This is a genomic window from Mechercharimyces sp. CAU 1602, assembly GCF_024753565.1.
In the GTDB taxonomy this organism is placed as follows: domain Bacteria; phylum Bacillota; class Bacilli; order Thermoactinomycetales; family JANTPT01; genus Mechercharimyces.
In genome coordinates this window covers 1-57215 of record NZ_JANTPT010000002.1, presented here as the reverse complement: position 1 = coordinate 57215, position 57215 = coordinate 1, and the positions used below count along the sequence as shown (strand labels likewise).

The 57215-nt window shown below is 43.8% G+C and carries 57 protein-coding genes, 11 tRNA genes, 1 rRNA gene and 1 riboswitch (1 of these 70 running past the window's edge); of the genes, 58 read left to right on the top strand and 11 right to left on the bottom strand.

The features are described from left to right. On the top strand, positions 1 to 286 hold the 3' portion of the coding sequence (locus tag NXZ84_RS11380) for a CBO0543 family protein (protein WP_258840457.1). 179 nt of this gene lie to the left of the window's left edge; 286 of the gene's 465 nt are visible here — the last part of the coding sequence; the start codon falls outside the window, past its left edge; the stop codon is at positions 284 to 286. Between the two features lie 36 nt (positions 287 to 322). On the opposite strand, the gene NXZ84_RS11375 is transcribed toward NXZ84_RS11380, so the two are convergent. The 3 genes from NXZ84_RS11375 to NXZ84_RS11365 form a co-directional block, all read right to left on the bottom strand. Further along, on the bottom strand, positions 323 to 778 hold the full coding sequence (locus NXZ84_RS11375) for a CopD family protein (protein ID WP_258840456.1): 456 nt from the start codon (positions 776 to 778) through the stop codon (positions 323 to 325). A 29-nt stretch (positions 779 to 807) separates the two neighbouring features. Next, positions 808 to 1128 (bottom strand): antibiotic biosynthesis monooxygenase family protein, encoded by a 321-nt coding sequence (locus tag NXZ84_RS11370; RefSeq protein ID WP_258840455.1) that lies wholly within the window; start codon positions 1126 to 1128, stop codon positions 808 to 810. 73 nt (positions 1129 to 1201) lie between these two features. Then, entirely contained in the window at positions 1202 to 1801 is a 600-nt protein-coding gene (locus tag NXZ84_RS11365; RefSeq protein WP_258840454.1) for a hypothetical protein, read from the bottom strand. Positions 1802 to 2029: 228 nt separating this feature from the next. Between NXZ84_RS11365 and NXZ84_RS11360 the strand changes: the two genes are divergently transcribed. From NXZ84_RS11360 to NXZ84_RS11290, 15 genes are all read left to right on the top strand, one after another. Beyond that, positions 2030 to 2944: an ABC transporter ATP-binding protein gene (locus NXZ84_RS11360; protein WP_258840453.1), complete on the top strand. Its 915-nt coding sequence runs from the start codon at positions 2030 to 2032 to the stop codon at positions 2942 to 2944. Then, a complete protein-coding gene (locus NXZ84_RS11355; protein WP_258840452.1) occupies positions 2941 to 4062 on the top strand; it encodes an ABC transporter permease in 1122 nt (373 codons plus the stop codon). The genes NXZ84_RS11360 and NXZ84_RS11355 overlap by 4 nt, the downstream gene beginning before the upstream one ends. Before the next feature lie 14 nt (positions 4063 to 4076). Beyond that, the gene (gene acpS, locus NXZ84_RS11350; protein ID WP_258840451.1) at positions 4077 to 4460 is read left to right on the top strand and encodes a holo-ACP synthase; all 384 of its coding nucleotides are present in this window, start codon (positions 4077 to 4079) and stop codon (positions 4458 to 4460) included. A gap of 128 nt (positions 4461 to 4588) precedes the next feature. Next, positions 4589 to 6136 carry an NAD(P)H-hydrate dehydratase gene (locus NXZ84_RS11345; RefSeq protein ID WP_258840450.1) on the top strand — a complete coding sequence of 516 codons (1548 nt, stop codon included), beginning with the start codon at positions 4589 to 4591 and terminating at the stop codon, positions 6134 to 6136. A 188-nt stretch (positions 6137 to 6324) separates the two neighbouring features. Continuing rightward, positions 6325 to 7332 carry a DUF4367 domain-containing protein gene (locus tag NXZ84_RS11340; RefSeq protein WP_258840449.1) on the top strand — a complete coding sequence of 336 codons (1008 nt, stop codon included), beginning with the start codon at positions 6325 to 6327 and terminating at the stop codon, positions 7330 to 7332. Positions 7333 to 7513: 181 nt separating this feature from the next. After that, complete coding sequence (locus NXZ84_RS11335) at positions 7514 to 7936, top strand: hypothetical protein (RefSeq protein WP_258840448.1); 423 nt, start codon at positions 7514 to 7516, stop codon at positions 7934 to 7936. Between the two features lie 34 nt (positions 7937 to 7970). Then, entirely contained in the window at positions 7971 to 9131 is a 1161-nt protein-coding gene (alr, locus tag NXZ84_RS11330) for an alanine racemase (RefSeq protein WP_258840447.1), read from the top strand. Positions 9132 to 9336: 205 nt separating this feature from the next. Next, a complete protein-coding gene (locus tag NXZ84_RS11325; protein WP_258840658.1) occupies positions 9337 to 9588 on the top strand; it encodes a CopG family ribbon-helix-helix protein in 252 nt (83 codons plus the stop codon). A 5-nt stretch (positions 9589 to 9593) separates the two neighbouring features. Then, a complete protein-coding gene (locus tag NXZ84_RS11320) occupies positions 9594 to 9944 on the top strand; it encodes a type II toxin-antitoxin system PemK/MazF family toxin (RefSeq protein WP_258840446.1) in 351 nt (116 codons plus the stop codon). 222 nt (positions 9945 to 10166) lie between these two features. Next, on the top strand, positions 10167 to 11168 hold the full coding sequence (locus tag NXZ84_RS11315; protein WP_258840445.1) for a PP2C family protein-serine/threonine phosphatase: 1002 nt from the start codon (positions 10167 to 10169) through the stop codon (positions 11166 to 11168). A 56-nt stretch (positions 11169 to 11224) separates the two neighbouring features. Then, complete coding sequence (locus NXZ84_RS11310; RefSeq protein WP_258840444.1) at positions 11225 to 11560, top strand: STAS domain-containing protein; 336 nt, start codon at positions 11225 to 11227, stop codon at positions 11558 to 11560. Further along, complete coding sequence (gene rsbW / locus NXZ84_RS11305) at positions 11557 to 12042, top strand: anti-sigma B factor RsbW (RefSeq protein WP_258840443.1); 486 nt, start codon at positions 11557 to 11559, stop codon at positions 12040 to 12042. Before NXZ84_RS11310 ends, rsbW begins: the two co-directional genes overlap by 4 nt. Continuing rightward, a complete protein-coding gene (gene sigB / locus NXZ84_RS11300) occupies positions 12011 to 12793 on the top strand; it encodes an RNA polymerase sigma factor SigB (protein ID WP_258840442.1) in 783 nt (260 codons plus the stop codon). Before rsbW ends, sigB begins: the two co-directional genes overlap by 32 nt. Positions 12794 to 12889: 96 nt before the next feature. Further along, positions 12890 to 15052 (top strand): Tex family protein, encoded by a 2163-nt coding sequence (locus tag NXZ84_RS11295; RefSeq protein WP_258840657.1) that lies wholly within the window; start codon positions 12890 to 12892, stop codon positions 15050 to 15052. Positions 15053 to 15058: 6 nt separating this feature from the next. Continuing rightward, entirely contained in the window at positions 15059 to 15934 is an 876-nt protein-coding gene (locus tag NXZ84_RS11290; protein WP_258840441.1) for a M23 family metallopeptidase, read from the top strand. A 21-nt stretch (positions 15935 to 15955) separates the two neighbouring features. Here NXZ84_RS11290 and cmpA read toward each other — a convergent pair whose 3' ends face one another. After that, entirely contained in the window at positions 15956 to 16093 is a 138-nt protein-coding gene (gene cmpA, locus NXZ84_RS11285) for a cortex morphogenetic protein CmpA (RefSeq protein ID WP_258840440.1), read from the bottom strand. Positions 16094 to 16199: 106 nt separating this feature from the next. Here cmpA and NXZ84_RS11280 point away from each other — a divergent pair, with 106 nt between their 5' ends. Continuing rightward, positions 16200 to 16754, top strand: a complete 555-nt coding sequence (locus NXZ84_RS11280; protein WP_258840439.1) for a thioredoxin family protein — start codon at positions 16200 to 16202, stop codon at positions 16752 to 16754. A 48-nt stretch (positions 16755 to 16802) separates the two neighbouring features. Here the strand turns inward: NXZ84_RS11280 and NXZ84_RS11275 are convergent, their stop codons facing one another. After that, positions 16803 to 17834 (bottom strand): ThiF family adenylyltransferase, encoded by a 1032-nt coding sequence (locus tag NXZ84_RS11275; RefSeq protein ID WP_258840438.1) that lies wholly within the window; start codon positions 17832 to 17834, stop codon positions 16803 to 16805. A gap of 101 nt (positions 17835 to 17935) precedes the next feature. Between NXZ84_RS11275 and NXZ84_RS11270 the strand changes: the two genes are divergently transcribed. Beyond that, positions 17936 to 18391 (top strand): hypothetical protein, encoded by a 456-nt coding sequence (locus tag NXZ84_RS11270; protein WP_258840437.1) that lies wholly within the window; start codon positions 17936 to 17938, stop codon positions 18389 to 18391. 99 nt (positions 18392 to 18490) lie between these two features. On the opposite strand, the gene NXZ84_RS11265 is transcribed toward NXZ84_RS11270, so the two are convergent. Further along, entirely contained in the window at positions 18491 to 19210 is a 720-nt protein-coding gene (locus NXZ84_RS11265; protein ID WP_258840436.1) for a sporulation protein, read from the bottom strand. Positions 19211 to 19768: 558 nt separating this feature from the next. On the opposite strand from NXZ84_RS11265, the gene NXZ84_RS11260 reads away from it, so the two are divergent. From NXZ84_RS11260 to NXZ84_RS11170, 19 genes are all read left to right on the top strand, one after another. Continuing rightward, positions 19769 to 19861: transfer RNA gene (locus NXZ84_RS11260), tRNA-Ser, on the top strand. Positions 19862 to 19885: 24 nt separating this feature from the next. Continuing rightward, a tRNA-Glu gene (locus NXZ84_RS11255) sits at positions 19886 to 19961 on the top strand. Positions 19962 to 19973: 12 nt separating this feature from the next. After that, a tRNA-Val gene (locus NXZ84_RS11250) sits at positions 19974 to 20049 on the top strand. A 21-nt stretch (positions 20050 to 20070) separates the two neighbouring features. Next, a tRNA-Asp gene (locus NXZ84_RS11245) sits at positions 20071 to 20146 on the top strand. A gap of 11 nt (positions 20147 to 20157) precedes the next feature. Beyond that, positions 20158 to 20233 (top strand) — tRNA-His (locus NXZ84_RS11240). An 18-nt stretch (positions 20234 to 20251) separates the two neighbouring features. After that, positions 20252 to 20326 (top strand) — tRNA-Gln (locus tag NXZ84_RS11235). A gap of 23 nt (positions 20327 to 20349) precedes the next feature. Then, positions 20350 to 20425 (top strand) — tRNA-Lys (locus NXZ84_RS11230). A 305-nt stretch (positions 20426 to 20730) separates the two neighbouring features. Beyond that, a tRNA-Leu gene (locus NXZ84_RS11225) sits at positions 20731 to 20814 on the top strand. Between the two features lie 22 nt (positions 20815 to 20836). Then, positions 20837 to 20923 (top strand) — tRNA-Leu (locus tag NXZ84_RS11220). Between the two features lie 35 nt (positions 20924 to 20958). Beyond that, positions 20959 to 21035: transfer RNA gene (locus NXZ84_RS11215), tRNA-Pro, on the top strand. A 25-nt stretch (positions 21036 to 21060) separates the two neighbouring features. Next, positions 21061 to 21134, top strand: a tRNA-Gly gene (locus NXZ84_RS11210). A gap of 54 nt (positions 21135 to 21188) precedes the next feature. Then, positions 21189 to 22178, top strand: coding sequence for a thiamine-phosphate kinase (thiL, locus tag NXZ84_RS11205; RefSeq protein ID WP_258840435.1), 990 nt, complete (start codon positions 21189 to 21191; stop codon positions 22176 to 22178). 6 nt (positions 22179 to 22184) lie between these two features. Then, entirely contained in the window at positions 22185 to 22646 is a 462-nt protein-coding gene (gene tsaE, locus NXZ84_RS11200) for a tRNA (adenosine(37)-N6)-threonylcarbamoyltransferase complex ATPase subunit type 1 TsaE (RefSeq protein WP_258840434.1), read from the top strand. Then, positions 22643 to 23353: a tRNA (adenosine(37)-N6)-threonylcarbamoyltransferase complex dimerization subunit type 1 TsaB gene (gene tsaB, locus NXZ84_RS11195; protein ID WP_258840433.1), complete on the top strand. Its 711-nt coding sequence runs from the start codon at positions 22643 to 22645 to the stop codon at positions 23351 to 23353. The genes tsaE and tsaB overlap by 4 nt, the downstream gene beginning before the upstream one ends. Further along, on the top strand, positions 23353 to 23811 hold the full coding sequence (gene rimI / locus NXZ84_RS11190; protein WP_258840656.1) for a ribosomal protein S18-alanine N-acetyltransferase: 459 nt from the start codon (positions 23353 to 23355) through the stop codon (positions 23809 to 23811). The genes tsaB and rimI overlap by 1 nt, the downstream gene beginning before the upstream one ends. Then, complete coding sequence (gene tsaD / locus NXZ84_RS11185) at positions 23801 to 24844, top strand: tRNA (adenosine(37)-N6)-threonylcarbamoyltransferase complex transferase subunit TsaD (RefSeq protein WP_258840432.1); 1044 nt, start codon at positions 23801 to 23803, stop codon at positions 24842 to 24844. The genes rimI and tsaD overlap by 11 nt, the downstream gene beginning before the upstream one ends. Positions 24845 to 25213: 369 nt before the next feature. Continuing rightward, the gene (gene pxpB, locus NXZ84_RS11180; RefSeq protein ID WP_258840431.1) at positions 25214 to 26056 is read left to right on the top strand and encodes a 5-oxoprolinase subunit PxpB; all 843 of its coding nucleotides are present in this window, start codon (positions 25214 to 25216) and stop codon (positions 26054 to 26056) included. Next, the gene (locus NXZ84_RS11175) at positions 26049 to 26804 is read left to right on the top strand and encodes a LamB/YcsF family protein (protein ID WP_396654037.1); all 756 of its coding nucleotides are present in this window, start codon (positions 26049 to 26051) and stop codon (positions 26802 to 26804) included. The genes pxpB and NXZ84_RS11175 overlap by 8 nt, the downstream gene beginning before the upstream one ends. Positions 26805 to 26831: 27 nt before the next feature. Beyond that, entirely contained in the window at positions 26832 to 27800 is a 969-nt protein-coding gene (locus tag NXZ84_RS11170; protein WP_258840430.1) for a 5-oxoprolinase subunit C family protein, read from the top strand. 101 nt (positions 27801 to 27901) lie between these two features. On the opposite strand, the gene NXZ84_RS11165 is transcribed toward NXZ84_RS11170, so the two are convergent. Then, a complete protein-coding gene (locus NXZ84_RS11165; RefSeq protein ID WP_258840429.1) occupies positions 27902 to 29803 on the bottom strand; it encodes an ABC-F family ATP-binding cassette domain-containing protein in 1902 nt (633 codons plus the stop codon). A gap of 104 nt (positions 29804 to 29907) precedes the next feature. Here NXZ84_RS11165 and NXZ84_RS11160 point away from each other — a divergent pair, with 104 nt between their 5' ends. The 10 genes from NXZ84_RS11160 (at position 29908) to NXZ84_RS11115 (ending at position 39438) form a co-directional block, all read left to right on the top strand. Next, positions 29908 to 30522, top strand: a complete 615-nt coding sequence (locus NXZ84_RS11160) for a 5-formyltetrahydrofolate cyclo-ligase (protein WP_258840428.1) — start codon at positions 29908 to 29910, stop codon at positions 30520 to 30522. Positions 30523 to 30614: 92 nt separating this feature from the next. Further along, positions 30615 to 31280, top strand: coding sequence for a redox-sensing transcriptional repressor Rex (locus NXZ84_RS11155; RefSeq protein ID WP_258840427.1), 666 nt, complete (start codon positions 30615 to 30617; stop codon positions 31278 to 31280). A 33-nt stretch (positions 31281 to 31313) separates the two neighbouring features. Beyond that, complete coding sequence (gene tatC / locus NXZ84_RS11150) at positions 31314 to 32075, top strand: twin-arginine translocase subunit TatC (protein WP_258840426.1); 762 nt, start codon at positions 31314 to 31316, stop codon at positions 32073 to 32075. Between the two features lie 254 nt (positions 32076 to 32329). Beyond that, positions 32330 to 32611 carry a co-chaperone GroES gene (groES, locus tag NXZ84_RS11145; RefSeq protein WP_258840425.1) on the top strand — a complete coding sequence of 94 codons (282 nt, stop codon included), beginning with the start codon at positions 32330 to 32332 and terminating at the stop codon, positions 32609 to 32611. Between the two features lie 141 nt (positions 32612 to 32752). Next, positions 32753 to 34393 carry a chaperonin GroEL gene (gene groL, locus NXZ84_RS11140; RefSeq protein WP_258840424.1) on the top strand — a complete coding sequence of 547 codons (1641 nt, stop codon included), beginning with the start codon at positions 32753 to 32755 and terminating at the stop codon, positions 34391 to 34393. A gap of 464 nt (positions 34394 to 34857) precedes the next feature. Continuing rightward, positions 34858 to 35787, top strand: a complete 930-nt coding sequence (locus tag NXZ84_RS11135) for a F510_1955 family glycosylhydrolase (RefSeq protein WP_258840423.1) — start codon at positions 34858 to 34860, stop codon at positions 35785 to 35787. 253 nt (positions 35788 to 36040) lie between these two features. Next, the gene (locus tag NXZ84_RS11130) at positions 36041 to 37369 is read left to right on the top strand and encodes a sensor histidine kinase (RefSeq protein ID WP_258840422.1); all 1329 of its coding nucleotides are present in this window, start codon (positions 36041 to 36043) and stop codon (positions 37367 to 37369) included. Beyond that, entirely contained in the window at positions 37366 to 38034 is a 669-nt protein-coding gene (locus NXZ84_RS11125) for a response regulator transcription factor (protein ID WP_258840421.1), read from the top strand. Before NXZ84_RS11130 ends, NXZ84_RS11125 begins: the two co-directional genes overlap by 4 nt. A gap of 78 nt (positions 38035 to 38112) precedes the next feature. Further along, positions 38113 to 38439, top strand: a complete 327-nt coding sequence (locus NXZ84_RS11120) for a four-helix bundle copper-binding protein (protein ID WP_258840420.1) — start codon at positions 38113 to 38115, stop codon at positions 38437 to 38439. A gap of 384 nt (positions 38440 to 38823) precedes the next feature. Then, positions 38824 to 39438, top strand: a complete 615-nt coding sequence (locus NXZ84_RS11115; RefSeq protein ID WP_258840419.1) for a YdhK family protein — start codon at positions 38824 to 38826, stop codon at positions 39436 to 39438. 304 nt (positions 39439 to 39742) lie between these two features. Here NXZ84_RS11115 and NXZ84_RS11110 read toward each other — a convergent pair whose 3' ends face one another. The 3 genes from NXZ84_RS11110 to NXZ84_RS11100 form a co-directional block, all read right to left on the bottom strand. After that, positions 39743 to 40309 carry a hypothetical protein gene (locus tag NXZ84_RS11110; protein WP_258840418.1) on the bottom strand — a complete coding sequence of 189 codons (567 nt, stop codon included), beginning with the start codon at positions 40307 to 40309 and terminating at the stop codon, positions 39743 to 39745. A gap of 541 nt (positions 40310 to 40850) precedes the next feature. Next, positions 40851 to 41933, bottom strand: a complete 1083-nt coding sequence (locus tag NXZ84_RS11105; RefSeq protein WP_258840417.1) for a DUF418 domain-containing protein — start codon at positions 41931 to 41933, stop codon at positions 40851 to 40853. A gap of 19 nt (positions 41934 to 41952) precedes the next feature. After that, positions 41953 to 42516 carry a TetR/AcrR family transcriptional regulator gene (locus NXZ84_RS11100; protein WP_258840416.1) on the bottom strand — a complete coding sequence of 188 codons (564 nt, stop codon included), beginning with the start codon at positions 42514 to 42516 and terminating at the stop codon, positions 41953 to 41955. A gap of 310 nt (positions 42517 to 42826) precedes the next feature. Here NXZ84_RS11100 and NXZ84_RS11095 point away from each other — a divergent pair, with 310 nt between their 5' ends. From NXZ84_RS11095 to NXZ84_RS11050, 10 genes are all read left to right on the top strand, one after another. Next, the gene (locus NXZ84_RS11095; protein ID WP_258840415.1) at positions 42827 to 43795 is read left to right on the top strand and encodes an AAA family ATPase; all 969 of its coding nucleotides are present in this window, start codon (positions 42827 to 42829) and stop codon (positions 43793 to 43795) included. Continuing rightward, positions 43792 to 44994, top strand: coding sequence for a DUF58 domain-containing protein (locus tag NXZ84_RS11090; protein WP_258840414.1), 1203 nt, complete (start codon positions 43792 to 43794; stop codon positions 44992 to 44994). Before NXZ84_RS11095 ends, NXZ84_RS11090 begins: the two co-directional genes overlap by 4 nt. After that, entirely contained in the window at positions 44987 to 47200 is a 2214-nt protein-coding gene (locus tag NXZ84_RS11085) for a transglutaminase TgpA family protein (protein ID WP_258840413.1), read from the top strand. Before NXZ84_RS11090 ends, NXZ84_RS11085 begins: the two co-directional genes overlap by 8 nt. A gap of 61 nt (positions 47201 to 47261) precedes the next feature. Further along, positions 47262 to 47363: riboswitch (purine riboswitch) on the top strand. Positions 47364 to 47470: 107 nt separating this feature from the next. After that, on the top strand, positions 47471 to 49009 hold the full coding sequence (gene guaA, locus NXZ84_RS11080; protein WP_258840412.1) for a glutamine-hydrolyzing GMP synthase: 1539 nt from the start codon (positions 47471 to 47473) through the stop codon (positions 49007 to 49009). 255 nt (positions 49010 to 49264) lie between these two features. Beyond that, entirely contained in the window at positions 49265 to 50581 is a 1317-nt protein-coding gene (locus tag NXZ84_RS11075; protein WP_258840654.1) for an NCS2 family permease, read from the top strand. Between the two features lie 136 nt (positions 50582 to 50717). Beyond that, entirely contained in the window at positions 50718 to 51911 is a 1194-nt protein-coding gene (locus NXZ84_RS11070; RefSeq protein ID WP_258840411.1) for a peptidase MA family metallohydrolase, read from the top strand. A 125-nt stretch (positions 51912 to 52036) separates the two neighbouring features. Beyond that, positions 52037 to 52351: an ArsR/SmtB family transcription factor gene (locus tag NXZ84_RS11065; RefSeq protein ID WP_258840410.1), complete on the top strand. Its 315-nt coding sequence runs from the start codon at positions 52037 to 52039 to the stop codon at positions 52349 to 52351. A gap of 78 nt (positions 52352 to 52429) precedes the next feature. Then, the gene (locus tag NXZ84_RS11060; RefSeq protein ID WP_258840409.1) at positions 52430 to 53350 is read left to right on the top strand and encodes an NAD(P)-dependent alcohol dehydrogenase; all 921 of its coding nucleotides are present in this window, start codon (positions 52430 to 52432) and stop codon (positions 53348 to 53350) included. 253 nt (positions 53351 to 53603) lie between these two features. Next, positions 53604 to 54044, top strand: a complete 441-nt coding sequence (locus NXZ84_RS11055) for a MarR family winged helix-turn-helix transcriptional regulator (RefSeq protein WP_258840653.1) — start codon at positions 53604 to 53606, stop codon at positions 54042 to 54044. Between the two features lie 57 nt (positions 54045 to 54101). After that, positions 54102 to 54809 carry a pirin family protein gene (locus NXZ84_RS11050; protein WP_258840408.1) on the top strand — a complete coding sequence of 236 codons (708 nt, stop codon included), beginning with the start codon at positions 54102 to 54104 and terminating at the stop codon, positions 54807 to 54809. 99 nt (positions 54810 to 54908) lie between these two features. Here the strand turns inward: NXZ84_RS11050 and pruA are convergent, their stop codons facing one another. Further along, entirely contained in the window at positions 54909 to 56453 is a 1545-nt protein-coding gene (gene pruA, locus NXZ84_RS11045) for an L-glutamate gamma-semialdehyde dehydrogenase (protein ID WP_258840407.1), read from the bottom strand. Between the two features lie 424 nt (positions 56454 to 56877). On the opposite strand from pruA, the gene NXZ84_RS11040 reads away from it, so the two are divergent. Continuing rightward, positions 56878 to 57215 (top strand): 16S ribosomal RNA (locus NXZ84_RS11040); the annotation flags it as partial.

Sequence of the window (57215 nt, the reverse complement as noted above, 5' to 3'; positions counted from 1 at the left end):
ATGGCCCAATATACTCCTTAATCTCAGTTTGTATCCGGTAGGTGTATGGATTTTTGTGCAGCAGTATCCAACGCGGAAATTGTGGCGATGGATGTGGTGGAGCGGCGGTGTGGCGGGTCTAGATTGGATGGAATGGGTACTTCATTTACAGCATCGCATTTACTATGATCATGGGTGGAATATTGGATTTTCTACGCTTGCCAATATCGGGTTATTATGGCTGATGAAGGTGCATTTTGATTGGGTGGAGAAGCCGATCTTTCGACAAGAAAATACCCGAATATAAGGTGATTCTACCTTGTGTTCGGGTATTTGTGATCTGTTATGAGATTTTGGTGGTAGCAAAAAAGATGATGATGAGTAATACGAGTGTAGAGATGTTTAAAAACATAGCATAACGTTTCATGCCAGCGTCTACTTGGTCGGTGTCAGCACTTGCTTTTTTAAGCAAGCTTTTCCCGAAGAAGGTAAAGAAGAGAATGTAGACGAGAATCGCAATGCTAGCAAATCTTTCTTTCACGAGCAACCACAACGGGGTTGGGTCGAGCCCGATAGAAAAATAAAGATAAAATCCAGTGAGTAGCGCGATTACACTACTTGGAATTAACATCGTAAGGTTGACACGGTGAATAGAACGAAGGGATTCTACCTTTTGTGCTTGTGTAGGGTTTCCTTTCATCGCTTTTCGGGTCCAGATGGTCATCATTGATAATCCACCAAACCAGGTGGCGACAAAGATAACGTGTAGAAATAAAGTGATCTTATATGTCCAATCCATTTGTCTTCTAAACTCCTTTAATCTATAGACTACGCTATGATTATATCATAGGCGGCTAAGTTATCTGAGGAGGAATTTTGTTTCCTCTTTCCTCCGTGTGCTTGCTGAAAGTGGTCGCTAGCTGTCCACTGTTGGAATGCTTCCTTATCGGTAAAGGTTGTTTCTACGATGAAGTGGGATCCATCTTCTGCTCGTAGAAGACGAAAGGAAATAAAACCGGGTACTTCTTTCATCGATTGCGGTGCCTTCATAAAACGTTCCCGTAAGTGTTGAGCTTGCTCTTCAGAGATAATAGTGATCTTATTGTTGACTTGGTACATCGTATCCAACTCCTTATGCATCTTGTCCATCTTTTAACTTCGCTCATACACGTGTAAAGCCCTACAAACACATGCGTAATATCAGGAAGTTGTCACATCTACTCTACATGATTAACCATAAAACGGGTAGAAGGGTAAGTAGTCCAATCAGTATCAGGATCATAAAAAAGGTGTAAGGAGGGTATTGCTGCTGGATAGGAATTTCTTGAATGTGAATAAGATCGGGCTTTTCGGCACACGGTTGAGCGAGGAGAACGAGGTGAACACGTAATGATTTCCGTTTGGGGGACTGAATACGAACTTCATATCGCATTTGATTTGGATCGAAGGGAATGGTGATTGTCTCTTTGCTGTGCGGAGCGAGGACGATCGGACGTTGTTCAGACAAGGAGAGAGGATACGCCTGATCGTCAGACCAGTCATATGCCTGCAGATGAACAGGAAGTTGTTGCTCATGTTGATTGTTTATTTTCACCATAATTTTCGTATGGTGATCACAATCAAGAATCCCGGTTGAATAAGTAAATGGTGTCTTCTTTGTGATTATGGGGTTTGGGGATACTTTCTCCGCGCCTTTACTCACTTTGCGCATGAGTAAAGGTGTGTTCTCTTGATGTTCAGTGGAGGAAAGTTTACCACCTTTCTTTTTGCGGGCAGACTCTAAGTAAATCACCTTTCTGTTATTCTCCTGATTTTCAATCATGTACAATCCCTCCGTTCAGTGCCTCCGACAGTAAACATACGGACGATCTTCCTCTATACTTTCCCCCGCAACTCACTTTGTTGATACATATAGAATGCGATACTTATGTCACTCATTCTCTTCTTACATCGAAAAGACCTGCATCTTTCGGTTATACTGAGGAGAAGAAGAGCTTCATTCTCGGCAACGTTCATTACATAAGAGGAGTGGAGAAAGCTGTCTAATACAATGATTGAAGTGAGCCGACTGGTCAAACAGTATGGTCGCGAAGAGGTAGTAAAAGGAGTCTCCTTCACTATTAAAAAGGAAGAGGTTTTTGGCTTATTAGGTCCCAATGGTGCAGGTAAAACTACGACGATGGAGATGATCGAAGGGCTGCGCACCCCCGATGGTGGACAGATCTGTATAGATGGGGTAGATGCTGTGCGATACCCTAAGCGAATAAAGCAATTGATTGGTGTGCAATTGCAATCGACATCGTTGTTTGATCATCTAAAGGTGAAAGAGATCATTCGACTTTATGCTAGTTTTTATGAAAAATCACGCCCTCTGTCTGAATTGCTGCAAGCATTTCATTTAGAAGAGAAGGCAGATGCGCTAGTGAAGCATTTATCGGGCGGCCAACGACAGCGGTTGGCGATAGCCCTGGCTGTAGTGCATGATCCGAAAGTGATATTCCTCGATGAACCGACGACAGGATTAGATCCGAAGGCGCGCAGGGACTTATGGGCAATTGTTCTGCAGTTGAAGCGCGAGGGCCGGACGATCTTCTTGTCTACACATTATATGGAGGAGGCAGAGAAGTTATGTGATCGTGTGGCTATTATGAATCAAGGGAAAGTGATGGCAATTGATACTCCAGTGGGGTTGATTCGTAGCCTCGCTTCCGATAGTGTGATTCAGTTCGAATTGGAGTCTACGCTCGTTCATCCTCACATGGAACGGTTACATGGAGTAAAAGAGGTGCATCAATCCGAGCAAGGGATAGTCACCTTATCTACGGATTCTTTGTCGACGACCTTACGGGAACTGATTGCACTTGCCGATGAGCACCAGTTTTTGCTTGCAGGACTTCGCACCCGTAGTGCGACCTTGGAAGATGTATTTTTGGAGCGAACAGGAAAGAGGTTGACAGCAGAATGAAGGCTTATTTACAACTGACCAAAGTGCAGCTGCTCTTGTTTCTACGTAATAAAAATACGATTATCTGGTCTTTAATTTTACCCGTCTTTATGATTTTAGCCTTGGGTACTCTTTTAGGAGGAAAAGAAGACAGTGCTCCTTTCTCCCTCAAATTAGCGGTGGTCGATCAAGATCAGTCGCAAGCGTCGCAAGCGTTTCTCTCACAATTGCAGCAAAAAGAGGGGTTTACTTGGAGTGAGTTGGAGCAAAGTGAGGATGTGGAAGCTGGGGTTCAACTTCTTGAAGAAGGTGAACTGGACGCGCTGGTGGTGATCAAGTCCGGCTTCTCTACCCAATTACAGCAACATGGGAAATCTTCCGATCATAAAATACTCCTATATTTGGATGAAAGCAATCAAACATTAAAAGAGATTGGGTCCACGCTGGTGGAACAAGCAGTAGATGAACAAAATAAAGAAGTAGTTGGTTTTGAGCCGCGTATTACGGTGGAAGCGAAAAATGTACATGCAAAAGAGCTCAATTATATCGATTTTTTGGTTCCTGGTATTTTATCGCTATTAATCATGACAAATAATTTGAACGGGGTAGCTGCGACGATTGCCTCTTGGAGAGAACGCGGTATTTTGCGCCGGATGCAAGGAACCCCACTTAATAGTGCTACCTTTATTGCTGCGCAAATATCGGCTCGGATCTTGCTGAATGGACTGCAAGCATTAGTGGTAGTATTAGTGGCATATTTTGTTTTCGGGGTTCACGTATATGGATCGTGGTTGCTCTTGTTGCTCTTTATTTTATTGGGTACCCTCACATTTTTGTCGATTGGTTTTATTATCGCCAGTTTAGCAAAAACGCCGGAGAGCGCTGGACCTATAGCGGGTTTAATCTCTTTTCCTATGATCTTTGTTGGTGGAATCTTTTTCCCTGTTCGGGATCTGCCGGGGTTTCTTCAACCTTTGGTAAAAGCAATACCGATTGGATACTTGACGGATGCATTGCGTGGGGTGATGAATACGGGTGCCACCATTATCGATCTATGGATTCCTGCATTGGTTTTAAGTGCATGGTTAATCGCCTCTTTCGCTATAGCAGCTTGGAGCTTCCGATGGGATGTGGACTGAAGGGGTGGTAGGAGATGATTATTGGCATCGGTACGGATCTGGTGGAGATGGATCGAATCAGGGAAATTGGAGTAGATCGCTTACTTAAACGGATCCTCACCGAGGAGGAACAAAAGCTTCTTTCTCAACATGAACGTCGCCGTCTAGAAATGGTGGCAGGACGATTTGCTGCCAAAGAAGCGGTTGTAAAAGCAGCTGGCACAGGAATTGGTAGTCAAATCGGCTTTTTAGATATTGATGTTGTAAAAGATAAAGCGGGTCGTCCGTACCTGCGTCTATCAGAGCGAGCGCAGAAAAACCTAGGGTGGGGAGAGGACGTATCACTTCACCTCTCCATCTCTCATACTAAGGCTTATGCTACTGCTATAGTTGTGGTTGAGCGATTGGCATCGCCATAAAGGGAAGTAGAGAGGGGGAATAGGCAGTAAGGGGCAGATATTCTCACTCTCTAAGTGCCTGTCAGTCTTGTCTGCATATCATCGAAGATAGGCACATATAGATATAACGCGGTTAGGAGGGACAAAGGGTGTATGTAGTTACCGCACAAGAAATGCGTGAGATCGATCGACTTAGCAGCGCTGCATTCTCTATTCCAGGAGTTGTATTAATGGAACGGGCGGGGCTAGCTGTCAGCCAGGCAGTGCAGGAACGATACACTGATGGACGAGTGCTCATCCTTGCGGGTGGAGGAAACAATGGTGGTGACGGCTTTGTTACAGCGCGTCATCTTCAACAGGCAGGCTGGGATGTGCAAGTGTGGATTGTGGGTAGCCGTGCAAGAATGAGTGCAGATACGACCACTTTTTTAGAAGCTTGTGAAGCCCTTGACATCCCGATTGGGTGGTACGAAGAGGAAAAGCATTCTCTCTTTCTACAAGCGCTCGCTACTGTGGATGGGGTGGTCGACGCTTTATTGGGTACGGGACTCAGCGGTGAAGTCCGACCATCCACTGCACGCGTGATCTCCGCTATTAATGAAGCAGGGTTGAATTGGGTGGTAGCCGTTGACGTGCCAAGTGGAGTAGATGTAGATAGAGGGAAGTCTCATCCTGTTTGTATTCATGCAGACCTCACTATTACGTTCGCTTTTCCCAAGTGGGGACATTATCTCTTTCCTACTGCGCGCTATTGTGGAGAAATCATTGTGGCAGACATTGGGATTCCGACAGAGGTTGTTCGTCTCTGTGAACCGGAGGTGAAAGTAAACCATCCCCATCTGTGGCAGCAGGCACTGCGCCAGCGTGAAAAGTGGGGGCATAAAGGCACATATGGACATGTGTTAATCGTCGGTGGGGCACAAGGGATGGTAGGGGCGGCGGAAATGGCAGGAATCGGGGCTTTACGCTCTGGAGCCGGGAAAGTGACGCTTGCTGTGCCCGCATGGGCAGAGCAAGTGATGGCGAGCAAAGTGACAGAGGCGATGGTGTGGGCGTGGCCCGATAATAGAGGGAAGTTTACGATAGTGCCAACGGCAACCGAATTAAAGCAGCGTGACATTACAGCTATTGCAGTAGGACCGGGGCTGGGACGTTTTTCTACTGAAGGTGAATGGCTGCGCACTCTATTACAGCAGGCGGAAGTTCCTCTCGTGCTCGATGCCGATGCACTTAATATACTTTCTCTTGATCCAGATTGGTTATGCGATGCGCAAGATGTTGTTCTCACACCTCATCCAGGTGAGATGGCCCGCCTGCTTGGAATCTCTATTGCAGAGGTAGAGGCGGCACGTCATCAAGTGGCACGTGATTTCGCCCTTCGCTATGGAGTAACTGTTGTACTCAAAGGAACTTATACGATTATCGCTTATCCTGATGGGAAGCAAGTAGTTAATCCTACGGGAAATCCCGCTTTAGCCAAAGGTGGATCAGGTGATATATTAACGGGTATGATAGGCGCTCTGCTGGCACGTTCTCTTCCCTTGCAACAAGCGGTCGCTATGAGTGTCTATCTTCATGGCAAAGCAGCAGAAAGTGCGGCAGGCACAAAATCGGCGCATAGTGTGGTAGCTACAGAAGTGGCTGCAGAAATTGGGGTTCTTCTGCAGCAGTTGGAGTCCATGTACGCACCCCGTTAAGTAAAAATAAGTGGGAGCAAAATGGGCTCATCCTTGAAGTGTCGGAATCGGTGAAGGGGCTGTTTGAAGCGCGGTTAGATGGGTGGATCGTTTGCACAGATACACAAAAGTATAAGGTTGTGCATGCGATCTTACGCCAACAATAAAAGTCTATATTTTTAGATCATTCGATAAAAGGAGTGGGTCAAGTGCGTCGTACACCGTTACTTTTGGCAATCATATTATTGTTGACCGTATGGCTGACTGGATGTGGGCCCAAAAGTTCAGATGAAGTGATACGGGATGTTTCTAAGAGATTGGAGAAGATGGAAAGCTACAAGAGTAAAGCGAAAATGCAAGTTGCTACTGGCAATGAACCACAGGAGTATGATGTAGAGGTGTGGTATCAACAACCCCATTTTTATCGTGTCTCTCTTAAAAATAAGAAGAAAGAGATTACGCAAGTTTTATTGCGCAACGATGATGGAGTATACGTGATAACCCCACATTTGGATAAAAGTTTTCGCTTCCAGAGCGATTGGCCAGAAGCGAACGGACAAATTTATCTTTATCAAACATTGATGAACAGCATTATCGAAGATAAAGAGCGTCAATTTGAGGCGACGGAAGGAGTGTATCAGTTTGAAGTAGCAGCTAGTTATAAACAACATCAATCTTTTCAATCACAAAAAATCTGGATGAAGCAAGATTTGAGTCCAGATAAAGTAGAAGTATATGATGAAAATCATGAAGCCCTTGTTACGGTCACGTTTGATTCTTTTGAAATAAATCCTACTTTTGATGCCGATGCCTTTGATCTCGAGCGCAATCGCTCCGCCTTCGCCCTTAAGAAGAGTCCGAGTACAGAGGAAGAAGAGAAGTTTTCCGTTCTCACCCCCGGTTATGTGCCTGAGGGAAGCCGCTTGACAGGGGAAAATACAGTGGAGTCGATGAATGGAAAAACAGTGGTTATGCGCTATCAAGGTGATCGTCCTTTTACTTTAGCCCAAAGTCATCCGAGCGCTGTCCATGCTAGTTTAACAGCGGAGGGAACTCCGATTGATCTAGGCTTTACGTATGGAGTGATGGTAGAGATGGAAGAGAAAAAACGTTTGACCTGGACATATGAAGGTACCCAATTTGAATTGTACGGTGACTTGCCAGAGGCAGAGATGGAGAAAATTGCACAGTCCGTGGTGACACAACCAGCAAAATAGTAGGTATAAATCCCTTTATATAGCCTGCTTCCAAGGCTTGTGAAGGGGTTTTTTTTTGGAATAATTGACAGTCTGGAAACTAGCCTTCTCCTTTGCAATATCGCGGAAAAGAGAGTATGATACCTATGAGGACAAAGAATCAATGAAGTAGGTATGATAAGGGGAAGGTAAGGTACTAACGATGAGTGATTCCGTCATTCGTGAGGAAGCAACCTCATACACAATCCTTTTATATCGTAAAAGCCCCACCACTCGCTATATAGAGATGGGCTTATTCTTGGTGGGTTTTTTTGTATTACTCTCTTTTTTTGAAGTGCGTTCAACACCATTTATCATTGCTCTCCTAATGGTAGCGGCTGTTATTATGTTTGGATTTCCTGTACTGTACCGAGTAGTAGTGCATCCACGTTATGCGTTATATGCAGATCGCTTAGAGGTGAGAGTCGGTAGAAAAACAAGCGTGTATCCGTTACTCGATTTGGAGCGGACATATGATTTAGGACATATCTTCCGCAGTAAATTGCATAATAAAAAAATATATCTTTTGGTTTCAGATGACTTTCTCACGGCATTGCGAAGCCAACTTAAGAAGGTAAACGGGTGAGTGCATGAAGAGTGTTCAATACTGTAGGCCCACAGTGGCCGAGATAGATCTTGATGCGATATGCCATAATGTGAAGCAATTTCGTTGTCACTTACCTTCGGGTACGCAGTTGATGGCGGTTGTAAAAGCAGATGGATATGGTCATGGTGCTCAGCCAGTAGCACAAGCGGCTGTGGAAGCAGGGGTAGACTGGCTGGGGGTAGCTTTTTTAGATGAAGCGCTTGAACTGCGTCGGGGAGGGATTAAGGTACCTCTGTTGGTGATGGGATACACCCCACCTGTAGCAGCTGCTATCGCGGCGCAGGAAGATATCACGCTAATGATTAACTCATCTGAGGATGCTATAGCGATGGCACATGTGCTCACTGATTTAGAACGACCGTTGTCAGTTCATGTCAAAGTGGATACGGGCATGGGACGTATGGGAGTTCTCGTTGATGAAACCGTAGCGATTATGGAAAAACTATCTTCTCTCAACAAGATTAAGGTATCGGGGCTGTTTACCCACTTTGCCTGTTCAGATGAAAAGGATAAAACGTATACACACGAACAAGCGGCTCGATTTCAGCGCGTAATCGATCAATTACAAGCAGAAAGGTTATTACCCCCGATAGTGCATGCGGCCAATAGCGGTGCGGCTATTGATCTCCCTCAATATGCATATTCGATGGTGCGGATTGGAATCAGCTTGTATGGATACTATCCCTCACCAGAAGTGGACCGTTCTAGAATTGCGCTTCGTCCTGCATTAACACTTAAAACAAAGGTTGTTCGTGTGAAGCGCTTACCTAAATCGTACGGGGTTAGTTATGGGAAAACAACCACTGTAAATGGGAAACAATGGATTGCTACCTTGCCAATCGGTTATGCGGATGGATTTAGCAGACAGCTATCTAATCGCGGCGTTGCTTTAATTGGAGGGAAGAGGGTTCCGATTGTGGGCCGTGTCTGCATGGATCAAATGATGATTGACGTTAGCTCAGTCATGCCGGTAAAAGTAGGAGATGAGGTTGTATTGTATGGCAATCAGCGCGCTTCATCCATCTCCGTTGATGAAGTGGCAGATATGTTAAATACGATCTCATATGAGGTGACGAGTAAGATTAGTCGCCGTGTGCCTCGCATATATATAAAAGAGGGACAGGAGACACAGGTGATCAATTATCTGCACGCCACCTCAGGGGACTTATTCTAATTATGAAAACGTGTAATGACAAAGCAGGAATGAAGTAGGGAAAGTCGAATAATGTTAAGAATGTGGGCATTTCGTCAGTTGAGCTTATTCTCTATAAAAGTATATTTTTGCAACATAACTGACATAATGGTAGTATTGAGAAGAGAAAATCGCCAACGGAGAAGATAGTTGGGGGTGCTTGTAGTTGTCTGATACGAAGAGAATAATGATTAGCTTACCTGATCATTTACTTGAAGAGGTAGATGGAATGGTAGCAAAAGAAAAATCGAATCGGAGCGAGTTTGTCCGCCGAGCGATGAAGTTGTATTTAAATGAGCGCAAAAAGCGTGTCATACGTGAAATGATGCAACGAGGCTACATGGAGATGGGTCGAATTAACCTCAATTACGCATTGGAAGCTTTCGAAGCGGAAGAAGAGGCGGATGATACGTTGGTTCGTATGGTTAGTGGGGTGTAGCCAACTTGATTGTTAAGCGTGGCGATGTCTATTTCGCGGATCTTTCTCCAGTGGTTGGTTCCGAACAAGGAGGCGTGCGGCCTGTCCTCGTCATTCAGAATAATATTGGTAACCGCTTTAGCCCCACCGTTATCGTCGCCGCGATCACCGCTCAGATCCAAAAAGCGAAGTTACCAACCCATGTGGAAATTGACGCAAAGGCGAACGGCTTTGATCGCGACTCTGTTATTTTGTTGGAACAGATACGTACCATCGACAAACAGCGTCTAACTGATAAGATTACTAGCCTGGATGATGAGATGATGGAGTTCGTAAACGAAGCATTGCAGATCAGCTTGGGATTGATTGATTTTTAACTTCTGAGCATTAATACTCGTTAATTCGGATGTTATTCGTAAGAAAAATCCCGAGCTGATATGGTACCAACCACGAAAAGCGGTGTGTGATAAGATGTGGGAGAGAAATCTTCCACATCTTTTTCATATGCTTGCGTTTTTTTTTATCAAGTAGGCTCTCAACTTTTTGTATAATAATAAAGAAATAATAGGGTGGGATATCACTCCAATCGAGGTGAAAGAGTGGATAAGAACTTTAAGCAACAATATGTTGAGATCCTTCATTCCTATTTAAAAGAACAGAAGGAAGATCATTTATATGCTGTAGGTCAATTAGGGAAATGGATGTTAGAGGATTTTCTTCCCCCGGAAGAAATAGTAGGATTTCATTTAGCGGGATTAAAAGAATGGATTGAGGATCTTCCTGTAGATGTGAATCTATCCTTTGATGTGTTGATTGAAATCATGGTACGGTATGGTATTGCTTATCGAGAGCACGAGATGTTAGTTACAAGACAACAGGAGCTGGAGTCGGAAATAGAAGTAGCAGTGGGGATGCAACAAACGCTCCTCCCTGATGGAGCACCTGATTTTCCGGGCTTAGATATTGGTACCATCAGCGTGCCCGCTCATCGCATGAGTGGGGATTACTACAACTTTGTTTTACATGAAGATGGGACTCTTGGAGTAGCTTTATCCGATATTATTGGTAAAGGGATTCCTGCTGCTCTATGCATGTCGATGATCAAATACGCGATGGATGGATTAGACGAAGAATCTCCTTCGCCATCAGAAATTTTGCGACATATTAACGCTGTGGTAGAGCGAAATGTGGACTCCAGTATGTTTATAACGATGGTGTACGGTCTATATAATGAACAGACGCACCGTTTTCGATATGCCACTGCAGGGCATGAGCCTGGCTTTTATTATTGCGCTGCCGAAAAGCGTTTTTATGATATGACTACCCGGGGGCTGGTACTAGGTGTTAGTCGTCATGTTCACTATCAGGAGTATAGTTTAGATTTGGCACCAGGGGATGCGATCATCCTTTTCTCAGACGGGGTAACGGAATGTCGAATCGATGAGCAGTTTTTAGGGCGAGACCGTCTACGGGAAATATTGGAAAATCATTTAGACTCAACTGCGCAAGAAACAGTAGATGCTACTTTTCAATATCTGTATGAAAAAGCTAATTATGAGCTACGGGATGATCAAACGATTTTAATGCTTCGTCGGCTTTAGGTTTTATGAGGAAGAGGAACGGGTAGAGTAAGTACTAGTATCGGAGGGTGAGATCCATGAATGTTTCAATTGAAGAAAGAAGTGGGATAGATACAGGATCAGTATTAGTAATTCGCGGTGAGATTGATGTGTACACTGCACCCGCGTTACGGGATAAAGTGATGCCATTAACGAAGAAAGAAGATCATATTACGTTGGATTTATCTGGTGTTGATTATATAGATAGTACGGGGCTAGGAGTGTTGATCGGAGCGTATAAAGCCTTACGTGTCAAGGATGGTCAGTTAACGTTGGTTGGTGTAGGGTCACGCTTGTATCGTTTATTGGAAATAACTGGATTAAGTGAGATCTTTACGATTCATCAAGGAGAAAAGGAGGGAAGAGAAGGATGAAGGTAGAAGCTGTTGATGAAATCACAATAAATATTCCGGCAAAGCCTGATTTTGTGGGGATTGTCCGTTTATCACTCTCTGGGATTGCTAATCGAATGGGCTTTTCTTATGATGATATTGAAGATATGAAGCTGGCAATTGCAGAAGCTTGTACCAATGCAGTGGAGCATGCATACCAAGGTACAGCGACGGGAGAAGTTGCGGTGACGTATTCTTTATTTGCGGATCGTTTAGAAGTAAAGGTGGAAGACAAAGGATGCAGCTTTGACTCCGCTCGTGTGCAATCCTCATGTGGACCGATTCAAAACGATCAACCTCTGCCGCTGATGCGCGAACGCGGTCTTGGTATCTATTTGATGAAAACATTGATGGATAATGTAGAGATCAGCGATGGCGAAGGGGTTGTGGTGGTCATGACGAAGTATCTTCGCAGAGATGAGGTGGAGCCACATGTCGCAATCTCCGAGACAAAATCTTACTAAAGAATCGATTAAAGAAAAGATTGTTCGCTATCAGGAAGAAGAGGATCCGGGATTACAGGAAGAGCTGGTTAAGCACTATCAAGGACTTGTTTCTAATATGGCGGCAAAGTTTTCACGTGGTGCGGAACCATATGAGGATCTGTATCAAGTTGGGATGATCGGCTTATTAGCGGCTCTGAAACGCTTTGATACAACATATGGACATACGTTTGAAAGCTTCGCGATCCCTACAATCGTAGGTGAGATCAAGCGTCATATGCGGGATAAAACGTGGAGTGTTCATGTGCCACGGCGTATTAAAGAGCTGGGTCCTCGTATTAAGCGTGCCGTGGAGGAGTTGACTACATTAAATCAACGCTCTCCACAGGTGGCAGAGATTGCAGAACATCTCCAGGTTCGTGAGGAAGAAGTATTAGAAGCGATGGAGATGGGACGCAGCTACAATGCAGTCTCTGTGGATAGTCCCATTGAAGCAGGTAGTGATGGAAGTCAAATTACGCTGCTCGATCTTGTAGGAGAGCAGGATATCTCTTTTGAGCAAGTAGATCAGCGTATGATTTTGGAAAAAGCATTTCAGATTTTATCGGAGCGGGAGCAGAAGATTTTACAGCTTACCTTTTTTGAAAACCATAGTCAAAAGCAAGCGGGAGAAGCGTTAGGGATCTCACAAATGCATGTTTCGCGTTTGCAGCGCAAGGCATTGCACAAATTGCGTGAAGCCATCAATTCAGAGCCGTCTGAAGTCATCTGAGCAGATGGCTTTATTTGTTTGCGTCGTTTGTACTCCTTTCGGTATGATGAGAGGGAGGTGGAATTAGAGATAGAAAGTAGTGAACCGAGTGTGGAAATGAAACAGATTTACCAACAAATTGCGACAGAGATGGAATTTGAAGAAAAATACGTGGCTGCCTGTATCGCCATGATAGAAGATGGAAACACGATCCCTTTTATTGCACGCTATCGAAAAGAACGAACGGGAGAATTGGACGAGGAGCAATTGCGAGCCATTGATGATCGTTATCAGTACATGGTTCAGTTACATCAACGAAAACAAGAAGTTTTACGCTTAATTGAAGAACAAGGGAAATTAAGTGATGACCTTCGCCGTCATATCGAACAAGCCCAGAAACTTCAGGAAGTGGAGGATCTATATCGTCCGTATAAGCAGAAACGGAAAACAAGAGCCTCTAAAGCTAAAGAACGCGGTTTAGAACCACTGGCAGAATTTTTATTAAAGACGACAGAAGCGGAAGCAGGGGAAGTAGAGGCACAGCAATATGTGAATGAAGAGCAGGAAGTAGCCACAGTGGAGGATGCTTTGGCAGGGGCGATGGATATCATTGCGGAGCGCATCTCAGATGATGCTAAGATCCGACAATGGTTGCGCACACACACATGGGACGTGGGCGTGCTCTCGTCTACAGCAAAAGATAAAGAGCTCGAGAGTGTGTATGAGATGTACTATGATTGGCATGAGCCAATCAAAAAAGCACCACCCCATCGTATTTTGGCCGTCAATCGTGGGGAGCGAGAGGATTTTCTGCGGGTGAAAGCAGTAGTGGAAGAAGAGGAGATCTTTCGTCATATTGCTAAGTTGTTCTTTAATCAACAGTTTCCTCATCGTTATTTGCAAGAAGCTCTGGAGGATGGTTATAAGCGTTTGCTCGCTCCTGCGATTGAACGGGAGATTCGAGCAGCTTTAACAGAAAAAGCGGAAACACAAGCGATACATATTTTCTCAGAAAATCTACGCAAATTGTTATTGCAACCCCCTATTCGTGGGAAGTGGGTACTTGCTTTAGATCCAGCATACCGTACAGGTTGTAAATGGGCAGTAGTTGATCCGACAGGGAAGGTAATGGAGTATGGTGTTATTTATCCGACTAAACCACATGCACGCGTGGATGAGGCAAAAAGAAGAATGAAAGAGTGTATTGCCAAGTGGAACGTAGATTTGTTTGCGATCGGCAATGGTACTGCTTCTAGAGAGACTGAGCAATTTGTGGCGGATCTGTTTCCGGAGGTGGATCGTCCATTACATTATGTGATGGTGAATGAAGCAGGGGCTAGTGTATATTCAGCTTCAAAACGTGCTCGTGAAGAATTTCCTGATTTGGATGTGGCTGAGAGGAGCGCTATCTCTATTGCTCGTCGCCTACAAGATCCTCTGGCTGAATTGGTTAAAATTGACCCTAAAGCAATAGGGGTGGGGCAGTATCAGCATGATGTGTCACAAAAGCAGTTAGAACAAAGTTTGACCACCGTGGTGGAATCGGCTGTAAATCATGTAGGTGTAGATGTCAACACGGCTTCGTCTGCATTATTGCAATATGTAGCAGGGATATCGGCTTCTGTCGCTAACAATATTGTGCGTATGCGTGAGGAGGAAGGCTCCTTTTCAAATCGGAAAGAGCTGAAGAAAGTACCGAGATTAGGGGCGAAGACATATGAGCAGTGTATTGGGTTTCTGCGAATTATGGATGGTGAGGATGCGCGGGATAAAACACCGATTCATCCGGAATCATACACTATTGTGCAAGCATTGCTCACCATTTGGGGGATGAATATTGCTGATATTGGGACGCCTGCGTTCCAACAAAAAGTGCGTGCGGCAGATCCGCATCGCCTGGCAGAAGAGTTGGAATGCGGTTTACCAACGATGAGGGACATATTAGAAGCGCTAATTCGTCCAGGTAGAGATCCTCGTGATCAGATGCCTGCCCCCATCTTGCGATCCGATGTACTTCAACTAGAGGACCTGACACAGGGGTTAAAGTTAAAGGGCACCGTGCGTAACGTGGTTGACTTTGGTGCTTTTGTAGACATTGGATTAAAAAATGATGGGCTTGTCCATATTTCTAAGCTTAGTGACCGTTTTGTTCGTCATCCTCTCGATGTAGTGGCAGTCGGTGATATTGTCGATGTATGGGTATTGGAAGTAGATGAGGAGCGACAACGTGTTGGGTTAGCGATGATTCCAGTAGAAAACGAGCGTGAAAAAGGGAGATAGATATAGGTGAGGGGTTGGAGTAGGTTACTGGTGTTGCTTCTGATACTAGGGGGAAGTATATGGTATGTTTTGTGGGAAAAAGCATGGATAGACCCCCGCACCCCCTTCCTAGATGCACAGGAAGTGCGGGAGTTGGAATTGCCAGGTAAATTAGCCCCTCTATATGTGGAAATAGCGAAAGAGAAAAAGGTTCCGTGGGCTTATTTAGCTGCCTGGGATGAAGTAACTTCTACTTATGAAGGGGTTAAGCGGAAAGAGGTTGAACAACGTGCCCAGTTGTTGGCGAATAAGGAGAAAGTGCTGGGCTCTGATGAAAAGGCGTTTGCTATGTGGCTGGAAGAGGAGCTTTCACCAGCTGAGGCAGATAAAGCTAGGGTAATTGCTAAGTCTTATCAGTGGCAAGCGGCTTCATTAGCGGAGGAGAATGCATTTCCATTTATGAAGCAAGATGAATCAGCCGTTGAGTATAGCGATTCATGGGGAGCAGCTCGCACATATGGAGGGGAGCGGCAACATGAAGGAACAGATATGTTTGCCAAACCCAAAACCCCGATTGTGGCAGTGACGGCAGGTACAATTGTGAGGAAGGGATGGAATGAATTAGGTGGATGGAGCCTCACACTTCGCGATAGTAAGCATCCGCAGATTTATTACTATTATGCTCATATGAATCACTATGCGGATGGGATCGAGGAAGGGGATCGCATCGAAAAAGAAGATGTGATTGGATATGTGGGAGATTCAGGTTATGGCCCGGAAGGAACGACGGGTCAGTTTCCGTCTCACCTTCACTTTGGTATTTACGTTCAAGAAGGGAAGGTTCCGTGGAACCGGGAGGCTGTCAATCCGTATCCATTTTTACAGGTATGGAAGAATGAATAACGGAAGGGCTAAGTACTGTCACTATGATTTGATTTCTTGTCGCAGCGGTTGTTTATTTTGTTCATTAAACATAAACCAACAATCGTTGAGAAAACGTATTTGGTGACGGTCTTTTCCATAATAGGCTTGCATGAGTTGTTTTTTTAACCATTTGGGCATTATGCTCTCTCCTTGTATCACACGAATCGAAATACTTATTTTTGCTCCTAGTATATGAGGGGCTGTGTGTAGGTGTGTTATTCCATAGATGAGAGGTTGATGAAGAATGAATTTAAATATATGGCATGATAAAGGCATGACGGTAAAGCAATATATCGATGAAATGAAGGTGAATCGTGAAGGTTTACTCACCGTCTACCAAGGATTTCAGGTACCGCAGGCTGATCGTACAGCGTGGCAGTCATTGCGTGATCAGCAGTTGAAGATGGTGGTCTTAACCGCGGATTGGTGCGGAGATGCAATGTTATGTATGCCAGTGATGATTCGCATTGCGGAAGAGGCAGGTATATCACTTCGTTGTCTCAACCGTGATGACCATTTGGATTTGATGGATCAGTACCTTACGAATGGAACCTCTCGCTCCATTCCCATCTTTATTCTCCTCAATGAAGCGGGGGAGGAGATTGCTGTCTGGGGTCCGCGGGCTCCACAGGTACAAGAGTTGGTTACTGAGATGCGCAATGCTCTTCCTCCTGCGGAAGATCCTAGCTTCCAAGAAGAACAGAAGAAGATGTATCGCGGATTTAAAGAGAGATTGGTGCAGGATGAAAAGCTTTGGGATGTTGTGTATAACAGTATGAAAGATCGCCTGCAAGCGTAAGAGAGATCAAACAATAACCGACCTGTATAGGTCGGTTATGTTCACGTACTAGTATCCGATATACTTGGAGATAAACGATCGGGCAAGCGCAGGGTCATCTGTTCCTTGAATGAGGATGCGACCATCTGGAAAAATAACTAACTGATGCTCACCGAAGTCGGCTCTAAGCAGGAATGCGTTTTGTTCCAAGCGGGCTACGGGTGCAAGTTTTGTGGCTATCTCAGTTAGTGAGAGCGAAGGGCGCTTGGCAGGGGTGAATTGAATGCTGTTTCGTCCGCACAGAGAAACGAAATCGGCAGATGTATCGTTGGGTTGTAGGTGATGATATTGGTGCTTAACGCAAGTTGGGCAAATGGGATTACGTTTTGCTTGCACTGAAAAGGAAGAATGGTGATTACTCCACAGATCAAAATGATGGTAGCGATTATCTAGAGAGTTGATATCGCCAACAAGCCATTTCAGAGCTTCTGTCACTTGATAAGAGGCAATTACATGGATGATCGGTCCGATCACACCTGCAGTATCGCAAGTCTCTCCGGCCCCTGCTTCCGGCGGTTGGGGGAAAAGACAGGTGAGGCAGGGGGTTATTCCAGGTCGGATGAAGAAGTATGATCCATGAGCACTTACCGCTCCACCATATATCCAAGGAATCTTGTGTTTCACACTGATATCATTGAGTAGGTAGCGTACCGTAAAATTATCCGATCCATCAATGATAAGGTCAGCATTTTGTAAGAGTTGTTCACTATTTTGCCAGGTAAGATCTATAACATCTGCAGTGAGACGGACATCGCTATTGATGGCGGACAATTTATTTCTAGCCGCTATCGCTTTGGGAAGTCGTTGATGAGCATCTTGTTCGTCGTAGAGCATTTGTCGCTGTAAATTGCTGTGCTCGACAAAATCGCGATCAATGAGATGAACATGTCCCACGCCTGCTCGTACTAGATGATTGGCACTAGCACTTCCTAGAGCTCCGAGGCCAACGATGGTGACGCGTGCTGCTTGTAATTTAGCTTGACCGTCAAATCCAATGGATGGGAAAAGTGTTTGGCGAGAATAACGATCTTGTAAAGACATGGTTTCACCTACCTATAATCAAGAAATAATAGAGCATTCGCTCTCTTAATCTATTATAACTGAATGAGCAATAGCTGTGATTGAGCGGGGAGAGGGTGATGATGATGGGGGAGCAAGGAGTGATCCAATGGATGCTCCAATTGATCGTAGCTGATTTGGAAGGAATGGAAGAGAGCGAACGACCGATTCAGCGAATCGAAGCGGAGGATCAAGGCTTTCAATTAGTGATGAAAGACACGGAGGTATACGTGGTACAGGTATCATCGAAACTGACAAGTACAGAAACAGAGGAGGAAGAAGCGGTGCAGGAGTATACCGATGAAGAGGATGTAGTCCGTCTAACTTATGAAGAGTTGCATGATTTAGTTGGTGTGTTGGAACAAGTGACCAAGTTCCTTCATTACGATGAGCGCCGCATGGGTGAAGTGATGGTGCAGACGATGGAATTTCCGTGGGAAAGCCGAGCAAAACGGGTACAAAAAATGAAGGTAGAGCTTCAACGGATATTAAAGGTGATGGAGAAAAAAGTGGGGGAAGAGAAGAATATTGAAGGATAATAAGAAATCGCTCTGCTAAAGCATTTACTTTAGCAGAGCGATTTCTGTGAGAAGAAATAAGAAAGAGTTCATAGTATGGTGGTGTGAACCCACGTTTTGTCAGCTAATTTGTAGATACTCGTTAAGAATATGAATGAGTTGATCTTCAAACTGACTCGCATCATGGTTTGTTTTGTTTACTAATAGTTGGAATTGGGTCGACTCCTGTTGCGGACTAAGTAGTTCGATACGAATGTCTACCTTCTCCTCTTCATCAATAGGATCAAAAATCACCTTGGTTTCGGCCAGATCCTGTGTGATGGACTCCGGAGGTTGGAAAGTAAACTCTTGAGCGAAGGGATGCATTTCCGTCTCTTTATTAAAGTTGTACTCTACATTAAAAAGTTGAAATGCTTGTTGTTCCATTACACCCAGCACATTTTCTACCAAAGGATGTGGAAAGATTTCAATCTCACCCATCTCCGACAGATAGTACTCCTCGCCGGATTGAATATCCGTTCTTATGAAGATGGGGTACTGATCGAGCGTTACCGGTGTATCCCAAGGGAGTTCAAAGCGGAAGGGAATATGTACCGTTTTATTTGCTTCTACCTGAACCGACTCAGTTAGAAGATAATCTGCCATCAAGTACTCTTCTTCTGCTTGGGTTCCCATAGGAATGACTAAGGATAGAGTGATATTTTCCAACGAAGTGGCGATATCTGAAGAGATGATTACCTCTCCGAGTACCCATTCACCTTGGCGATAATGTGTTTTGTCTAACTTCGTATCCACAATGGTCCCGTCTAGTTGGAGACTAGACACGGTTTGTACAGTCATGGATGCCAATCATCCTCCTGATCATTTACAAGTGATTACGTTCAATAGATTAATTGTTTTTTAGTACCAGGTCAATAGTAAGGACAGGAATATGGTTATTGAGTGCGTAAATAGGGTTATTTTATATAGGATACGTTAAAATTTGATACGATAAAATTGCATCCATTAGTTTAATGAGTTTTCGCTCATATGAATAAGATACCAGAATACGGTCGAACTTTCCATAGGAGAACGCTCCTATGTGCTGGGCTTCCTACCTTGAGGGTGTAAATATCTTGTTTTTGGGAGTGTGTAAAAAAAATATTAAGCAGGGTGTTGACATCTTTTCATGTTATATGTTAAATTATAAAAGTCGCTTGAGACCAGGGATTTACCAGCATTAAGCAATTAGCAGATAAGAAGGATTAAAATATTTTTTAAAAGAAGTGCTTGCATTTAACTGTAAAGTAGCGTATAATAAAAAATGTCGCTCGGAAGAGAAATCTCTTCCTCCTAGCAAAGGCGCAACACATTTACGCGGACAAGCAACAGTTCGTTAGTTATATTTGCCAAATGCATGGGGAGATACTCAAGAGGCCGAAGAGGACGGTTTGCTAAACCGTTAGGGGGTCGTAAGATCCCGCGCGGGTTCGAATCCCGCTCTCTCCGCCATAACGAAGTGACAATATTTTATTTGGCCCGTTGGTGAAGCGGTGAACACACCAGCCTTTCACGCTGGCATGCAGGGGTTCGAATCCCCTACGGGTCACCAAAAATTTATTATGGACGATTAGCTCAGCTGGGAGAGCACCTGCCTTACAAGCAGGGGGTCGGCGGTTCGAACCCGTCATCGTCCACCATTGCAACACTTATTGTAACGCGGAGCTGTGGTGTAGGGGTTAACATGCCTGCCTGTCACGCAGGAGATCGCGGGTTCGAATCCCGTCAGCTCCGCCATTTATATTGAGGCGGCTATGGCGAAGTGGTTAACGCACCGGATTGTGGCTCCGGCATTCGTGGGTTCGATTCCCATTAGTCGCCCCACTTCATTATTAATATTGTTGGGGTGTAGCCAAGCGGTAAGGCAACGGACTTTGACTCCGTCATGCGCAGGTTCGATCCCTGCCGCCCCAGCCAATGATGTTTATTTTTTTTGTCTCGAGCCATTAGCTCAGTTGGTAGAGCACCTGACTTTTAATCAGGGTGTCGCAGGTTCGAATCCTGCATGGCTCACCAAATAAAAACCTTCTCTTTATGTGTATTGGGAAGGTTTTTTCCTACCAGGGATAAGGGATGTTTGTGCTCCTGTCCGTGGTTCACTCTTGTGAAGCTTGGACGATTGGGATTACATATGTAAAGCAAAGCATTTCTACTGAAGTTACCGCTTAGCTGAGGAATAGATGTGGGTCAGATCACTTGCGATAAAAAAATATAAAAAAATGCTTGACTCGCATTTACCCCCGTGGTAAGATAGTACTTGTCGACGGGAGATGTTATCTACCGGATGATCAAAAATAAATCGCTACTTGTAGCGTAACCATGCGGGTGTGGCGGAATTGGCAGACGCACTAGATTTAGGATCTAGCGTCTATGACGTGGGGGTTCGAGTCCCTTCACCCGCACCACATATATCTATTAGCAAGTTACGCGGTCGTGGTGGAATTGGCAGACACGCTATCTTGAGGGGGTAGTGGCCTCATGGCTGTGCGAGTTCGAGTCTCGCCGACCGCACCATCACTACTATGATGTAAGTGCAGCTGACGCACTTTCGGGGTGTGGCTCAGCTTGGTAGAGCGCCTCGTTCGGGACGAGGAGGTCGCAGGTTCAAATCCTGTCACCCCGACCACTTTGTAAAAACATACTTCTAATATGCGGGTGTAGTTCAATGGTAGAACATCGGCCTTCCAAGCCGAATGCGTGGGTTCGATTCCCATCACCCGCTCCACAGCGACCGTAGCGATTACTGCTACGGTCTTTTTATATAGCGGGGTGATGAGGAATGCGTGATGAATTTGTACTGATCCAGCAACTGTTGGCTCAGCGTCCACCAGTAACAAGACCTGTCGTTGTTGACGCGGGTGATGACGCAGCCGTTGTAAGTATGGCGCCTGGGTATCAGGTGGTAATCAGTAGTGATACGATGGTGGAGACGGTTCATTTTTTGCGAGCTACCATGCGACCAGCTGATATTGGTTGGAAGCTGATGGCCGCTAACTTGAGTGATATGGCGGCGATGGGTGCTACGCCAACCTTTGCTTTGCTCTCACTTGCAGTTCCGAGTAACTGGTCAGAATCAGAACTTGTAGAAATCTACAAAGGGCTGTATCAGTTAGCAGCTAAGCATGAGGTTACTCTGGTAGGAGGAGATACGGTCTCATCCCCGCATACATTGGTACTTACTTTGACGATACTGGGTGAGGTGAGGGCAGGGAGGGCGCTACGTCGTTCTACTGCAGAGAAAGGAGATATTGTGTTTGTTACAGGTACGTTAGGGGACTCAGCTGCTGGTTTAAATATTCTCCTTCACCATGATGAGGAGCGTAGTGAGCTACATCCTAAACTGCTACAGGCACACCGGCGACCGCATCCCTGTGTGACATTGGGAAAGTGGCTAGCTGCTAGCGGCGAGCGTATCGCTTTAAATGATATTAGTGATGGGATTTCGCAAGAAGCGTGGGAGATCGCTGATGCAAGTGGTGTACATCTTCTATTGGAACAGGATAAGCTACCACTGAGTAAGGAAGTGATCGCTTATGCTGACCAAATGCAGATGGACCCGTATGAGTGGGCTCTACACGGTGGGGAAGACTTTCAGCTGCTGGGCACTGCACCAGCAACTTGGTTTCAACGTAAAGCTGCCAGCGCGCCGACCCCGATGATCCCGATAGGCTATGTGGAGAGCGGTCGGGGAAGTGAGGTCGAGATTGTACGATCAGGTGAACGGGAGCAGTTGACACGTGCCGGTTATAACCATGGACGAAAGAGGTGAAAGAACATGAACGCTAATTGTGTGTGGGAGACACATAGTGCAGAGGAGACGAAAGCGTTGGGAAGGAAACTTGCTCAGCATATGCAAGTAGGAGAGGTGGTAGCTCTCGTTGGTAATCTTGGGGTAGGCAAGACTACTTTTACACAAGGCTTTGCTGAAGAGCTTGGCATTAGCGATCCTGTAGATAGCCCTACTTTTACGTTGATTAAAGAGTATGAAGCCCCGATTCCGCTTTACCACATGGACGTATATCGCATTCAAAATCCTGAAGAGGAGTTGGGCTTGGAAGAGTATTTTGCTGGAGATGGGATTACTCTGGTCGAATGGGCGCAGCATATTGAGCCGCAACTACCAGAAGATTGTTGGTGGGTTACAATTACGTTACTAGCTGAGGGGACTCGGCAGATTTGTTTGAGTTCAACCCATCCTCGAGTGGGGAAATTATGTGAGGAGCTGGGAGCGAAGTGAAAATGTTGGCGCTAGATACATCCACGCTCGTGTTGGGAGTGGCTGTGGTAGAAGAAGGGCACGTGCTAGGAGAAGTTACAACCAATCTAAAAAAGAATCACTCAGTGCGCCTTATGCCCACTATAAACCATCTGCTAACTGATTTAGGGCTGAGTATTAACGATATTGACGTAATTGCGGTTGCACAGGGGCCAGGATCGTATACAGGTGTACGCATTGGTGTAACCACAGCAAAAACAATGGCATGGAGCCTTAAACTGCCTTTAATCGGTGTATCCAGTTTAGAGACATTAGCAAGTAATGGCAACAGATTTACAGGTAAGATTGTACCCATGTTTGATGCGCGTCGTCGCCGAATCTACACAGGTTTATATCAGTGGACAGATGGAAGTGGAAAAAAGGATGCTCCTGAGGGAGTGCGACCTTTAGATGAATGGTTGCTATATTTGAAAGATAAAGGGCCCCTTCTCTTTCTTGGGGATGATGTCGCCTCTTTTCGCCCTATGATCATAGAGGCGGTGGGCGAGGATGCTTTTTTCGGCTATGCAGATGAAAACATCCCACGAGCGAGCCGCTTGGCACAGATCGCTTGGGAGAAGTGGAAGAAGGGAGAGAGCGTCGATGCTCATTCTTTTGTTCCCGAATATTTACAGTTAACAGAAGCGGAGACAAAGTGGAAGGAAAAACAGCAAGGGGATCATACATGATGCAAGCAGATGTTCATTTTCGTGCGATGAAAATAGAAGATATCCCTGCAGTTCTGGAAGTAGAACATGCATCTTTTCCTACTCCATGGACGAGACAAGCATTTATTCAAGAGATAAAGCATAATCGAATGGCCCACTATACTGTAGTGGAAGTGGCAGAGCGGGTAATTGGTTATTGTGGTATGTGGGTCATTATGGATGAAGCTCACATTACCAACTTTGCTATTTTGCCGACATTTCGCGGTTACTCCCTAGGTGAGAGTACAATGCACTATGTTCGGCAGTTGGCCCTCATGTTGGGAGCTACGAAAATGACTTTGGAAGTGCGTCCATCAAACAAAGTAGCATTGGCACTTTATCAAAAATTAGGATTTGAACAGAAAGGGATTCGTCCACGCTATTATTCGGACAATCACGAAGACGCAATTATAATGTGGGTGACATTACATGAGAAATAATACATTGAACAAACGGACATTGGTGCTGGGTTTGGAGACGAGCTGTGACGAAACAGCGGTGTCGGTGGTGGCGGACGGGGAGCACATTCTTTCGAACGTAGTCGCTTCGCAGATGGAAGTGCATCAACGCTTTGGTGGCGTAGTGCCTGAAGTAGCTTCACGTCGTCATGTAGAAAATATTACATTGGTTATCCAAGAGGCGTTAGATCAGGCAGAAGTAAAGCTGAATGAAATAACTGCTATTGCTGTTACACAAGGTCCGGGCTTGGTCGGGGCTCTTCTTATAGGTGTTTCGGCGGCAAAAGCGCTCTCCTTTTCTACAGGGATACCCCTGATTCCCGTTCATCATATTGCGGGTCATATTTATGCTAATCACTTAATTCAGCCGCTTTCTTTTCCTTTAGTAGCACTTGTTGTCTCAGGTGGGCATACTGAATTAATATATATGAAAGATCACATGCAATTTGAACGCTTAGGACGTACGCGCGATGATGCGGCTGGGGAAGCGTATGATAAAGTGGCGCGTTTGTTACAGCTCCCTTATCCTGGAGGACCCCAAGTAGAAAAGTTGGCCCAAAGGGGAAAGCCTAGCTATTCTCTTCCACGTGCATGGTTAGAAGAGGGCTCTTTTGATTTTAGTTTTAGTGGGTTGAAATCGGCTGTGATGAATACCATTCACAATGCTACTCAACGGGGGGAAGAGATTTATTCCGCTGATTTAGCAGCAAGTTTTCAAGCAGCTGTGATAGAGGTATTGGTAGAAAAATCATTAGCGGCAGTGAAGGCAAGGGGAGTGAATCAATTACTCTTAGCAGGTGGGGTATCGGCGAATAAAGCTTTGCGCTCAGCATTGACATCTCGTACAAATACTACCGATGTTTGTCTTCGTCTTCCTCCACTCTCTCTTTGTACTGATAATGCTGCTATGATCGCTGCGGCCGGTACCTTTGCTTATCAAGGAGGGCACCGGGCTGACTTTACCCTAAATGCCAACGCTAACTTACCTTTAATCAATGAAGAGGCTGCGGAGTAACCTTATGGATGTTTGTTAGCATGATTGGAGAGGGTAGGAAGAGGTACTGCTCGAAAGAGTAGACTATATGTTCATGAAGTGGATGGCTAAGCTTAGTTTGTTCATGAGAACCGTCCACTTTTTGGAGGAAAGACGTAAACAGATGAAGGAATATATATCCTTTTTATAGCGTGTTCTTACCTAAAAGGGAAGAAGAAGAGTGAAGTTATCCACAGCTGTGTGGATAACTTAGTGGATAAAAAGTGAGAACTATATGGAAAAACAGAACCATCAGGTAGATGAAAACCCGCTCTTTTTGTCGAAATTAACCGAAATTTCCCATATAATTACGATTTCATGGGGGGTGTGGATATTCCCATCCACACCCCTGTGGATAATGTGGATAACTTAGTGGAAAAGAAGTGTGGGTTGTATGTTTTGAAGAGAGGGGTTGTGGATAAATTGTGGGAGGAGAAGGAGGTTCATTTAGGAGACAAGAAGGGTCAATTCTCCATTCATCCTATGGGAGATCGTGCCGTCCGCTTGTCCTTTGGGAGAGAGATCTCCCCTCAACTCCATCGACGCGTGCGTCAATGGTGTAGGCTACTGCAGTCCAATCCACTCGTGGGAATAGAAGAGTGGGTGCCCACCTATGGAAGTGTGACCATCTATTACAACCCATACGAAGTAAACTACACCATGCTGGTGGAGCAATTATATCAATTACATGCTGACAAGCACGAGGAGCGATTCTCTCCTAGGCGACTTAAAATTCCTGTCTGTTATGAGAAAGAGCTGGGGGTTGACTTAGTAGATGTGGCATGCATTCATCATGTGAGTGAAGAAGAAGTGATTAGGGAACATAGCCGTCCCGATTATCTCATCTATATGATCGGCTTCACACCAGGATTTCCTTATTTAGGCGGAATGTCCTCACGAATTGCTACACCTCGTTTAGCTACTCCCCGCCCTTATGTGGAGAGCGGATCGGTGGGGATTGCGGGCACGCAGACAGGGGTTTATCCAATTTCTTCTCCAGGCGGATGGCGCATCATCGGTCGTACCCCTATTCCTTTGCTGGATTGGAATGATCCTGAGCTAGTACCGTATCGAGCAGGTGATTACCTTCGCTTTATTCCAATTAGTCGTGCAGTATATCATCAGATTGAGCAAGAGGTAAAAGCAGGCGAGTATCGTATTAGCAGTACTAGTAAGGGGGAGAAAAATGATTAGCGTGGTCGATGTGAATTGCGATCTAGGAGAAAGTTTTGGTGTGTATCGGCTAGAGGTTGATGATCAAGTATATCGCTATATATCGTCTGTCAACATCGCGTGTGGTTATCACGCGGGAGATCACAATGTGATGCAAACATCAGTGGAGAGGGCGCAAGCGTATCAGGTAAACATAGGGGCTCATCCTGGATTACCCGATCGAATGGGGTTTGGGCGTCGTTATATGGACATGGAAGCAAGAGAGGTTTACAATCTCGTGGTGTATCAGATCGGTGCGTTGCAAGCGTTTATTCACCTTCATGGCGGTCGCCTTCATCATGTGAAACCTCATGGAGCTTTATATCATATGGGAGCGCATAACTCCACTATCGCGGAAGCGATAGCAAAAGCGGTGTATGATTTGGATACGTCGTTAGTACTGTATGCTCTGGCAGGAAGTGTGTTGGTGGAAAGAGGGCGCAAACTAGGGCTTACGGTAGCAGAAGAGGTGTTTGCTGACCGTACCTACCAATCCGATGGGAGTTTAACTCCACGCAGTCAGAAGAATGCGTTAATAACCAGCTCTACTGAAGCAATCGAGCAAATCATTACCTGCCTGCGCACGGGCACCATGCGCACGGTTACCGGAACATCAATACATTTACAGGCGGATACGATTTGCGTACATGGGGATTCACCACAAGCACTGGGATTTTTGCAGGAGCTGTATAATGGCTTACGGGCAGAAGGGATTCGTATTGGAATGTAAGCGTAGAAGCGAAGGGGGAGGGGAGGAATGAATCAACCAGGGCTTAGAGAATTAGAGGTTGTGCGGGCTGGTATGTTCATGACGATTCAAGATGGGGGGCGCTATGGTTATCAGCAGCTGGGAATTGTACCTGCAGGGGCGATGGATGAGCAGGCACACCAGCTTGCTAATTTATTGGTAGGTAACGCTCGTACTGCACCCGTACTAGAAGTGACAGGTCCAGGCAGCAGTTTGCGAGCAGAGTGTGATCTGTTGCTGGCATTAGGTGGGGCAGATTTAGGGGCGAAGGTGGGAGCCACGAAGATCCTTCCTTGGCGAAGCTTTCGGCTAGCTAAAGGAGCAACACTTACTTTCACAACAAGGAGAACAGGATGGCGCACTTATGTCGCAATAGCGGGAGGAATAGAGTCAGAAGAAGTATTAGGAAGTGGCTCCACCTATGTTCAAGGTGGGATCGGCGGCTTTGAGGGACGGCCTTTACAAAAAGGGGATCGTATACGCATCGGGCAGAGCTCACGTAGTACTCGAGCGGGTCGCAAACTTTCTCCTTCGTTACTACCCTCATATTCGGCGGCACCCAGAGTGCGCGTTGTGCTAGGTCCAGATGATCGGTGGTTTAGCAAGAAGAGCATAGAACTCTTTTTTACACAGTCATATCAGATCGGTGTAGACTCCAATCGTATGGGATACCGCCTTTATGGAGAACAGAAGATGGAGCGTACGCAGATCGAGTTGTTAAGTGAAGCGGTAACCAAAGGAACGGTGCAGGTTCCACCAGAGGGTCAACCGATTGTCATGATGGCAGACCGCCAAACAACAGGGGGATATGCACAAATTGCCACTGTGATCTCAGCTGACCTGTCTGTAGTTGCTCAATTAGCTCCAGGAGATCAGCTTTCTTTTTGCGCGGTATCAGTGGAAGCAGCACAGACAGAGGCGATTCATCGGGAACGGCTCTTGCGTCAGATAGAGATGGTGTCACATACTATTTCGTAAAAGTGGAGAAAAAAAGAGCCGGCGGCATCTACAGGGTGCCCTCCCGCTCTTTCACGTTTAACTTGATGGAGCTTCGTTTGATGTGAGTTCATCTCTTCTACTTAAATCTCTTCAGCCAACTCGGACCACTTCTGAGTCTGCTTTTCTATTTGGTTGGTAAGGTGGGTTAGCTGTTCTTGTAGAGGTTGACTCTTATCCGGCTGTTGAAATATTTCAGGCTGACACAGTTCTTCTTCGATTTTCTCTTTCTCCTCTTCTAATTGAGCAATGGTATCTTCCAGTGCTGCTAAGGATTGAGCTACAGAAACGGTCTCTTTCTTCTCATGCTCTTTGCTCTTGCGAACAGGGGAACTTTCTTTTTTCTTTGCTTGCTGGGCAGCTTGTTGCTCTGCTTCAAATTGCAGGAACTGGTTATAATTTCCTTCGAAGTGAAGTAAGCCGGTGGGAGTTAAACGAATAATATGTGTCGCTAATTTATTGATAAAATAACGGTCGTGCGAAACAAATAAAAGGGTACCCGTATATGTTTGTAATGCATCTTCTAAGCGTTCTTTACTGGGCATATCTAAGTGGTTAGTCGGTTCATCCATTAGAAGCAGATTGGCGCGATTAATCATTCGCTTTAATAGAGATAGGCGTGCTTTTTCTCCGCCGGAGAGAGAAGAGATGAGTTTAAAAACATCATCGCCATGAAAGAGGAATTGTCCGAGATAAGAACGGACAGTTGTTTGATCCAAATTGGGATGCTCATTCCACAATTCATCCAGCACGGTATTTTCGGGGGTGAGGCCTGTCTGCTCCTGATCATAGACATCCATCTGTACGCCTGCTCCAAATTGTATTTCTCCAGCTAAAATGGGGAGGCGACCAGCAATTGTCTTTAATAAGGTCGTTTTGCCGGCGCCGTTTGGACCTAATAAGGCGATACGTTCTCCCCGCTTAATGTGGAAGTGAAGGTTGTCAGCCAATACATTGCTTCCGTACCCAATACTTACATCTGTGATGGTGAGTACCTCTTGTCCACTGGTTTGGGCAGTAGGAAAGCGTATAGCAGCTTGTTTACGCTCTTTTGGTGGAGCAGTGATCATCTCCATTTTTTCAAGCGTTTTACGGCGGCTCTGTGCCCGTTTTGTGGTAGAGGCACGAGCAATATTGCGTTGTACAAACTCTTCCAACTTGTTCTTTTCTGTTTGCTGCTTGTCGTAGCTTTGTTGCCATTGGAGGAGACGCTCTTCTTTTTCCTGTAAATAGCGAGTATAATTGCCTGTATAACGAGTCACTTGATGACGATCCACTTCATAAATGATTTCCACCAGTTGATCGAGAAAGTAACGATCATGAGAGACGAGGAGTAAGGCTCCAGGATAGTGAGCCAATGTTTGCTCTAGCCAGCGTAACGCCTCCATATCCAGATAATTGGTCGGCTCATCGAGGATGAGTAGGTCAGGCTCTTCTAATAACATCTTGGCGAGAGCGACTCGGGTTTTTTGCCCCCCGCTCAAGGAATGAATAATCGCTTCTTCCCAGGATAGATTAGCTAGCCCGAGACCGTGTAGAGCTCCGCGAATACGGGTCTCATATTGATATCCGCCTTCCTTTTCAAACGCTTCCTGGATATGAGCGTATTGATCTAATACTTTTTGGTATTTATGATCATCAGCTAATACTTTCTCATCCCCCATCATGTTTTCCAAATGACGGAGTTGTGTCTCCATCTCACGTATGTGGGAGAATACAGATAACATTTCATCCCAGATGGTGCGACTGGAGTCTAAACCACTTGTTTGTGCGAGATAACCGATGCGAATTTGCTTTGCTTTGGTGATCTCGCCTTGATCTGCTTCTAATTGACCTAAGATAACTTTCAGGAGCGTCGTTTTGCCAGCTCCATTAGGACCTACGATCCCGACACGCTCGTTACTGTTGACACGTAAATCAGCCTCAGTAAAAACTGGAGTAGCGCCGAAAAATTTGGACACCTTCTTCAGTTGTAACAGATTCATTTGCGTTCACCTCATTTTTTCCTATTTCAGTGTAGCGTAAGTAAGGGTTTGTGAGCAAATCCTGCGGTTCTAGAAGATTAGAGTTTTGAGGAGGAGATTTATTTTTGCAACTAAAAAAAGATAAGCGCGCCTTACGACGTCAAATGAGGGAACGAAGAAACCAGATGGAGAAGCAGGAAGCGAAGAAGGGTTCGCATGCCGTGTGTATGCACCTTCTTGAAAGTCCTGAGTATGAGGAAGCTCAGACGATTTTATACTATATGTCGTTTCGGCAAGAGGTGGATTTATGTGTGGCGATAGAACGTAGTTGGGAGGATGGAAAGAAGGTCGTTCTCCCACGTACGGACCCATTAAATAAAAAGATGATCCTATACAGTTTAACAGACTTTACTCAACTGGAAGAAGGAGCGTATGGAATTTGGGAGCCATCTGCACGAGCAGAAAATAAAGTTGCCCCAGACCTGGTGGAGCTTGCTATCGTACCGGGTCTCGCATTTGATCAGCAAGGGTTTCGTCTAGGCTACGGGGGCGGCTATTACGATCGCTTTTTTGCGGAAGATCTTCCGCTTGACTGTATACGTATGGGAGCTGCTTATCCATGGCAGATAGTAGAGACTGTATATGCTGAGTCGCATGATGAACCTTTACATCAAGTGCTTACTTCAGAAGGGGTTTTTCAGTATCACAAGTTGCCATTTATCCATAAGAGCTCTCCGTGATGTGAAGGGGAGTGTGCTATACTGGGAATGAGAGTATGAACTTTACTACAAGATGAACGTTGAAAGACTGTACAATCCCTGGAGGAAGCGACATGTCTCAAGAAATACAGATTCCTAAGGTAACGGCCAAACGCCTCCCCTTGTATTATCGGTATCTGGAGAAGTTACACGCTATCGGAAAACAACGGGTTTCGTCTACTCAGTTGAGCGATGCTCTTCAGATTGATTCAGCTACCATTCGTCGTGACTTTTCTTACTTAGGTGAACTAGGAAAAAAAGGATATGGCTATAACGTAAAGTACTTATTGCAGTTCTTACGTGATTTTCTGCATCAGGATGAAGTAACAAACGTGGTTTTGGTAGGAGTAGGCTATTTAGGTACAGCACTGTTGCGCTACAATTTTTATCGCAGTCACAGCACTAAGATTGTGGCTGGCTTTGACACTGATAAAGCAAAGATCGGGCGTGAAATTGATGATATTCCTGTTTTTCCAATGGAACGCATGCCCGACGTGTGTCAACTTCATCAAGTAGGAGTAGCTATATTAACGGTGCCAGCTAATGTGGCGCAAACGACGACCGATCAAATTGTAGAGTCGGGAATTCGCGGGATTTTAAACTTTAGTCCCACTCGTATTACGGCACCTTCTACCGTGCGCATTCATCACATTGACTTAACGTCCGAACTGCAAACGTTGATCTATTTTCTAAAGAATTTTCCTGTGGATGATGAGGACAACCCTTATCCTATCAGTTAAACTTGCATTTGTTTTATAAAGGAAGGATTGAAGATGACCGAGCAGAATCAAACCGCGCTAGACCATTTTGTAGAATTACGTAGTCGAATCTTATGGGTGTTGGGGACATTTATTGTTTCGATGGGTCTAGGAATATATTTAGCGGGCCCCATTATTCAGTGGTTTAAAAAGCGTCCTTCCCTAGAAGGATTTTCATTTCATATTTTCAATCCCATGGATCCGCTTACGGTGATCATGCAATTTGCATTTGTTATTGCTTTTTGCCTCACACTCCCTGTTCTGTTATATCAGATTTGGAAGTTTGTAAAACCTGGATTGTTGCCGCACGAACAGCGCGCTACCCTTGTCTACATTCCAATCGCCGTATTGCTATTCGCTTTGGGATTAAGTTTTGGATTGTTTATTGTGTTTCCCTATTTAATTATGTTTATGGAAACGTTAAATGGAGTGTTGGGAGCAGAAATGACCTACGGCATCTATGAAGTGTTCTCCTTTATGTTTCGTATATGCTTCCCGATGGCGCTTCTGTTCGAGTTACCGATTATTGTTCTTTTTTTTACACGTCTACGTATCCTGCGTCCGTCTATGTTGCGCAAGGGACGGAGATTTGCTTATGTCGCTTTAGTCGTTGTGGCTGCAATGATTACGCCCCCAGACTTTATCTCTAATATTCTGGTGGCCATTCCGTTGTTTTTGCTATATGAGATCAGTATCGCCCTCTGTGCGTGGCTTGATCGCCGCCTTATTAGATTAGATGAGGAGCGAGAACGCATGTGGGAAGAGACGAAAGAATAAATATATGAACAACCACTGGTGGATCATTCGGTGGTTGTTCTTTTTTACATAGAGAGAGGAAATCAACTGACCATCATGTTTTTTGCTGGAGCCTATTCAACGATATAAAAGTATTTACATAAATTTTTTTTAGCAAAGGTCTTGCAAAATGAGTGCAAGAGGAATATCATAATAATGGGTGTTAGCACTCGACCTTAATGAGTGCTAACAAAATTAAAATATGAATTCCGCCTGATTACGAAGGAGGGTTTTCGATGATCAAACCATTGGGTGATCGTATCGTATTGGAAGCGATCGAACAAGAAGAGACAACAGCAAGTGGCATAGTTTTGCCTGATTCCGCTAAAGAAAAACCGCAAGAAGGGAAAGTGGTTGCGGTAGGAAGTGGTCGTTTTGAAAACGGTCATAAAGTTGAGTTGGAAGTGAAAGAAGGCGACCGTGTCATCTTTTCCAAATATGCCGGCACTGAAGTGAAAGTCGGAGAAACAGAATACTTAGTGTTACGCGAGAGTGACGTATTGGCGATTGTAGAGTAGGAAGTGACTTTTTCGCCTGTATGTGCTCAGATGAGAGAGGCTTTCCTGCTTGATTAGGTAGGGAAATCTCTCTTATCACTGACTTTGGATGTATAAGCTACAAAATATCCAATCCTTACAATTTAGGAGGGGGACAAAACGATGGCTAAAGAAATTAAATTTGGTGAAAACGCGCGTCGTTCAATGCTTCGTGGGGTGGATTCACTTGCAAACGCAGTAAAAGTAACGCTTGGACCAAAAGGTCGCAACGTGGTATTGGAGAAGAAATTTGGATCTCCACTTATCACCAATGATGGCGTAACCATTGCAAAAGAGATTGAACTAGAAGATCACTTTGAAAACATGGGTGCACAACTCGTAAAAGAAGTTGCTACCAAAACCAACGATGTTGCTGGTGATGGTACGACGACCGCTACTGTATTGGCTCAAGCAATGATTCTTGAAGGGCTAAAAAACGTAGCAGCTGGTGCTAACCCAATGATCGTACGCAAAGGAATCGAAAAAGCGGTTATCGCTGCTGTAGAAGAAATTAAAAATATTTCTGTACCGATCGAAGGAAAAGAGTCGATCGCACAGGTTGCTTCTATCTCGGCTAACGACGAAGAAGTAGGGCAATTGATTGCAGAAGCAATGGAAAAAGTGGGTAACGACGGTGTAATCACAGTCGAAGAATCCAAAGGGTTTACTACTGAATTGGAAGTTGTAGAAGGGATGCAATTTGACCGTGGCTACATCTCCCCATACATGGTAACCGATTCTGATAAAATGGAAGCAATCTTGGATGAGCCGTACATCATGATCACGGATAAGAAGATCAGTAATGTACAAGAGATTCTGCCACTACTAGAAAAAGTAGTTCAACAAGGTAAGCCCCTCTTGATTATCGCTGAGGATCTTGAAGGAGAAGCACTCGCTACTTTGGTTGTGAATAAATTGCGTGGTACCTTTAACGCTGTCGCTGTAAAAGCTCCTGGCTTTGGCGATCGTCGCAAAGCGATGCTACAAGATATTGCTACCTTGACCGGTGGTCAAGTAATCACAGAAGAAGTAGGTATGGACCTGAAAACTGCTGATATCAGTGCATTGGGTCGTGCTCGTCAAATCCGTGTGACCAAAGAAGATACCATCGTCGTGGATGGTTTTGGTGATCGCGGAGAGATTAACGCTCGTGTAGGTCAAATTCGGACACAATTGGAAGATACCACATCCGAGTTCGATAAAGAGAAACTACAAGAGCGCTTGGCTAAATTGGCGGGTGGTGTAGCCGTTATTAAAGTGGGAGCGGCTTCCGAAACCGAATTGAAAGAGAAAAAATTGCGCATTGAAGATGCTCTTAACTCCACTCGTGCAGCTGTGGAAGAAGGCATTGTTTCAGGTGGCGGTACCGCTCTAGTAAACGTGATCCGTGCGGTAGAGAGCGTAAAACTAGAAGGGGATGCAGCAACAGGTGTTAGCATCGTGAAGCGTTCTCTTGAAGAACCGATTCGCCAAATCGCGTTTAACGCTGGGCAAGAAGGTTCCGTTATCGTTGAGCGTCTGAAAAAAGAAGAAGTAGGCATTGGCTACAATGCCCTCACCAACGAATGGGTAGATATGGTGAAATCAGGCATCGTAGATCCAGCCAAAGTTACCCGTTCTGCGCTTCAAAATGCAGCCTCCGTTGCAGCTATGTTCCTTACCACTGAAGCAGTTGTGGCTGATCAAGAAGAAGATGAGCCAGCTGGCGGTGCGCCGGGAATGGATCCAATGGGCGGCATGGGTGGCATGGGCGGCATGATGTAAGCTGCTCTCAAACCCTTAGATAGACAAGGATTTGAAACCCTGTAAATTCGCACTGACTGGATCAAATTTAGATTGAATCGATGAAGCCTCCCAAATAGTATTTTCTATTGGGAGGCTTCATTTTTAATTGCATTCTCAACTTGTCCATAATCTCCGTTTAAATATAAACCGCACGATTACGGTTTGTTGATGCGGGTTTTTAACAACACCGATTAGTTTTGGAAAGGGTCTAAAAAGGTATTGGCGACAGATGTTAAAGAGGTGATGCAAGCAGTCGAAGATCAAGGGTACGATGTAGTTTTTTAATCATCAGTAAAAGAAAATGAAAGCCTGAAGATGCGACGAAGGTTGTATCTTCAGGCTTTTTCTTTTTGAAGAGAGGTTCAAGAGAATATAGATTTCTTCACAATTTCTCGATATTTTTTTGAGAAGATTAGTTGAGATTGTTTCAAGGAGTGGTTGAAATGAAAATAACCCTTATGATATTAGTATCGATTACAGTTATTGCAGGCTGTAGCCAATTAGAACGAGAGAGTAACCAAAAAGAAGCGGGCAAAGAATCCTTACAAGTAGCTACAGAATCATTTGACGGATCATTAAAGCATGTGCACGGAATGGGGTATGTAAATGGAGAAACTATTGCATACGCTGCGCATTCGGGTGTGAAGATTTTTCAAGATGGGGATTGGCTGGAATCTACATACCACAAAAATGATTACATGGGTTTTAATGTGGTGGATGATGGCTTTTATACTTCAGGACATCCAGGTGAACAAAGTGATTTACCTAATCCTGTTGGACTTCAAAGAGGGGAGTTGACTAAAAAGGAACTATCACCTCTTGCTTTTGAAGGAGAAAGCGACTTTCATGCAATGGGGGTAGGGGCGAGAAACCATACCATTTATGTATTAAACGAGCGTTCTAATTCTGAGATGGACGAAGGTCTCTATAAAAGCACGGAGCAAGGGAGAAGTTGGGAAAAGATTACGGCCGAAAATGTAGGAGAGAAAATTTTGCAAATTGCCGTGCATCCGGATGATGATAAAATCGTGGCAGTGGCAGATGCTACAGGTATTTACTTCAGTGAAAATGGAGGAGAAACCTTTAAGATCATTTCTGAACAAGGACAAGGAAGCGGTTTATATTTCACAGAAGATCGATTATACTACGGTCTTTATACCGGAGAGGCTTCATTAAAGGTTTATGATTGGAATGAACAAACAAAAGAAAACATGGAACTCCCTAAGTTAGGGGAAGATGCTGTTATGTATATCTCTAAAAACCCAGATGCGGATGGTGAGTTTGTTATATTCACAATTAATGGGAGCAGTTATATAACTTCTAATTACGGGAAAGAATGGGAACAAATTATTGATAAAGGGAAAACGAAATAAAAAGAGTAAGCGTGCTTACTAGAGAGGTAGGTTATTGTTGAAAAAAAAAGCGATGTTTTTGGATGGGAGTGTGGTCTTAGGTCTATATCGCCTTGCTGTCTTCAGTTATATCCGGCCTTGCTCTCCTATATCACGGTCATTATGGATATACCCCCAATTTTGGGTGGTCGACTCAATTGACGTCCTTTGAGGAGATAGTATGAATATAAGGAAAAGCATTTCATTAAAAATAGGATTGTTGTTCTTTCTCTTAATGACCATTATAGAATTCTCGTTATTCTTTGTTTTGTATACGAATATATCAAATTATCAAATTGATGAAGTGTTGGATGGACTTCTAAGTCGAGGTGGGAGTCATCGAGATGTACTAGAGAAGAAGTTCGATGAGGCTACACTGAATCATGTAGCGCTAATGGAGTCAGAAGCAATAACAGATGTAGTCATTACAGATGAACAAGGCAACATTCTATCTAGTTCATCCTCTATTGATTCATTTCACAGAGAATTAATTCAAGAATATAGAACAAGTCCAAAATATAAAGGGATAATAGTTGAAGAGCAGTGGAAAACCTCTCCCTACGTAGCAACATTATCCCCCATTATGATCAATGGGGAACTTCAAGGCAATGTGTATATGTTTTCACCTTCTTCCATCATTAGAGATCTTACCACTCATCTCTCTCGGCAGTTCATTTTTGTCATGGTACTCATCCTTGTTGTGACCATGATTGTCGTGTTCACTCTTTCAAAGCTGGTAACCAAACCACTCATTAGGATGAAAGAAGAGACTGAAAAGCTAAGCAATGGGGAGACAAATGTGGAGTTGAGTGAACATTATAATGATGAACTTGGAGTATTAGCTCGTTCCATCAATCGTTTAGCTGAAGATTTAGAAAGAATGAAGCAGGAACGTAACGACTTTTTGTCTTCGATTGCTCATGAATTACGCACTCCCCTAACTTATTTAAAAGGGTACGCCGATATTGCATCCCGAGAGCAGACAAGTGAAGAGAATAGAAGAAAGTACCTTGAAATTATTAAAGAAGAGACCGAAAGTCTTACAACAATGATTCAACAACTTTTTCAATTAGCAAAAATGGATGAAAATACGTTTGCCATTCAGCCGGAATCATGCAAAGTTAAGCCCTTAATACTGGATGCAAAACAGAAGCTGTACCCACTGATAAAAACGCATGTCGCTGAAGTAAGAATCGATTGTCCTGAAGAGCTCGAGGTTTATGCAGATCCTATTCGTTTCAAGCAAGTGATTATGAATCTTTTAGACAACGCCCTACGGTATTCTGGCAGGCATCCTAGCGTCTGGATTCAAGTTCAAAAGCTGCACATGAAAGTGTTGATTACCATAAGAGACGAAGGACCTGGTGTCCCGGAAGAGTCCATTCCTTATCTTTTTGATCGTCTTTTTCGATTGGATAAATCAAGATCTAGGAACTCAGGGGGAACTGGGTTGGGGCTTGCTATCGTTAAAGAGATTGTAGAGATTCATGGAGGGAAAGTTGAAGCTAAGAATCAGAATGGATTATGTATTCAAGTGTCTTGGCCAAAGGAGGGAAGTTTATGACTAGAATTTTACTTGTTGATGATGAACAAAGAATGCTAAATTTAATCTCCTTATACCTAACTCCTCATGGGTTTACCTGTGATGAGGCTTTGAGTGGTTATCAGGCTCTCAAGAAATTAAATGAACAAACTTATGATCTGATCCTGTTAGATATCATGATGAAAGAGATGGATGGTTTTGCTACATGCACGAAGATTAAAGAAAGAACGAATATTCCAATTATCATGCTTACCGCAAAAGATCAAAAACAAGATATTCTTCATGGTTTGCACATAGGAGCGGATGACTATATTACGAAACCGTTCGATGAGGAAATCCTGCTCGCTCGGATAGAAGCTCTGTTAAGGCGAGAAAAGAATCAAACGAAAGTTGAAGTCAATGGTTTAATATGGAATCAAGATTCACACCAACTCAATTATAAAAATAAGGAAATTCGTCTGACCCCTAAAGAATTCAAATTGCTGGGGCTGCTGCTCAAACGACCGAATCAAGTGTATGAACGTGAAGATTTATTAGAGTTAATCTGGGGATTCGATTCAGAAACAGAGGGGAGGACCATTGATTCCCATGTTCGAAACCTGAGAGAAAAAATTCGAAAACATGATTACCCTATCGATACTCATTTGAAAACGATATGGGGTGTCGGCTATAAATGGGAAAAATAAACCTGGTAAAGAAGTTTAATTATACTGTTGTAGGGTTACTATACCTATGTAACAAACACATAAAGGAGGACTTTATAAATGTCACATGAACAGTACCAGACCGTAATTGAGTCGCTACATGAGTGTATGAAAGCCTGTAGCCATTGCTATGATGCTTGCCTGCAAGAAGAAGACTTAAATATGATGGCTCAGTGTATTCGTTTGGACAGAGAGTGTGCAGATATCTGTGCTTATCTTGAACAATCTTTAGTTAGAGGTACTCCTTTTGCAGCAGAGTTAGCTAGCGTCTGTGCTAAAATTTGTGAAGAATGTGGAAATGAATGTAAAAAACATGATCATGACCATTGTCAAAAGTGTGCAGATGCTTGTTTTAAATGTGCGGAAGCATGTAAAAGCATTGCATAAAATACCTATGAAAAGATGAATAAATAATGATGCACCGGCTTTGGCGACTGCAGATGTTGGTATAGCTATTTGCGATTCCTTTAGCAGCCGGGGTGTTAGCTCCAATCGGTATTGTACTCAGTCCTGCAGTGGAAGCCGTATTAATGAGCTTAAGTACAGTTGTTGTCGCCATTAACGCGGAACTATTAAAGACAGATTAAATAATAAACTAATAAACGAGGCAGTTGTAGAACTATACCTGCCTCGTTTTTAGTTGAATGTATTTAGAGAAAACCTCAAAATGTATGGATTCTGAGCATCAGAAATCTATTTTTTGCACAGAAAATGCAAATTTATTAAATACAGTTATGAAAGGATATCATATTAAATTTGGGGTTGGAGGGAATGAATTTGAAAAAAATTAAATATTTTATGACCATATTGTTTCTAAGTTTAATATTCACTTTAGCGGCTTGCTCTGGAAGTAATGAAGAAGGACAAACTGAAGAGTCCTATCAAAACGAAAACCAAAGTGGAGAGGCGACTTCTGAAGAAAACACGAGTGAAGAATCGGATAGTCATGAAGACATGGATCATTCCTCGAGTGAAGTACCAGGAGGTTTAGAAGATGCAGAAAATCCTACTTATGAAGTAGGTAGTCAAGCTATAATCCAGGCAGACCATATGAGTGGGATGGAAGGAGCAGAAGCTACAATAGTAGGATCCTATGATACTGTAGCGTATGTCGTTTCGTATGATCCTACAAATGGCGGTAAGAGAGTTAAGAATCATAAATGGGTTATTAATGAAGAAATTAAAGAATATAGTAAAGAATCTTTTAAATCGGGGGAAGAAGTGACGCTTAATGCTTCGCACATGAAAGGTATGGAAGGAGCAATCGCTCTCATTGAATCAGTTGAAGAAACGACCGTTTACATGGTTGACTATACTCCAACAGATGGTGGAAAAGAAGTTACAAATCATAAGTGGATTACAGAAAGTGAGCTAACAGCTGATTAGAAAATGAAGTGATTTTCAAAAAGACATTTATAACGATAGGTACAGTAAAGCTTCCGGTCTATAACGGGGGCTTTTTATTTATTCTATTTAAGTATCAATTTAAAGGAATATAATAAATAACCCTGTCTTCCCTTGGTTTTATAGGTAAATGATATTGTTGATCTACGTGCTTCTTTCAGTGGTTTTTGATCAAAGAAATGGATTTCAAATCATGGTTGAACCGGATATGGCGTTTGCCTTGGGATTAGAAGGGACGTTGTTAGATATTAATTATTGTGGGGGACAGTAGTTATCTTCCTCTACTTTAATTTGAGTGATGATTGTGCGGACCTTGATCATTCATAGGTTCATCAACAATCAAGTCTCCTCCTAATAAAAAACTAATCACTAACACGAAAACAAGTAAGGGTTTAATAAACCATTTTCTTGATGTTATGGATTGATCAGCACAAGATGTACTTGCTAACACAGGATATAAAAATAGGGAACATAGAGCTAATGTAATAAATAGTTTTATTAGAATGATGGATTCGGTGACAGTCATCATCTCTCCTAACATAGCTCCCATCATACCACCCATCATTCCAGCTGATAGTCCCTCGATACATGAAACCATTCCTAATCTCCAGTTGCATATTCCTCCAATAAAAGCCCCTACTGACATACCTGAAACTGTAGAAATGAACAAGTTCCCTTGAAACATCGAAGCCAGCATTAATCCAATGACCAGCCCAATACTAGTCCCTGATATCATTGAGATGACCATGCGTTGGTTATGATGAAGAGAATTGTGGAATTTTCTCGTTAATAAAATTGAGAAAATAACGATCAATAGTAAAGCCAACGTAATAAAAATCTGAAATTCACTCATTCTTATTCTCCTCTGACTCATAATCGTGTCCACTTAATTTTATGATGGTTGAATGAGAATTATTTATAACCCCCAATAGAATCGCCTCCCCATCTGAAGATCAGTTAATTAGGAAATGAAATGTTTTGTGGACAGTCTTCAATATTTTTCATTAGCGGTCACTAGGGAAGATAAGAACTGAAGATTCTTTAGAAAATATACTTGTTTAAGCTGTAAAATCGCATCGAATAAAACTTCTTTGGTGTAAAAGAAAAGAGATGGTCGGTCTAGTGAAGGAATAGTTGGAGAGCATGGAAGGTGCAGTGATGGGCTTTTGAAAAACGAACTGCAACCGTGGCACAATGGGTTAAAAAGGGAGATCAGTAAAAATGAACAAGGTCGATTCACTGAATCGACCTTGTTCATTTTTATATCACTATCTGGGCGGTTGTTTCTGTCTTTAGTGTAGTGTGATCGATAAGGGAACTTTTTTCGTATGAGATAGACTGATGAGACAGTCCAAACTACCCAAGAATCTTATTCGGCTGCAACCATGGGAGTCTCAACCACTTACCTTGCGCATGGCGTACTCGATGGGGCCTCGTACCAAGTAAGTTCTCCACCAGTAGGAGAGCACAATCGAGAGAGTAAAGAATAGAAGGGAACTACCTACTGCCAATGGCAAAGAGGCGTACTCAGGAACACCGACGAGGTAGAGGACGACTAGGAATAAGAAGTGCCCCACATAGTGTGTGAGCGCCAGCTGACCTGTATAAACGAGTGCCTTCATCATGATGTGTTTACGAAACTGTTCAGAAAGGTAGATGCAGAGCAAGATGATGAGTACGGATGTGCTGGAACTGGCGATCATATAGAAGAGAGTGGGAGGCATCGGTTTAGTGGTAAAAAAGTATTCAGCCAGCTCAGTCCCAATGATAGGAGAAGTTAGTTGTATGAGTAGATAGGAAGAAGCTTGTACAAGTATTGCGATAGTAGTGGAAATGAAGAGTAATTTTCTTTTTACATGAGGTTGATTAAAATCAAATCTCCCCAACCACATGCCGAAGAAAACAAAGGCGATCCAAGGGAAGATTGGATGATAGCCATTATAGAATAGATTGCTTAAAAAACCGAGTGGAGACCAAAATAGTTGAAAAGTTTGAAAGGTAGAGTCCCACCCATAGGTATAATCGCCGAGGAACTGGAGAAGTTGGGCGATTAGAAGTGAACAGGTGGCTGCCCACAGTAATACGCGTGAAGAAGAAGTGAGAAAAAAGGAAGCGATAAAGAGGTAAACAGCATAGTAGTGTAAGATGTCTGCAGACCATCCGAGCAAATAGAGGCCGGTGCCTAATATCAAGAGGAAGAAAGATCGTTTCCATATCTGTTGCCGGAGTGAGTGGATATGGGTACGATCTTTTTCGTCCTTCCACGCTTTCTTGCTCATGAGTGAGATTCCGATCCCGGCTAAGATCACGAAGATAGCGGCGGCTCTGCCCTCTATTAAACCAGTGAGGGCATCTAGCCACTGTGGGGAAGATTCTTCAGCATGTAACGCAATTTTATAGTTGACGACCACCATGCCGAAAATAGCAAGTGCTCGCGCTAGATCAAAGCCAATCATACGCTTGTTGGATATACCCATACCTCTTCTCTCCCCTTATTTAAAAAAAATTTTGCACAGTAAATTTCCATATTGCTTCCGCATCAAAACCATATCGCTCATCTGTATATTGATCCAATCCATCTACAACCAGGGTGAGGTATTGTGCTCTGATGGCAATCTCCTCATCGGGAAGAAGACCAAATTGATGGGCGCGTTGTAGTAGAGTAGTAAAACCTTGCAAAAAATCGTACAGTACTTCTTCCAAAATGACTTGGTATTTATTTTCTCGTGCCGCGAGAACGCTATATTGACGCATTACATTCTCATAGTACGGATCGGCGCCTTGTTCCTGAATCATCCGTATCCCATCCATAATCAACTGATCACAAAAGTTTTCCTTACTGTATTTCTCAATTTGAAAAAACTTTGTAAATTGAATCTCAGTGACTAACACCTCAAACAGAGTACGAACCAACTTTTCTTTAGAGGAGAAGTAATAATAAATGGCAGGCTTAGTGACCCCCATTTCCTTAGCAATTAATGACATACTCGTTTTTTCTATTCCATGCTGGGCAATTAACTGATATGTAATCTCTAAAATTCGCGAATATTTGTCTGACATATCATCGATCCTTTATTTTATTTACCGGTAAGTAAATAATATCTTATAAGCTTTCCGGATGTCAAATGAATAAATGTAAAATAAATAAAAATACCGCCTACTCCCTTCCGGACTTAGGAGAGGTGGGTTAAGAGAATTAGATATTTATTGTTTTTGTGTGTTGGTCACTTGGATAAAAAATAGTTTATGATAAAAGTAGATGTTAATAAAGTTTCAGGAGTCTCATCAAGCCAGGGTTCTCTTTTATATTGGTGGCAAACAGTTTAATATAAGAAATAGATGAAAAGTCTCTTTTTTTTTGGAGGGTGCCATGGAAAATAGATACGGATCACAAATGGAATCTTTGCTTCAAAATGTAGAACGGGTGTTGATCGGGAAACGGGAAGAGATAGAGCTAGCGGTTGTGGGTTTACTAGCGGGTGGACATGTCTTGTTAGAAGATGTACCCGGAGTAGGAAAGACTATGCTGGTGCGCGCATTGGCAAAGTCGATTGGCGGATCGTTTCGTCGGATTCAATTTACTCCTGATTTATTGCCTTCTGATGTAACAGGAATCTCGATTTACAATCAGAAGACGATGGAATTCGAATTTCGTCCAGGTCCTATTATGGCAAATGTCGTATTGGCGGATGAAATTAATCGCACTTCCCCCAAAACACAAGCGTCCTTGTTGGAAGCGTTAGAAGAAGGAAGTGTGACAGTAGATGGTACTACTTATGAGTTGCAACCGCCATTTTTTGTGATGGCAACACAAAATCCGATTGAATATGAAGGAACTTTTCCGCTACCAGAAGCACAACTAGATCGGTTTTTGTTAAAGTTGAGGATCGGGTACCCAGAGCGTAAGAACGAACTGGAGATGCTGGATCGGATTAGAGAAGAGCATCCGATTAAGACTCTTGCTACCGTTACTACCTTGGAAGAGTTGCTGCAATGGCAACAAGAGGTAAGGCTTGTTTATGTGGATCCCTCTATTAAAGAGTATATGGTTGAATTGGTGTTAGGGACGCGTACGGCTCGTGAGGTCTACCTTGGAGCGAGTCCCCGTGGATCCATTGCGCTGTATCGGACTGCACAAGCATACGCATTTTTACAAGGTCGTTCGTTTGTCATACCGGATGATGTGAAGAAATTGGTCTTGCCCACCCTGGGGCACCGCATATTGATAAAATCAGAAGCACGTCTGAGTGGGAAGACTGCGAAACATGTTTTGCAGGAAGTTATGCGGAATGTTCCTGTGCCAGTTCGATATGAGCATAGGCAGGCTCACTCATCATGAATCGCTCCCGCTGGTCTCTTCTATTCCTCATTTTTCTACTATTTGTTACGTACGCGTTTGGGCGAATCCAAGGTAGCTTTGTTTCCTGGTTTCTTTTTTATGCGGCTCTGTTGCTATGTGTATACGAAGGGGCAATCATGTTCCTCTCAGTGCGCCACTTGAAAGTGGAGCGATCGTTGTCGGTGCGCCACTTGACAGTGGGGGATATGCTTAAAGTGAAACTTAATTATCGCTTTTCATCATGGATGCCAGTCCCCTGGTTATATTTAGAAGATCATCAGGAGACTGCGGCAACAATCTCTCACTCCAAAACTCGCACTCTCTCGTATCCGGGTTGGAAAAAGAAAGGGGAGATTACGTATATCATCCATGCTGGAAAAAGAGGAACTAACCGGTGGCAAGCGGTTGAAGTAGAGACAGGGGATATTTTTGGGATCGTAAAAAAGAGATGGCGATTTACGCTGGAAGATGAAGTGCTGGTCTATCCACGTATCATTCCGATTAAACGTTGGGACACCATGTATGAAAGTTATATGGGGCGTATCGCTTCTTCACATCAACATCAGGAAGATATCTCCTCTGTTTCAGGGGTGCGGGATTATGCTCAAGGTGATCGCCTCAATCGGATACATTGGAAAGCGAGTGCGCGTGGCCAGGGACTGAAGGTAAAAGAGTTTGAACACCATTTGACTCGTGATTTCTTTTTCCTGCTAGATTGTTACGAAGAACTTCCCTCCGATAAGTTTGAAGATAGTGTCAGTTTAGTTGCTTCACTGCTTCAATATACAACTCGGGAACATGAGCGTTCAGGATTGTTGACTAATGGGAGAAACCCCATTCATATCCCTCTAGGAAGTGGAGAGGAACATTTCATCCGCTCTTTAAAACAGCTTTCATTTGTGCAAGCAGATGGGAAGATGACAGTAGCACACTCATTGACTCAATATCAGGGAATATATCCTCAAACAGCTACGCTGGCTATCATAACCTCTCGCCTCGATAAGGTGTTGATACGTTCCATGGCAGAATTATCATTGCGCTCTATTCGCGTAGAATTATTTATCTTGCTAGATGTGACTACCGATGAAGGGGAGCGACGACGAAGATTAGAGGAATTGCGATCTTTTAATGTCACAGTATGGGAGATTTCTGGATCGAAGTGGGAGCAATTTAGTAAGGGAGGGGAAGCGTTTGATTAGACGTGTTTCCTTTAACATACGCGTGTTGATTCTGTTTATCGTCTCCTCTTATTTATGGATTGAATGGCTACGCCCACTAGATGAAGCGCTTAATATAGGGAATCTCAAATGGTTATTTCTAGCGGCAATTCTTTTTATCTTGACTAAAATGACAGTAAGAAGTCATCTGTTAAACCTTACTCTCATCGCAGTTATTATGTTGTTTACTCTTCACCGTATCTACTATGCCCCTCAGGAGTTATCGCTCTTTAACCTAGAATGGCTCCACTTACTATGGATAGAGTGCGGACGATATATAAGTCTGCTCGTTTTAGGAGATTGGTTAAGTGTTCCCCCGCTTCGCCTTCAATCGGTAGGGCTCATCCTTTTAATCGCTTTTATCGCTCAGGTCAGTTTTCATGCGATGGTAGAGAAAAAGCGAGTCTTACCAATTCTATTGCTCTCATTATTCTATTTTGCCGTACTGGACTCACTTACATCATTTGCAGCTTGGGGAGCGGTAATACGAGTTTTCGTGGTCGGGGTATTCCTCACTACATGGATGCGTTGGACGCGTTTTGCGGAAAGGATGGAGGAGGTGCCGGAACCAAAAGGATGGTACCGATTTGCTCTCTTCTTTCTTATCGCTGTGGTCGTTGTGGGAACATGGGCACCTAAACCAGCAGCTAGTTGGTCAGATTCGTTTGTGTTCCTTCCCTTTGTTGAAGGAAATGGAAATAACGCCAGTGGAGTAGGAAAAATTGGATATGGTAAAGATGATACAAAGCTGGGTGGGCCGTTTATTCAGGATGAAAGAATTGCGATTGTAGCAAGCAATGTAGAAGTTCCATATTATTGGCGTGGAGAAGCAAAATCTCTATATACGGGACGAGGTTGGTCAGACAGTGTGGAAGAAAGAGTTGAAAAATATCCTTTGTCTGCAGAGAATATGGAAGAATCCTCTGTAGAGGGAACTCTTTTCGATAATGTAAAGACGGAGATGAATACAGCGGATATTTTTAAAGAAGCGTCACCAGATTTCTTAGTCTTTACTCCAGGTCAACTTACTTCATTCAAAATGAATGTAAATGTTAATAGTGAGTTACTCGTCTCTTCCAGTAAAGTTGAGCTATCGGGAGATATGACAGATGTGTATGAAATAAAGTCCGAACTAAAGTCCGAAATTCCTGTCATCAACCGTAAACAATTGCGCACGAGTAAAGCAGGCTACCCCCCCGATATTCGTTATAACTATCTTCAGCTTCCGCCGGCTTTCCCTGAGCGGATACGCGCACAAACGGAGCGGGTGATTGCGGGCAAAGATAATCCGTATGATCGAGCTGTAGCAATCGAAGCTTATTTACGCAGTAATTTTACTTACGATACAGAAGAGACTTCCGTTCCGCCCAAAGGGTCTGATTTTGTCGATGATTTCCTGTTTGAGTCGAAGGTGGGGTACTGTAATCACTTTTCCACTTCCATGGTTGTGATGCTACGCTCTATTGGTATCCCATCACGTTGGGTGAAAGGGTTTGCTCCTGGTGAATCAGCGTATAATGAAAAACGGGATAAGCATGATGTGATTGTCCGTAATTCTGATGCACACTCATGGGTAGAGGTTTATTTTGCAGGGATTGGTTGGATCCCGTTTGAACCGACACCCGGCTTTACTAATCCCACCCCCTTAGAAGAGGAAACTAAGAAATCTGATCAAGGAAGTGAGCAAGATGACTCAACGTCAACCAATCATAGTGAAGCGGACGCAGATCGTACCTCGCTGGAAAGACAGATGGCTGAGGAAGCACAAGTAAGTGCAACGAAGGGTGAAAGCAGCAGTATATGGAAGGAATGGCAAGGTCGCATAATGTGGATACTGACTCTATTGCTACTGCTTGCGGTTATTACGATCAAGTATTGGCGCACCTTTTATTGGTGGTGGCTACAACGTCTACCTAGTGGGCCTAGCAAAGGAAAGCAGGGCGTTGTTAAACGTACTTATCAGGTATTGATGTTGTATGCATGGCGTAAAGGGGTGCGTTCACCTGATCAGACGGTGCGTGAATATCTATTGAAAAAAGAATGGTATTCGTCCCCCTCGAAAGAATTAGAAGAGTTGACTTCTATTTACGAGCAGGCGCGCTATGGTAAAGATGAGGGAAGTGGGCAGTCATTATGGAAAAAGGTAGACTTACTTTGGAGAAAACTTCTCCAGCAATTGCGTCCTTGACCCTGCCTCTATGCCTTTGATATGATGCTGTTAGAAGACCTGTTATGGTAAGCATATGGTAAGCAATCATATAAGTTTCGCTCGTATATCTTCAGGAATATGGCCTGAAAGTCTCTACCCGACTACCGTAAATGGTCGGACTACGAGCATATGGGACGATCGTGTTTTTGATAGTATGAACACCGACCGGACTCCCGTATCGCTCGCTAGCGGTCTGGGGGTCTGGTCGTTTTTAATATCTAGATCATAGAGAATGGAAGGGATTTAGAAATGGACCAACCCCAAGAACGTATTATCGTACTCGATTTTGGTGGACAGTATAATCAGTTGATCGCGCGACGCATTCGTGAACTAGGAGTTTTTAGTGAGCTTGTCTCTCACCAAATGAGTGCAGATGAAATAAGGCAACTCGCACCTCAGGGCATCATATTTTCAGGAGGTCCTAACAGTGTATATGCTCCAGATGCGCCCAGCTGTGATCCAGCAATCTTTGATCTAGATATTCCTATTCTGGGGATCTGCTACGGAATGCAGATGATGGGAGCGCACTACGGGGCGACCATCGACCGTGCTTCCCAGCGAGAATATGGAAAAGCAGAGATTGAACTAACCTCATCTGCGACGATGTATGCAGGTATGGCAGAAAAACAAGTGGTGTGGATGAGCCACAGTGATGTGGTTACCGCACCGCCAACAGGTTTCCAAGTAGATGCAAGTACCCCTTCTGCCCCTGTAGCTGCGATGAGCCATGCGCAAAAACGTCAGTACGCTGTTCAATTTCATCCCGAAGTACGTCATACGGCAAATGGGAATGAGATGTTGCGTCGCTTCCTCTTCGATGTATGCAATTGTGTAGGAACGTGGAGCATGGAAAACTTTGTGGAGGATACCATTGTAGAATTACGAGATGCCATCGGGGAGCGCAAAGTACTTTGTGCATTGAGCGGAGGTGTTGATTCTTCTGTGGTAGCGGCACTGATACACCGTGCAGTGGGTGATCAGCTCACATGTGTTTTTGTTGATCATGGTTTGTTACGTAAAGGAGAAGCGGAGAGTGTGATGAGTACCTTCTGCGATTATTTTCATATGAATGTGATCAAAGTGGATGCTCAGGCTCGTTTTCTCGATAAATTGCGAGGTGTATCTGATCCAGAGGCAAAGCGGAAGATTATTGGAAATGAGTTTATCCGTGTATTTGAAGAAGAGGCGGAAAAGCTGGGTGAGCATGATCTCTTGGGACAGGGGACACTGTATACCGATATTATCGAATCAGGTACGGCGACCGCGCAAACGATTAAATCACATCATAATGTAGGTGGACTACCTGAAGATATGAAAATGGACCTGGTAGAACCGCTTAATACGCTTTTTAAAGATGAAGTGCGCGCTGTGGGAGAGGAGTTAGGGATGCCCGCTGAAATTGTGTGGCGACAACCTTTCCCTGGACCAGGTCTTGGTATTCGCGTTATTGGTGAAGTAAGTGAAGAGAAGTTAGAGATCGTGCGTGAGTCGGATGCTATTTTGCGTGAGGAAATTCGCTTGGCAGGTTTAGATCGAGAGATTTGGCAGTACTTTACCGCCCTTCCTGACTTTAAGAGTGTAGGCGTAATGGGTGATGCTCGTACGTATGCGTATACTGTTGGTATTCGTGCTGTTACTTCGATTGATGGTATGACGGCAGATTGGGCTCGAATTCCATATGAAACACTGGAGAAAATTAGTACTCGCATTATTAATGAAGTTGATGGAGTTAATCGCGTGGTATATGATATCACTTCTAAACCACCTGCTACGATCGAGTGGGAATAAGAACGTATACGTGAGGTCGACTCACTTCGGCAAGGGTACGTGAAAGAGGAATGGGTGAGAATCGAGGGGTTGTTAACTCATAGACTTCTTATCCATCCCTCTGGATTTTAGGAAGTACGTAGAAGAATGATTGTGGACATGCCTACTGTAGAGACTAGGTACTGATTCCAGTAGATATACAAGTGGGTTGCTGTGATTGTGACTACCGCTGTGAACCTAGGCTTCACTCATTCGAATGAGAAGGTAGGGAATACTGTGGGGAAAGTTGGTCACTACTTTAGGTTTGCAGAAAACCAGACAACATTACGAACGGAAATATTGGCAGGAACCACCATATTTTTTACGATGGCATATATTTTATTGGTAAATCCTTATTTATTAGGAAAAGAAGCAGGGATGGATTTTGGTGCAGTGTTTGTTGCTACTGCTTTAGCAGCTGCATTGGGCACTTTATTAATGGGTCTTCTGGCTAACTATCCGATTGCCTTAGCGCCGGGAATGGGGCTAAACGCATACTTTACTTATACAGTAGTATTGGGCATGGGTGTTAGTTGGCAAGTAGCTTTAGGAGCCGTTTTTATTTCAGGTATTTTATTTCTGTTTTTAACACTGGTTCGTTTGCGTGAATTGATCATTAACACGATTCCGGCAGGTTTGAAAAGTGCCGTTTCTGCCGGGATTGGTCTGTTTATTGCATTTGTAGGTTTGAAAAATGCAGGGATTGTGGTTGCGTCAGAAGCGACATTGGTACAGATGAACACATCCCTTACAGAACCTGGGGTGTTGCTTACGGTACTGGGGCTCGTCATCACCGTTTTGTTGATGATAAGAGGAGTTAAGGGAGCTATCTTCATCGGTATGGTGACCACTGCTATAATAGGCATGATAACAGGGGTAGTGCCACCTCCCCAAGGGGTTGTGTCTCTTCCACCAAGTGTGACGCCCACGTTATTACAGATGGATATTATGGGTGCGCTTGATCTGGGGCTTTTTTCAATTATATTTGCTTTTCTTTTCGTTGATTTATTTGATACAGCGGGTACTCTCGTCGGTGTTTCGAAGCAGGCTAATCTACTTAAAGAGAACAAATTACCACGAGCAGGACGAGCGTTAACTGCTGATTCAATCGCTACCATGTCGGGGGCTGCCTTGGGTACATCGACGGTTACGTCATATATTGAATCGAGTGCAGGAGTGGCAAGTGGAGGACGTACAGGCATGACTGCCGTTGTTACGGCAGCCTGGTTTTTATTAGCTTTATTTATATTCCCATTAGTGGAGACGTTCGCCTCAGTTGCAGCCATCACCTCACCTGCCCTTATTATCGTCGGTGTTTTGATGGCATCTAGCTTAAAAGATATTGAGTGGAATGATTTAACAGAAGCGATACCAGCTTTTCTCACTGTCGTAATGATGCCGCTGACTTTTAGTATTGCTACTGGAATTGCCATTGGTTTTATCTTTTATCCGCTAGCGAAAGTTTTCGTCGGTCAATATAAACGGGTTCATCCAATTCTATATATCCTAGCGATATTGTTTATTATTCGTTTTGCGTTTGGGGGCAGCTTATAGTAATTCTAGTAATTGATTAAAAATAGAGAGACGAATGGTTTTGGCCTGCAGGCTATATGCAGGTCTATTTTCTATGAGAAGGTATGAATGGGGTTTTTCTGTCACAAGCTATGGGTAAAGATTGGAGGGATTGAACTTGAGTAGATTGTCTTGGTTGAAAGGATTCTCTTTGCTCTTATTAATCCTGACGTTAGTGATGCAGATTACTTTGGACTCATCATCGGTGTTCGCCTCCGCTGAAGAGATGGAACATGTTCGTTTGGAAATCGAAAACTTATTACAAGAGAAGGAACACGGGATAAATGAGCGGAGTTTTCAGAGATTTAAACAGGTTATTGATCCTGAAAATAAAACATATTTGCAAGAGCAGAAACGGTGGTTTCAAGATGCGATCTTAACCGTGGATCCAGGAACGTATCATTTGGAACTGCTTTCGATCATTCCTGGAGATAACCTACAACTACATACGCTAATTAAACAGGAGTATCAAAGTAATGGTAAGATACATACTCTCAAGATTCCATTACTTTTTAAAAATGTGGAAGGGAATTGGTACGAGTCAGATATTCCTTTTCAGCATATGGCGGAAGGATCCGTCGTCGTTCATTACAGCCATCCCGATCTTAAGGAACAAGCGGCGGTCGCACTTGATGCGGCTAACAAAGCGTTTGAAGCCTTTGCGCAAAAGTTTGGTTGGGAGCAGACAGAAAAAACTGAGATTAAGCTTTACCATGATGATATCCTTTTCCGGCAATCGGTAAAGCTATCCCTACCAGAGTGGGCGGCGGGTTGGAACGAATTTGGTCAGTCAATTAAGTTTGTTGGTCAAAAAGGGGATACGCGCTCCTTTTCGGCGGGTATTGTTCATGAAATTACCCATAAAGTATTAAGTGATCTCACTACGGACAATGCATCTTATTGGTTGCAGGAGGGGGCGGCAGAATATTATGAAGCACATCTTCTTCCAGGAATGAAAAGCGAGCACCCAGTACTAGAAGAGTCGCAGTACACATGGGAGAAGTTAAAGGAACAGCAGTTAGAGTTACTCGGCTCAGCAGATGCGAGAGCATACTATGCTCATTGTTATGACTTTTATCGCTATCTTGTTGAACGTTTCGGTGAGAAGAAACTTCAAGAAGTATTTACTTATTTAAAGTTGTATCCTTTGGTCGATCAGGATGCAGCCAATAAATTACCGGAAACCAATGAGAGGACAGAAGAAGCATTGCAGAAGGGATTGGGTGTCTCACTTTCACAAATAGGGAGAGAATGGGTAGAACAAGTAGGGAATAGACAGGAGCCAAACGCACCGATGTTTCAATATTTTTAAGAGGTCTAAACGGTACTCTCCTCTATGAGGAGAGTACCTTATTTTTTTACCTTGGCAAACAAAAAGATGGGTGGTATACTTACGTAAGTAAGTTTAAACATATCTACATGAATAGGAGGGCAAACATGGGCAAATCTCATATCGATGTAAATGATTTTGAAAGTATAACAAAGTTCTTCACAGCCTTAGGAGATCCTATTCGAATACAGATCACCTTTATTTTAGGCAATAACGGCAAATCAAATGTGACTGATATTGCAAGTCACTTCGATATTACTAGACCTTCGATCTCTCATCATCTTAAGATTTTAAGAGATGCTCAAATTGTGGATAGCAAGAAGGTGGGTCAAGAAGTATATTATTGGCTGTCCCGTGAACGTGTGTCCACCAATATGCAGTTAATCGCAGATGCATTGGTTTCAAAGGAATGTGACGTGTAATTATTCACCCTATTAGTAGATGTGTTTATATATAACAACAAAATTGAAGTGAGGTGTGCTTGCGTGAAAGCTGCTTTTTTGGATAAGAACAAATCGTTGGTTGTGGGGGAAAAGCCAAAGCCAAGGCCAAAATCAAACGAAGTATTGGTTAAAGTATACGCGACTAGTGTGAACCCAGCAGATTGGAAAATGGAAAAAACCATGTCCAAGCTAGGTCTCCCTTATCGTGTTGGGTCCGACTTTAGTGGCGTAGTGGATGAGGTAGGAGAGAAGGTGACCCTTCTTCAACCTGGAGACGCTGTCTTTGCGCTGAGGGGACCTGGGAGCGGATGTGCGAGTGAATACCTTACTGTTCACGAGAAGAATGTAGTGAAAAAACCAGATGAAGTATCTTTCGAAGAAGCTGCTGGAGTACCTACCGCGGGAATTACAGCATGGCATGGACTTACTACTTACGGTAATGTACAACCAGGACAAAAAGTACTCATTATTGGTGCATCCGGAGGAATTGGGACGTATGCGGTACAGATGGCCAAAGCTTTAGGAGCGGAGGTTACGGGTGTTTGTAGTACGAACAATGTTGAGCTTGTAAAAAATTTAGGTGCAGATCATGTCATTGATTACCGTCAAGATCGCGTCATTGACCGCAGGTTATTTAGTAAGTTTGATCTCATCTTAGATACGGTAGCAACCAATGAATATAAAGAATATTTCCCTCTTCTTACCCAAGCAGGCTTGTACGTCACCCCGGTCACAACACTTCGCCATTTTATAGGGAAACTAAAAGGATATATGTTGCGCCAAAGGAAAAGAGCAACGGTTATCTTTATCCCAACACGTGGAGTAAAACAGTTAATGGAGATCAGCAATCTAATGAGTCAAGGGCATGTGAAAACATTGATTGAACATGTATTTACTCTGGAGGATATTAATCAAGCATTCGATTTAAGTAAGACGGGGAGGGCAAGAGGGAAAATTATTGTTCGGATTCATTCATGAATGTGATTTCATCGTAATGGGGGAGAAATCACGGGGTGCTTTCCCAAACGATAATGATTCTCTATCATATACTCTTCTATAGTTGGAGCGGAGCTCTATGCTATTTCTTCTAACCTTGACAAGGGATATGGAGGGGAGTATAATTATCTTGAATTAAAGATAATAGATGGTGAAGGTGCTGCCAATGAATAAAGAGATTAAGAAGCAGGAAGAGTTAGCTGAGCAGGAGCTCGTAAGAGATAAGGTAGTGGATATGAATGAAGCAGAGGGTGAGATCGCTTTAAAGCTCTTTGTTGTACTCTTTCGCTCCCAGCGTGCACTTGAGCAGAGGGTGGCCGAAGATATACGCTCCCATGGTTTTAATATGACTGAGTTTGCCGTTTTAGAATTGTTGTACCATAAAGGAGATCAACCTATCCAAAAAATTGGCGGGCAAATTCTTATCTCTAGTGGTACGATGACTTATGTGGTAGATAAGTTAGAGAAAAAAGGCTTACTGGAGCGCGTTTCTTGTCCTAAAGACAGGCGTGTCACCTACGCTTCGATTACAGACAGGGGTAAAGAAGTGATGCGGGAGATTTTCCCCCAGCATCAAGCTTTGATTGAGAAAATCTTTGTGGATTTGTCGACAGCAGAAAAAGAGACCATGATTAATCTCCTTAAAAATATTGGTTATCGTTCAGAACAAATCTAAAATTTTTTACCCATTTATCTTTAATTAAAGATAAATAGGGTGAGGAGGATGTAAAAGATGATCGAAAAACGTTCAGCCCAGTCGAGACACAAGGTGGATCATGGGTGGCTACAAAGCTACTTCAGCTTTTCCTTTGGCGACTATCATGATCCAAAAAACGTGAGTTTTGGTCCGCTTCGAGTCTTGAATGATGATGTAATCAAACCGGGGAGAGGGTTTGGCACTCACCCTCATCAGGAGATGGAGATTGTCTCGATCTTGTTACAGGGATCGTTGAAACATGAAGATAGCGATGGTCATTCCTCCATCACTTCTGTGGGTGGAGTTCAACGAATGAGTGCCGGTACAGGTATTTTTCATTCAGAGATGAATCCGTCGACGGAGGAAGAGGTGCACTTATTCCAGATGTGGTTCTTTCCTGATCAAAATGGGCTAACCCCTTCTTATGAACAGGTAGAATATGATCAGAGTAAGATGAAAAATCGATTGTTACCCATCGTAGCGAAAAATCCGGCGGAGCCAGGTGTGGCTCATATCAACCAAGATCTGACGATCTATCTGTCAGAACTGGAGCGTGGGATGGAAATTACCTTTACACAATCGGCAGGCAGACGTTTGTTCCTATTTGTTATTGAAGGACGTATTGAGGTTAATGGTAGCACCATATTAACTAAAAGAGATTCGGCAAGGATGACAGAAGTTGAAAACTTGAGTGCAAAGGCATCTGAGAAAACCAAATGGATGTTAATCGATTTGCCGTTTTAATAATTGAAAATGGGAGTAAAGGTAAAGGCTGACCCCATATAGCTCTCTCGCTTTGGGTCAGCCTTTATTTATGTGAGGATTAGTATCTAGGAAACGGAGTTAGAAAGCTTCTGATACGGTTTTCGCATGGAGGAAGTTTCTTAGGTAGTCTGGACCACCAGCTTTTGCATCAGTACCTGACATCTTAAAGCCACCGAATGGTTGCTCACCAACGATTGAACCAGTACAGCCACGGTTCAGGTAGAGATTTCCTACTTGGAAGTCGCGACGGGCGCGTTCCAGGTGTTCGCGATTGTTGGAAATGATAGCACCTGTAAGGGCATAATCGGTGTTGTTAGCAATCTCCAATAGTTCTTCAAAGTCTTTCGCTTTGGAGAATCCAAGTACAGGCCCAAAGATTTCTTCCTGCATTATACGGGAGTTTGGATCAAGATCAGCAATAATGGTCGGTTGAATAAAGTAACCTGTGGAGTCATCTGCTTCACCCCCGAGGCGCAAGGAACCTTCCTGTTTTCCGATCTCAATATATTCACTGATAGAACGGAATTGTCCAGCGTCGATGACGGGTCCGACGAAGGTATGAACATCAGTAGGGTTACCAACAGGTAACTCTTTTGTCAACTCAATGGTGCGTTCTAATACTTGCTCATACACATCTTGATGCACAATGGCACGCGAGCAGGCAGAACACTTTTGCCCCGAATATCCGAAAGCAGATTTAACGATGGATTGGGCTGCTAGCTCCAAATCAGCGTCACGATCAACAATGATCGTATCTTTTCCGCCCATTTCAGCGACAACTCGTTTAAGCCACTGTTGCCCTTCTTGTACTTTTGCGGCACGCTCATAAATACGACAACCCACTTCACGTGAACCGGTAAAGCTTACAAAGCTCAGTTTTGGATGATCTACGATGTAGTCTCCGATTTCAGAGCCACTGCCGGGGATAAAGTTAAGTACACCTTTAGGTAAACCAGCCTCTTCTAGTACTTCTACAAATTTAGCTGCAATAATAGGTGTGTTGCTAGATGGCTTTAAGAGTACGGCATTACCAGTAACAAGTGCGGATACTGTAATTCCACACATGATAGCAAATGGGAAATTCCAAGGTGGAACAGCGAAGCCTACACCGACTGGTTGGTAGTTATATTCATTATGTTGAAACTCAGAAGAATTACATGGTTTCCCTTGTGCAAGCTGGATCATTTGACGGCCATAAAACTCCATGAAATCAATCGCTTCTGAGGTATCTCCATCAGCTTCTACCCATGACTTTCCAGCTTCCAATGTCATAAGGGCAGAGAATTCATGGCGGCGGCGCTTTACGATAGCAGAGGCTCTAAAAAGGATCTCTGCACGTGCTTTTGGGGACCACTTGCGCCATTCTTCAAAAGCAGTCCAGGCTGCTTGCATTGCTTCCTCTGCGTGTTCTCTTTTTGCTTTGGAAACGGTTCCAATCACTTGCTCTTTGTTAGAGGGGTTGTAAGAAGTTATCTTATCGTCAGTTTTGATTCGCTTTCCATCTACGATTAGGTCAAAGTCCCCACCTAGCTCTGCTTCAACTTTCTTAAGAGCGGCTTCATAAGCCCGCCGATTTTCTTCTACACTAAAGTTTGTCCATGGATCATGTTTGTAAGGGATCACTTGAACATTCCTCCTTTATCTCGTATCGTCATTATTTTAACGTATAGGGAGCGGAAATGGAATGTGGTATCTGTGCTTTGCTTTAAAGTCTCCCACCTATTATGCTTCTGATGGAACGCAATTATCATGGGCAGGTGCTAGGGGTTGAAAAGGTTACGCTGCTTAAATAGATATAGAGTATTGACAAGCTTTTTATTGCATGCTAATATGTTTCTTGTCGTTACAATAGACGACACAAACAATGAGCGCAAGTCATTTCAGAGCGACAAACGCGATAAAAACTTCTTGACGTAAGCGAGATTGCTATGGTAAGATAGATCTTGTCGCCGCGAAAGAGCGGTGAGGAAAAAAGAAGAAAACGTTCCTTGAAAACTGAAGAGCGAAAGATAGACCCAAGTCAGTGAAATTTGAGCAATCAAATTCTTTTATGGAGAGTTTGATCCTGGCTCAGGACGAACGCTGGCGGCGTGCCTAATACATGCAAGTCGAGCGGAGGAAACACCTTCGGGTGTGGACTCAGCGGCGGACGGGTGAGTAACACGTGGGTAACCTGCCTGTAAGATCGGGATAACTCCGGGAAACCGGGGCTAATACCGGATAATCTTTTTCTTCACTTGAAGAGAAAGTAAAAGAAGGACATGTGCCTTCACTTACAGATGGGCCCGCGGCGCATTAGCTAGTTGGTGAGGTAACGGCTCACCAAGGCGACGATGCGTAGCCGACCTGAGAGGGTGACCGGCCACACTGGGACTGAGACACGGC

Bases quoted from the DNA above. Each gene is read 5' to 3' on its own strand.
- NXZ84_RS11375 (WP_258840456.1), bottom strand. From the start codon at position 778: ATGGATTGGACATATAAGATCACTTTATTTCTACACGTTATCTTTGTC.
- NXZ84_RS11370 (WP_258840455.1), bottom strand. From the start codon at position 1,128: ATGGACAAGATGCATAAGGAGTTGGATACGATGTACCAAGTCAACAAT.
- NXZ84_RS11365 (WP_258840454.1), bottom strand. From the start codon at position 1,801: ATGATTGAAAATCAGGAGAATAACAGAAAGGTGATTTACTTAGAGTCT.
- NXZ84_RS11360 (WP_258840453.1), top strand. From the start codon at position 2,030: ATGATTGAAGTGAGCCGACTGGTCAAACAGTATGGTCGCGAAGAGGTA.
- NXZ84_RS11355 (WP_258840452.1), top strand. From the start codon at position 2,941: ATGAAGGCTTATTTACAACTGACCAAAGTGCAGCTGCTCTTGTTTCTA.
- acpS (WP_258840451.1), top strand. From the start codon at position 4,077: ATGATTATTGGCATCGGTACGGATCTGGTGGAGATGGATCGAATCAGG.
- NXZ84_RS11335 (WP_258840448.1), top strand. From the start codon at position 7,514: ATGAGTGATTCCGTCATTCGTGAGGAAGCAACCTCATACACAATCCTT.
- NXZ84_RS11325 (WP_258840658.1), top strand. From the start codon at position 9,337: ATGATTAGCTTACCTGATCATTTACTTGAAGAGGTAGATGGAATGGTA.
- NXZ84_RS11310 (WP_258840444.1), top strand. From the start codon at position 11,225: ATGAATGTTTCAATTGAAGAAAGAAGTGGGATAGATACAGGATCAGTA.
- rsbW (WP_258840443.1), top strand. From the start codon at position 11,557: ATGAAGGTAGAAGCTGTTGATGAAATCACAATAAATATTCCGGCAAAG.
- sigB (WP_258840442.1), top strand. From the start codon at position 12,011: ATGTCGCAATCTCCGAGACAAAATCTTACTAAAGAATCGATTAAAGAA.
- NXZ84_RS11295 (WP_258840657.1), top strand. From the start codon at position 12,890: ATGAAACAGATTTACCAACAAATTGCGACAGAGATGGAATTTGAAGAA.
- cmpA (WP_258840440.1), bottom strand. From the start codon at position 16,093: ATGCCCAAATGGTTAAAAAAACAACTCATGCAAGCCTATTATGGAAAA.
- NXZ84_RS11280 (WP_258840439.1), top strand. From the start codon at position 16,200: ATGAATTTAAATATATGGCATGATAAAGGCATGACGGTAAAGCAATAT.
- NXZ84_RS11275 (WP_258840438.1), bottom strand. From the start codon at position 17,834: ATGTCTTTACAAGATCGTTATTCTCGCCAAACACTTTTCCCATCCATT.
- NXZ84_RS11270 (WP_258840437.1), top strand. From the start codon at position 17,936: ATGATGGGGGAGCAAGGAGTGATCCAATGGATGCTCCAATTGATCGTA.
- NXZ84_RS11265 (WP_258840436.1), bottom strand. From the start codon at position 19,210: ATGACTGTACAAACCGTGTCTAGTCTCCAACTAGACGGGACCATTGTG.
- thiL (WP_258840435.1), top strand. From the start codon at position 21,189: ATGCGTGATGAATTTGTACTGATCCAGCAACTGTTGGCTCAGCGTCCA.
- tsaE (WP_258840434.1), top strand. From the start codon at position 22,185: ATGAACGCTAATTGTGTGTGGGAGACACATAGTGCAGAGGAGACGAAA.
- rimI (WP_258840656.1), top strand. From the start codon at position 23,353: ATGCAAGCAGATGTTCATTTTCGTGCGATGAAAATAGAAGATATCCCT.
- tsaD (WP_258840432.1), top strand. From the start codon at position 23,801: ATGAGAAATAATACATTGAACAAACGGACATTGGTGCTGGGTTTGGAG.
- NXZ84_RS11175 (WP_396654037.1), top strand. From the start codon at position 26,049: ATGATTAGCGTGGTCGATGTGAATTGCGATCTAGGAGAAAGTTTTGGT.
- NXZ84_RS11170 (WP_258840430.1), top strand. From the start codon at position 26,832: ATGAATCAACCAGGGCTTAGAGAATTAGAGGTTGTGCGGGCTGGTATG.
- NXZ84_RS11165 (WP_258840429.1), bottom strand. From the start codon at position 29,803: ATGAATCTGTTACAACTGAAGAAGGTGTCCAAATTTTTCGGCGCTACT.
- NXZ84_RS11155 (WP_258840427.1), top strand. From the start codon at position 30,615: ATGTCTCAAGAAATACAGATTCCTAAGGTAACGGCCAAACGCCTCCCC.
- tatC (WP_258840426.1), top strand. From the start codon at position 31,314: ATGACCGAGCAGAATCAAACCGCGCTAGACCATTTTGTAGAATTACGT.
- groES (WP_258840425.1), top strand. From the start codon at position 32,330: ATGATCAAACCATTGGGTGATCGTATCGTATTGGAAGCGATCGAACAA.
- groL (WP_258840424.1), top strand. From the start codon at position 32,753: ATGGCTAAAGAAATTAAATTTGGTGAAAACGCGCGTCGTTCAATGCTT.
- NXZ84_RS11135 (WP_258840423.1), top strand. From the start codon at position 34,858: ATGAAAATAACCCTTATGATATTAGTATCGATTACAGTTATTGCAGGC.
- NXZ84_RS11130 (WP_258840422.1), top strand. From the start codon at position 36,041: ATGACCATTATAGAATTCTCGTTATTCTTTGTTTTGTATACGAATATA.
- NXZ84_RS11125 (WP_258840421.1), top strand. From the start codon at position 37,366: ATGACTAGAATTTTACTTGTTGATGATGAACAAAGAATGCTAAATTTA.
- NXZ84_RS11120 (WP_258840420.1), top strand. From the start codon at position 38,113: ATGTCACATGAACAGTACCAGACCGTAATTGAGTCGCTACATGAGTGT.
- NXZ84_RS11115 (WP_258840419.1), top strand. From the start codon at position 38,824: ATGAATTTGAAAAAAATTAAATATTTTATGACCATATTGTTTCTAAGT.
- NXZ84_RS11110 (WP_258840418.1), bottom strand. From the start codon at position 40,309: ATGAGTGAATTTCAGATTTTTATTACGTTGGCTTTACTATTGATCGTT.
- NXZ84_RS11105 (WP_258840417.1), bottom strand. From the start codon at position 41,933: ATGGGTATATCCAACAAGCGTATGATTGGCTTTGATCTAGCGCGAGCA.
- NXZ84_RS11100 (WP_258840416.1), bottom strand. From the start codon at position 42,516: ATGTCAGACAAATATTCGCGAATTTTAGAGATTACATATCAGTTAATT.
- NXZ84_RS11095 (WP_258840415.1), top strand. From the start codon at position 42,827: ATGGAAAATAGATACGGATCACAAATGGAATCTTTGCTTCAAAATGTA.
- NXZ84_RS11090 (WP_258840414.1), top strand. From the start codon at position 43,792: ATGAATCGCTCCCGCTGGTCTCTTCTATTCCTCATTTTTCTACTATTT.
- guaA (WP_258840412.1), top strand. From the start codon at position 47,471: ATGGACCAACCCCAAGAACGTATTATCGTACTCGATTTTGGTGGACAG.
- NXZ84_RS11065 (WP_258840410.1), top strand. From the start codon at position 52,037: ATGGGCAAATCTCATATCGATGTAAATGATTTTGAAAGTATAACAAAG.
- NXZ84_RS11055 (WP_258840653.1), top strand. From the start codon at position 53,604: ATGAATGAAGCAGAGGGTGAGATCGCTTTAAAGCTCTTTGTTGTACTC.
- NXZ84_RS11050 (WP_258840408.1), top strand. From the start codon at position 54,102: ATGATCGAAAAACGTTCAGCCCAGTCGAGACACAAGGTGGATCATGGG.